The organism is Pseudomonas sp. SST3, assembly GCF_003325755.1.
Map to the genome: position 1 here is coordinate 1 of NZ_QORI02000005.1, position 56,637 is coordinate 56,637.

At 58.6% G+C, this 56,637-nt stretch carries 50 protein-coding genes, 1 other RNA gene and 3 pseudogenes (1 of these 54 only partly in view); 31 read left to right on the forward strand and 23 right to left on the reverse strand.

Going from position 1 to position 56,637, the window contains the following annotated elements; translation table 11 throughout:
• Positions 1 to 95: 95 nt before the first annotated feature.
• Positions 96 to 287, reverse strand: a complete 192-nt coding sequence (locus DQ405_RS06400; RefSeq protein ID WP_168423438.1) for a hypothetical protein — start codon at positions 285 to 287, stop codon at positions 96 to 98.
• A 202-nt stretch (positions 288 to 489) separates the two neighbouring features.
• Here DQ405_RS06400 and DQ405_RS06405 point away from each other — a divergent pair, with 202 nt between their 5' ends.
• From DQ405_RS06405 to recC, 6 genes and pseudogenes are all read left to right on the forward strand, one after another.
• Positions 490 to 666 (forward strand): hypothetical protein, encoded by a 177-nt coding sequence (locus tag DQ405_RS06405; RefSeq protein ID WP_168423439.1) that lies wholly within the window; start codon positions 490 to 492, stop codon positions 664 to 666.
• A 210-nt stretch (positions 667 to 876) separates the two neighbouring features.
• Positions 877 to 1,032 (forward strand): hypothetical protein, encoded by a 156-nt coding sequence (locus tag DQ405_RS06410; protein ID WP_168423440.1) that lies wholly within the window; start codon positions 877 to 879, stop codon positions 1,030 to 1,032.
• 92 nt (positions 1,033 to 1,124) lie between these two features.
• Positions 1,125 to 1,997: a tetratricopeptide repeat protein gene (locus DQ405_RS06415; RefSeq protein ID WP_038663137.1), complete on the forward strand. Its 873-nt coding sequence runs from the start codon at positions 1,125 to 1,127 to the stop codon at positions 1,995 to 1,997.
• A gap of 576 nt (positions 1,998 to 2,573) precedes the next feature.
• Positions 2,574 to 2,978 (forward strand): hypothetical protein, encoded by a 405-nt coding sequence (locus DQ405_RS06420; protein WP_051605106.1) that lies wholly within the window; start codon positions 2,574 to 2,576, stop codon positions 2,976 to 2,978.
• A 10-nt stretch (positions 2,979 to 2,988) separates the two neighbouring features.
• Positions 2,989 to 3,582, forward strand: coding sequence for a hypothetical protein (locus DQ405_RS06425; RefSeq protein ID WP_038663134.1), 594 nt, complete (start codon positions 2,989 to 2,991; stop codon positions 3,580 to 3,582).
• A 139-nt stretch (positions 3,583 to 3,721) separates the two neighbouring features.
• Positions 3,722 to 6,166: pseudogene (gene recC / locus DQ405_RS06430) on the forward strand (exodeoxyribonuclease V subunit gamma); the annotation flags it as partial.
• Positions 6,167 to 6,961: 795 nt separating this feature from the next.
• Here the strand turns inward: recC and DQ405_RS06435 are convergent.
• A complete protein-coding gene (locus DQ405_RS06435; protein ID WP_003291593.1) occupies positions 6,962 to 7,396 on the reverse strand; it encodes a hypothetical protein in 435 nt (144 codons plus the stop codon).
• Positions 7,397 to 7,676: 280 nt separating this feature from the next.
• Between DQ405_RS06435 and DQ405_RS06440 the strand changes: the two genes are divergently transcribed.
• Positions 7,677 to 9,032, forward strand: a complete 1,356-nt coding sequence (locus tag DQ405_RS06440; RefSeq protein ID WP_015275833.1) for an SEC-C metal-binding domain-containing protein — start codon at positions 7,677 to 7,679, stop codon at positions 9,030 to 9,032.
• A gap of 356 nt (positions 9,033 to 9,388) precedes the next feature.
• Positions 9,389 to 10,297, forward strand: a complete 909-nt coding sequence (locus tag DQ405_RS06445) for a DMT family transporter (protein ID WP_003291567.1) — start codon at positions 9,389 to 9,391, stop codon at positions 10,295 to 10,297.
• A 112-nt stretch (positions 10,298 to 10,409) separates the two neighbouring features.
• Here the strand turns inward: DQ405_RS06445 and DQ405_RS06450 are convergent, their stop codons facing one another.
• Positions 10,410 to 11,366 carry a DMT family transporter gene (locus DQ405_RS06450; protein WP_015275835.1) on the reverse strand — a complete coding sequence of 319 codons (957 nt, stop codon included), beginning with the start codon at positions 11,364 to 11,366 and terminating at the stop codon, positions 10,410 to 10,412.
• Positions 11,367 to 11,503: 137 nt separating this feature from the next.
• Between DQ405_RS06450 and bkdR the strand changes: the two genes are divergently transcribed.
• A complete protein-coding gene (gene bkdR / locus DQ405_RS06455) occupies positions 11,504 to 11,989 on the forward strand; it encodes a Bkd operon transcriptional regulator BkdR (RefSeq protein WP_015275836.1) in 486 nt (161 codons plus the stop codon).
• 76 nt (positions 11,990 to 12,065) lie between these two features.
• On the opposite strand, the gene DQ405_RS06460 is transcribed toward bkdR, so the two are convergent.
• The gene (locus tag DQ405_RS06460) at positions 12,066 to 12,893 is read right to left on the reverse strand and encodes an AraC family transcriptional regulator (protein WP_015275837.1); all 828 of its coding nucleotides are present in this window, start codon (positions 12,891 to 12,893) and stop codon (positions 12,066 to 12,068) included.
• Positions 12,894 to 13,023: 130 nt separating this feature from the next.
• Here DQ405_RS06460 and DQ405_RS06465 point away from each other — a divergent pair.
• The 3 genes and pseudogenes from DQ405_RS06465 (at position 13,024) to DQ405_RS06475 (ending at position 14,684) form a co-directional block, all read left to right on the forward strand.
• Positions 13,024 to 13,555: pseudogene (locus DQ405_RS06465) on the forward strand (carboxymuconolactone decarboxylase family protein).
• A 4-nt stretch (positions 13,556 to 13,559) separates the two neighbouring features.
• The gene (gene grxC, locus DQ405_RS06470; protein ID WP_168423441.1) at positions 13,560 to 13,832 is read left to right on the forward strand and encodes a glutaredoxin 3; all 273 of its coding nucleotides are present in this window, start codon (positions 13,560 to 13,562) and stop codon (positions 13,830 to 13,832) included.
• A gap of 561 nt (positions 13,833 to 14,393) precedes the next feature.
• On the forward strand, positions 14,394 to 14,684 hold the full coding sequence (locus tag DQ405_RS06475; protein WP_168423442.1) for a putative quinol monooxygenase: 291 nt from the start codon (positions 14,394 to 14,396) through the stop codon (positions 14,682 to 14,684).
• A 73-nt stretch (positions 14,685 to 14,757) separates the two neighbouring features.
• Here the strand turns inward: DQ405_RS06475 and DQ405_RS06480 are convergent, their stop codons facing one another.
• Positions 14,758 to 15,684: a LysR family transcriptional regulator gene (locus DQ405_RS06480; protein WP_015275841.1), complete on the reverse strand. Its 927-nt coding sequence runs from the start codon at positions 15,682 to 15,684 to the stop codon at positions 14,758 to 14,760.
• Positions 15,685 to 15,795: 111 nt separating this feature from the next.
• On the opposite strand from DQ405_RS06480, the gene DQ405_RS06485 reads away from it, so the two are divergent.
• The 4 genes from DQ405_RS06485 (at position 15,796) to DQ405_RS06500 (ending at position 19,580) form a co-directional block, all read left to right on the forward strand.
• Positions 15,796 to 16,806: a zinc-binding alcohol dehydrogenase family protein gene (locus tag DQ405_RS06485; protein WP_168423443.1), complete on the forward strand. Its 1,011-nt coding sequence runs from the start codon at positions 15,796 to 15,798 to the stop codon at positions 16,804 to 16,806.
• A gap of 44 nt (positions 16,807 to 16,850) precedes the next feature.
• Positions 16,851 to 18,032 (forward strand): L-dopachrome tautomerase-related protein, encoded by a 1,182-nt coding sequence (locus tag DQ405_RS06490; protein ID WP_015275843.1) that lies wholly within the window; start codon positions 16,851 to 16,853, stop codon positions 18,030 to 18,032.
• Positions 18,033 to 18,118: 86 nt separating this feature from the next.
• The gene (locus DQ405_RS06495) at positions 18,119 to 18,898 is read left to right on the forward strand and encodes a glycine betaine ABC transporter substrate-binding protein (RefSeq protein WP_015275844.1); all 780 of its coding nucleotides are present in this window, start codon (positions 18,119 to 18,121) and stop codon (positions 18,896 to 18,898) included.
• A 28-nt stretch (positions 18,899 to 18,926) separates the two neighbouring features.
• Complete coding sequence (locus tag DQ405_RS06500) at positions 18,927 to 19,580, forward strand: oxygen-insensitive NAD(P)H-dependent nitroreductase NfsB (protein WP_015275845.1); 654 nt, start codon at positions 18,927 to 18,929, stop codon at positions 19,578 to 19,580.
• Positions 19,581 to 19,813: 233 nt separating this feature from the next.
• Here the strand turns inward: DQ405_RS06500 and acuI are convergent, their stop codons facing one another.
• Positions 19,814 to 20,797, reverse strand: coding sequence for an acrylyl-CoA reductase (NADPH) (gene acuI / locus DQ405_RS06505; RefSeq protein ID WP_015275846.1), 984 nt, complete (start codon positions 20,795 to 20,797; stop codon positions 19,814 to 19,816).
• A 45-nt stretch (positions 20,798 to 20,842) separates the two neighbouring features.
• A complete protein-coding gene (acuR, locus tag DQ405_RS06510) occupies positions 20,843 to 21,475 on the reverse strand; it encodes an acrylate utilization transcriptional regulator AcuR (protein WP_015275847.1) in 633 nt (210 codons plus the stop codon).
• A gap of 167 nt (positions 21,476 to 21,642) precedes the next feature.
• Between acuR and DQ405_RS06515 the strand changes: the two are divergent.
• The 3 genes and pseudogenes from DQ405_RS06515 to DQ405_RS06525 all read left to right on the forward strand — a co-directional run bounded on the left by DQ405_RS06515 (position 21,643) and on the right by DQ405_RS06525 (position 27,424).
• Positions 21,643 to 22,793, forward strand: a pseudogene (locus DQ405_RS06515) (IS3 family transposase).
• 314 nt (positions 22,794 to 23,107) lie between these two features.
• Positions 23,108 to 26,086 carry a TrlF family AAA-like ATPase gene (locus DQ405_RS06520; protein WP_015275848.1) on the forward strand — a complete coding sequence of 993 codons (2,979 nt, stop codon included), beginning with the start codon at positions 23,108 to 23,110 and terminating at the stop codon, positions 26,084 to 26,086.
• Between the two features lie 33 nt (positions 26,087 to 26,119).
• Complete coding sequence (locus DQ405_RS06525; RefSeq protein ID WP_015275849.1) at positions 26,120 to 27,424, forward strand: HEPN/Toprim-associated domain-containing protein; 1,305 nt, start codon at positions 26,120 to 26,122, stop codon at positions 27,422 to 27,424.
• A 68-nt stretch (positions 27,425 to 27,492) separates the two neighbouring features.
• On the opposite strand, the gene DQ405_RS06530 is transcribed toward DQ405_RS06525, so the two are convergent.
• The 3 genes from DQ405_RS06530 to DQ405_RS06540 are packed head-to-tail and all read right to left on the reverse strand — an operon-like array spanning position 27,493 to position 29,310.
• The gene (locus tag DQ405_RS06530) at positions 27,493 to 28,173 is read right to left on the reverse strand and encodes a hypothetical protein (protein WP_015275850.1); all 681 of its coding nucleotides are present in this window, start codon (positions 28,171 to 28,173) and stop codon (positions 27,493 to 27,495) included.
• Positions 28,174 to 28,185: 12 nt separating this feature from the next.
• Positions 28,186 to 28,923, reverse strand: a complete 738-nt coding sequence (locus DQ405_RS06535; protein ID WP_015275851.1) for a HupE/UreJ family protein — start codon at positions 28,921 to 28,923, stop codon at positions 28,186 to 28,188.
• A gap of 9 nt (positions 28,924 to 28,932) precedes the next feature.
• Entirely contained in the window at positions 28,933 to 29,310 is a 378-nt protein-coding gene (locus DQ405_RS06540; RefSeq protein WP_168423444.1) for a hypothetical protein, read from the reverse strand.
• 106 nt (positions 29,311 to 29,416) lie between these two features.
• Between DQ405_RS06540 and DQ405_RS06545 the strand changes: the two genes are divergently transcribed.
• From DQ405_RS06545 to DQ405_RS06565, 5 genes are all read left to right on the forward strand, one after another.
• The gene (locus DQ405_RS06545) at positions 29,417 to 29,710 is read left to right on the forward strand and encodes a metal-sensing transcriptional repressor (RefSeq protein WP_015275852.1); all 294 of its coding nucleotides are present in this window, start codon (positions 29,417 to 29,419) and stop codon (positions 29,708 to 29,710) included.
• 8 nt (positions 29,711 to 29,718) lie between these two features.
• Positions 29,719 to 30,840 (forward strand): nickel/cobalt efflux protein RcnA, encoded by a 1,122-nt coding sequence (locus tag DQ405_RS06550; RefSeq protein WP_168423445.1) that lies wholly within the window; start codon positions 29,719 to 29,721, stop codon positions 30,838 to 30,840.
• Entirely contained in the window at positions 30,841 to 31,281 is a 441-nt protein-coding gene (locus DQ405_RS06555; RefSeq protein WP_015275854.1) for a YqaA family protein, read from the forward strand.
• Complete coding sequence (locus DQ405_RS06560) at positions 31,281 to 31,982, forward strand: TraX family protein (protein ID WP_015275855.1); 702 nt, start codon at positions 31,281 to 31,283, stop codon at positions 31,980 to 31,982. Before DQ405_RS06555 ends, DQ405_RS06560 begins: the two co-directional genes overlap by 1 nt.
• 99 nt (positions 31,983 to 32,081) lie before the next feature.
• On the forward strand, positions 32,082 to 32,216 hold the full coding sequence (locus DQ405_RS06565; RefSeq protein WP_168423446.1) for a YHYH domain-containing protein: 135 nt from the start codon (positions 32,082 to 32,084) through the stop codon (positions 32,214 to 32,216).
• A gap of 47 nt (positions 32,217 to 32,263) precedes the next feature.
• Here DQ405_RS06565 and DQ405_RS06570 read toward each other — a convergent pair whose 3' ends face one another.
• From DQ405_RS06570 to DQ405_RS06615, 10 genes are all read right to left on the reverse strand, one after another.
• The gene (locus tag DQ405_RS06570; RefSeq protein ID WP_015275857.1) at positions 32,264 to 32,587 is read right to left on the reverse strand and encodes a rhodanese-like domain-containing protein; all 324 of its coding nucleotides are present in this window, start codon (positions 32,585 to 32,587) and stop codon (positions 32,264 to 32,266) included.
• Positions 32,588 to 32,596: 9 nt separating this feature from the next.
• Positions 32,597 to 33,958 (reverse strand): chromate efflux transporter, encoded by a 1,362-nt coding sequence (gene chrA / locus DQ405_RS06575; protein ID WP_015275858.1) that lies wholly within the window; start codon positions 33,956 to 33,958, stop codon positions 32,597 to 32,599.
• Positions 33,951 to 34,895: a chromate resistance protein ChrB domain-containing protein gene (locus DQ405_RS06580; protein WP_015275859.1), complete on the reverse strand. Its 945-nt coding sequence runs from the start codon at positions 34,893 to 34,895 to the stop codon at positions 33,951 to 33,953. The genes chrA and DQ405_RS06580 overlap by 8 nt, the downstream gene beginning before the upstream one ends.
• Positions 34,896 to 36,325: 1,430 nt before the next feature.
• Complete coding sequence (locus DQ405_RS06585) at positions 36,326 to 37,591, reverse strand: site-specific integrase (RefSeq protein WP_168423447.1); 1,266 nt, start codon at positions 37,589 to 37,591, stop codon at positions 36,326 to 36,328.
• A gap of 165 nt (positions 37,592 to 37,756) precedes the next feature.
• Entirely contained in the window at positions 37,757 to 40,198 is a 2,442-nt protein-coding gene (locus DQ405_RS06590) for a site-specific integrase (RefSeq protein ID WP_041756913.1), read from the reverse strand.
• Positions 40,199 to 40,296: 98 nt separating this feature from the next.
• Positions 40,297 to 40,675, reverse strand: a transfer-messenger RNA (tmRNA) gene (ssrA, locus tag DQ405_RS06595).
• 153 nt (positions 40,676 to 40,828) lie between these two features.
• The gene (locus tag DQ405_RS06600; RefSeq protein ID WP_168423448.1) at positions 40,829 to 41,137 is read right to left on the reverse strand and encodes a hypothetical protein; all 309 of its coding nucleotides are present in this window, start codon (positions 41,135 to 41,137) and stop codon (positions 40,829 to 40,831) included.
• A gap of 163 nt (positions 41,138 to 41,300) precedes the next feature.
• Entirely contained in the window at positions 41,301 to 44,138 is a 2,838-nt protein-coding gene (locus DQ405_RS06605; RefSeq protein ID WP_168423449.1) for an FAD-binding and (Fe-S)-binding domain-containing protein, read from the reverse strand.
• Between the two features lie 54 nt (positions 44,139 to 44,192).
• Complete coding sequence (gene lldD / locus DQ405_RS06610; protein ID WP_168423450.1) at positions 44,193 to 45,362, reverse strand: FMN-dependent L-lactate dehydrogenase LldD; 1,170 nt, start codon at positions 45,360 to 45,362, stop codon at positions 44,193 to 44,195.
• Positions 45,363 to 45,535: 173 nt separating this feature from the next.
• On the reverse strand, positions 45,536 to 47,230 hold the full coding sequence (locus DQ405_RS06615; protein WP_168423451.1) for an L-lactate permease: 1,695 nt from the start codon (positions 47,228 to 47,230) through the stop codon (positions 45,536 to 45,538).
• Between the two features lie 276 nt (positions 47,231 to 47,506).
• On the opposite strand from DQ405_RS06615, the gene DQ405_RS06620 reads away from it, so the two are divergent.
• Positions 47,507 to 48,295: an FCD domain-containing protein gene (locus DQ405_RS06620; protein WP_168423452.1), complete on the forward strand. Its 789-nt coding sequence runs from the start codon at positions 47,507 to 47,509 to the stop codon at positions 48,293 to 48,295.
• An 82-nt stretch (positions 48,296 to 48,377) separates the two neighbouring features.
• On the opposite strand, the gene smpB is transcribed toward DQ405_RS06620, so the two are convergent.
• Complete coding sequence (smpB, locus tag DQ405_RS06625; protein WP_019340344.1) at positions 48,378 to 48,860, reverse strand: SsrA-binding protein SmpB; 483 nt, start codon at positions 48,858 to 48,860, stop codon at positions 48,378 to 48,380.
• A 229-nt stretch (positions 48,861 to 49,089) separates the two neighbouring features.
• Here smpB and DQ405_RS06630 point away from each other — a divergent pair, with 229 nt between their 5' ends.
• Together DQ405_RS06630 and DQ405_RS06635 are read left to right on the forward strand one after the other, a co-directional pair.
• Positions 49,090 to 49,524 (forward strand): type II toxin-antitoxin system RatA family toxin, encoded by a 435-nt coding sequence (locus tag DQ405_RS06630; protein ID WP_168423453.1) that lies wholly within the window; start codon positions 49,090 to 49,092, stop codon positions 49,522 to 49,524.
• Positions 49,517 to 49,837, forward strand: coding sequence for an RnfH family protein (locus DQ405_RS06635; RefSeq protein ID WP_168423454.1), 321 nt, complete (start codon positions 49,517 to 49,519; stop codon positions 49,835 to 49,837). Before DQ405_RS06630 ends, DQ405_RS06635 begins: the two co-directional genes overlap by 8 nt.
• 56 nt (positions 49,838 to 49,893) lie before the next feature.
• Here DQ405_RS06635 and DQ405_RS06640 read toward each other — a convergent pair whose 3' ends face one another.
• Positions 49,894 to 50,397 (reverse strand): outer membrane protein assembly factor BamE, encoded by a 504-nt coding sequence (locus tag DQ405_RS06640; RefSeq protein ID WP_168423455.1) that lies wholly within the window; start codon positions 50,395 to 50,397, stop codon positions 49,894 to 49,896.
• A 93-nt stretch (positions 50,398 to 50,490) separates the two neighbouring features.
• Here DQ405_RS06640 and fur point away from each other — a divergent pair, with 93 nt between their 5' ends.
• Positions 50,491 to 50,898, forward strand: coding sequence for a ferric iron uptake transcriptional regulator (gene fur / locus DQ405_RS06645; protein WP_158189797.1), 408 nt, complete (start codon positions 50,491 to 50,493; stop codon positions 50,896 to 50,898).
• A 53-nt stretch (positions 50,899 to 50,951) separates the two neighbouring features.
• On the opposite strand, the gene recN is transcribed toward fur, so the two are convergent.
• A complete protein-coding gene (recN, locus tag DQ405_RS06650) occupies positions 50,952 to 52,625 on the reverse strand; it encodes a DNA repair protein RecN (RefSeq protein WP_168423456.1) in 1,674 nt (557 codons plus the stop codon).
• 218 nt (positions 52,626 to 52,843) lie between these two features.
• On the opposite strand from recN, the gene grpE reads away from it, so the two are divergent.
• From grpE to dnaJ, 3 genes are all read left to right on the forward strand, one after another.
• Positions 52,844 to 53,413 (forward strand): nucleotide exchange factor GrpE, encoded by a 570-nt coding sequence (grpE, locus tag DQ405_RS06655; RefSeq protein ID WP_168423457.1) that lies wholly within the window; start codon positions 52,844 to 52,846, stop codon positions 53,411 to 53,413.
• Between the two features lie 95 nt (positions 53,414 to 53,508).
• Positions 53,509 to 55,422, forward strand: coding sequence for a molecular chaperone DnaK (gene dnaK, locus DQ405_RS06660; protein ID WP_168423458.1), 1,914 nt, complete (start codon positions 53,509 to 53,511; stop codon positions 55,420 to 55,422).
• A gap of 169 nt (positions 55,423 to 55,591) precedes the next feature.
• Positions 55,592 to 56,637, forward strand: partial view of a molecular chaperone DnaJ gene (gene dnaJ / locus DQ405_RS06665; RefSeq protein WP_168423459.1) — the 5' portion only. 82 nt of this gene lie beyond the right edge of the window; the window shows 1,046 of its 1,128 coding nt (coding positions 1-1,046); the start codon lies at positions 55,592 to 55,594; its stop codon lies off the right edge, out of view.

The window sequence follows — 56,637 nt, forward strand, 5'->3', positions numbered from 1 at the left end:
CACGGCTGCCGACGCAGCGGGCGAGTGAGATCGGCCAACTGCTGCCGCATCAGTGGGCGCCGGCCTGAGTCGCGCAAGGTGAGTTCGGCGTACGCTTACGCTAGTCGCTGAGCTTCGGCTTGTGTTTCTGCGATCAAGGCGATATCGAAGCTTACCGAGTATTGTTCCCGTAGATTGAGAGCTTTCTGGTGCGTTTCTGTCTTAGCGCTTTCGGTATCGTCACCTTGGTTTAAAAGGTGGTACAGATAGTCGCTAGGCTGCATGCGCTTGCGATGCGCGTTGTTCATCTTTAGCGCACCTGCACGGGGCCGTTTGCGCACTTGTAACCGGGGTATTGGGCTTCTGCCGTGACGCGAGCCATCTCGGAGCTGACGGCCTGTACCGTGATTGTAAAGTTAGCGCGTGGGCCCGCATTGGGTGTCCTGCGTTGCAGGAAGGCAAAGTAAGTCGTCATAGCTGAGTCTCCATGGTCAGATGACAGGAGACAGAATGGGTTGGGTATGCGACAGCCTGTGTCGCATTCAACCTTGTTCGTACAGTGCCGCCATCCGATGCGCCGATAAGGCCATCATGCAGAAGTGCTTGTTGGACAACCTCCAGTACCTCTGGCTTCACCTGACCTGGTTCCAGGACAACGAAGCGGGTGTTGCTGATGACCTTGCCTGAGCAGTCTTGGCTAGGCCGGTTTCCTTTCAACAGTGATGTCGCGTAATCCCGAAGGGGCGCCAGATTTTCTACCTGCGCCGCCATTCCGAATCTAGCAGCGTGCTCCATGATCATGACGAGGTTCATCGCATCTGTTGGCAGCATGCTCAGTCGCGATAGCGATTTCTCTGCCCACCACAGTTTTGCTTTGCCCTTGGGCCTGCTGTGCACATGGGGGAATTTCTATTCGAGTTCGCTGAGGTCACGTTGAATGGTGCGTTTATCAACCTGGACGCCTTGGTTGGCTACTCGTTGGTGAATGGCATTGCTATCGAGAGCGCTGTCCTTGCTAGGGAGAAGGCCAAGGATGAGCTCATGGCGGAGTAGCTGTTCCACACTTCCATCCCTACTTGTGTGCGACACAGGCTGTCGCATGGCTGTTGAAAATGGTCAGACACGATCATCGATGAGGCAGCAGCATGAGCAAATCTGCGGATGTCTTCAATCTCATGGATAACCTTCTTCCGCTGGCTGAAGACGTCGATCTAGCTGGGCCTGACGAGTTGCAACGCCTTTACGCTGGCATTGGAATGCCATCGCTGAGAGCGAAGGAGCTAAGCGGGCAGGCGGGTGTTACCTATCACGAGATAAAAGCAGCCAATCCGCTTCTTGGATTGGTTGATCCGATCAGGATTCGAAATCGCTATGTGGAGCTGCGTGAGCAGGCTCTGTTGGGCGATGCGGATGCGCTCAATGATCTAGGGTGGTTTTGGCTCAATGGTCTGCGGCTGAAGCCGAACCCTGCGCTGGCCAGGCGGTTATTCAAGGTTGCGGCAGTGATGGGAGCCTCAGAGGCTCTATTCAACCTCGCCGAGCTGGCCTTTTATGGCAAGGGGCTGGTGGTCAATCCGGGCTTGGCCATCGACTATTACGAGCAGGCTTTCGAAGCAGGGATTCCCTGTGCTGCGCAAGCATTAGGGAGCTTGTATGAGCGTGGGGACGAGGGTGTCATCGTCGATCATGGCAAAGCCATCAGTTGGTACAAGCGTGGAGCGGCCGAGCAGGACTTGATGGCGTGCTTCTCACTTGGCAGGTTGGCTCTGGATGAGACATCACCCGAGTATGATCCAGCACTTGGCTTGTATTGGCTGCAGTGGGCGGCCATGAGGGGGCTGGTGCTGGCGACTGAGCGACTTGCTGAATTTTACTTTTCTACCTTCGAGTCTCCACCGGATCCAGATGGGCTGCTGTTTCGTTTCTGGCGGGATCTGGCGATCAGCCAGGGAAGCTTGTGGGCCAGAGAGTTGCATGCATCGGATGTTGCTATTCAACAAGTATGCAAAAGCTCATAGCATGCTGGCTTTATGCCCCTGCAGCGATATCAATAGGTGCTGGGGTTAGGACTAAGAGGAAGGGAATGAGTCTGACTGGGAATCAAAAGGCCTTTGCACGGTACCTGGCTGATTTATGGGGCAGGCCAGAGGCACTGGGGGAGATGCGTGGTTTGTTCCCAGTGGGAGATGCTTCGGAGGCAGGGCTGCTGCATAGCTTTCGCATTAGCAAACATCAGAGCTGGAAGCCTTGGAAAGGGCGTATTGCCTCAGCGGTTCATCATTGGTGGTGTCATTCGCTTCAGGAGGCCTTTCTCCATTACTCCTGGCCTGATAGCCCTAAGCCTAATTCGTCCCAATGCATTGCTGCCCGTTTACGGCAAGCGCTAGCTGTGCGTGATCAAGCAACTGCCCGCGATGCATGCCTGGCTATATTCCACTGGGGGGCGTCGCGCGTCGCCCTGGTGATAAATCTCTGGCTTGGGTCGAGGATCAGTACCTAAAAAAACGCTATGCCAATCAATCATGCATGCAGTCCAACTGCTTCAACCTGGATCTGCTCAAGGGCTTGCTGCATTCGATGGCAAGGAACTCCTGATGAATTCCGCTATGACAAAGGTCTACGCGGCTGCCGACCCTGACCACATCATTATCTACGACGGCCGCGTTGGTGCTGCACTTGGATTGCTCGCCCGTTATTCACTCATGCGTTCTGGCGTACCTAGCGTCCCTGCTGATTTATCCTTTCGGTGGGGGGCCGGACAAGGCGACACGACGAATAGAGATCCATCGCTGGGGGCGTTCAAGTTTCGCAAGCTCAATGCCGCTCAGTGCCAGCTATGGGCGGGACAGGTGTTGCTTGCAGGAGAGTTGCTGCAGCAGGTGATGGCCTACAACCCAAGCATTGGCTCCATTGCAGAGCTTGAGAAAGCCCTCTTCATGATCGGTTACAACGTAGATACAGATCTCCCCCCTCTGCCGCTTCCCCGGGTTTCCCCATAAGGAGATTTAAATGGAGCTTTATCGGGCGATTCCTGCCAGCCAAGTGGGGAGGGCGGAAAAAGATCTTCGTCGTCACTCAACGATGCGAATACCCAGCAATGTTCCCTACGTGGTCGACAACCTCTGGGAGTCTCTTCGGCCGAGAAATATGCCGTCCCGCCGGCATGCAATTTACGCCAGCCCAACCCCTGAACTCGCTTTGCTGAATGCCAGTGCTCCGCTGGCTGATGGTGATGAATACGTTGCCTGCAGGGTTGTTGTAGAACCACAGAAAATCCGTATTGCTCAGCTTCAGGTGACCGATGCGCGCTACCACAGCGACATTCGCTTGATTAGCAAGTGGATCAGTCAGCATGGGCAGGAGTTGGCTGAGCTTTCGTTGGATCAAAAGCAGAAGCTTGCACCGCTCTTTATGCCGGGCCTGCATCGACGTGAGCTGACCGAGCTGTGGAAGGCTCATCCGTTGGTGGCCGCGCTTTGTACCTATGCGACGCAGCACTCTTCGTTCTGGTCCTCCGCATCTGACAGCCCTCGGTCTTCGGATGGCGAGCTGTTCTTTGAGTTGGTCGATGACGCCGATACCTACCGGCTTGAAGTCATTTGAAGTTGCCGGAGCGTTTCTCCAATCGCTGCCTCAGTTCAACGACGTCATTTTGCTTCTTCCGTGAAAGATCCCGTGCGACACAGGGTGTCGCATGCGTTGATTAGCTTTCACTCCAGCGTACCTAGAGGGATGTGTGTCTATGCAGGAGCATCAGCCTGGTCTTGTTGTCATCCATGGCAATCATCTAGAAGAACTGCGAGCCCTTGCAGTGCAGTGGATGCGCAGCCACCCGCTACATCCGCTGGAGAACGAGGTGCTGCTGGTGCAAAGCAACGGTATCGCCCAGTGGCTGAAACTGGCGCTGGCCGAAGACCCGCACAAGGGTGGCTGCGGCATTGCTGCGGCGCTGGATGTGCAGTTGCCTGCGCGCTTTCTGTGGCAGGTGTATCGCGGGGTGCTGGGGGCGCAGACCACGCCGCAGTCCTCGCCGCTGGACAAGGCAGCGCTGAGCTGGCGGCTGATGCGCCTGCTGCCCAGCTTGCTCACGAACCCGGTTTTCGCAAGCCTGCAGCGCTTTTTGGAAAAGGACGATGAACAGCGCAAGCTGCACCAACTGTGCGAGCGGTTGGCGGACTTGTTCGACCAATACCAGGTGTACCGCGCCGATTGGCTCGAAGACTGGGCTGCCGGGCGGGATCAACTTCAACACATCAAGGGCACTGTGCAGCCATTGGATGCGCCGAACCTGTGGCAGGCGCAGCTATGGCGCGAGGTATTGGCCGACGTTGGCGAGGGCGCGCTCGAGCAAAGCCGCGCCGGGGTTCACAAACGCTTCGTCGCCCACCTGCGCAGCGCTGCCCAGGCGCCAAAGGGGCTGCCACGCAGGGTTGTGGTGTTCGGCATTTCCTCGATGCCTGCGCAGGTGCTCGAAGCCCTGAAAGAGCTTTCCCGCTACAGCCAGGTGCTGCTGTGCGTGCACAACCCTTGCCGGCACCACTGGGGCGATATCGTTGCCGACAAAGACTTGCTGGCGCACCACTACCGCCGCCAACCTGCCCGTGAGGTTGCCGCAGCTGCGAATGAGCACGGCCAACCCTTGCTCGCCGCCTGGGGTAAGCAGGGGCGCGACTACATCAACCTGCTCGACTACCACGACGAGCCCGGCAGCTATCGCCACCTGCTCGATGGCCTCAATGGCGGGCGTATCGACCTGTTCACCGAGCCGGATACGGCAACCCTGCTAGGCCAGCTGCAAAGCGATATTCTTGAGCTGCGCCCGTTGCCGGAAACCCGCGAAGCCTGGGGGGCGGTAGACGCTACCGCCGACCGCTCGCTGCGTTTTCACGTGGTGCACAGCATGCAGCGCGAAGTGGAGGTGCTGCACGACCAACTGCTCGCCCGCTTCAGCGCCGACAAGCAGTTGAGCCCACGGGATGTGATCGTGATGGTGCCGGACATCAACGCCTACACCCCTCACATCGAGGCAGTGTTCGGCCAGGTGCCAAGGAGTGATTCGCGCTACCTGCCGTTTACCGTGGCCGACCAAGGCCAGCGCGGCCGCCAGCCGCTGCTGATTGCCCTGGAACACCTGCTCAAGCTGCCCCATAGCCGCTTCGCTGCCAGCGACATTCTTGACCTGCTGGACGTACCGGCCTTGCGCGCGCGTTTCACGATCAACGAAGCCGACGTACCCACACTGCAACGCTGGATCGACGGTGCCGGTGTGCGCTGGGGGCTCGATGCCGAGCAGCGCGAAAGCCTGGGCATGCCGGCGGGCCTCGAGCAGAACACCTGGCGCTTCGGAATGCGACGCATGCTGCTGGGCTACGCTGCTGGGCGAGCGCCTCAGCTCAACGGCATCGAACCCTACGACGAAGTGTCGGGGCTGGAAGCTGCCCTGGCCGGGCCGCTGCTGACCTTGCTCGACCACCTGGAAGTGGCCCTTCAGGAACTCCAGCAACCGGCCACGCCGGTGCAATGGGCAGAGCGCCTGCAAGCCTTGTTGAAGGTGTTCTTCCGCCCGGTAAACGATACAGAGGAACTGCTGGTCAACCAATTGCTCAAGCTGCTCGAAGGTTGGCTGCGCACCTGCGAGGTGGCGCAGTTCGCGCAGCCACTGCCGCTGAGCGTGGTGCACGAGGCCTGGCTCAGCGGTATCGAAGATAGCGGCCTGTCGCAGCGCTTCCTGGCCGGCGCGGTGAACTTCTGCACCCTGATGCCTATGCGGGCGATTCCGTTCAAGGTGGTGTGCCTTCTGGGCATGAATGATGGCGATTACCCGCGCCAGCAATCACCGGTCGATTTCGACCTGATGCGCAACGACTACCGCCCTGGCGATAGGTCGCGACGTGAAGATGACCGCTACCTGTTGCTGGAGGCCGTGCTGTCGGCGCGAAAACAACTGTATGTGAGCTGGGTGGGCCGCAACATCCGCGACAACAGCGAGCGTGTGCCCTCGGTGCTGATTGGCCAATTGCGCGACCACCTGGCCAGCGGCTGGCGCTCGGCCAACGGCCAGCCATTGCTGCCAGCGCTGACCCAGGAGCACCCGTTGCAACCCTTCAGCGCCGCCTACTTCGCCAACGAGCCGGGGCCTGATGGCTTGTTCACCTACTCCAGCGAGTGGCGCGAGGTGCATGACGAATACAGCTCGCAGCCAGCAGGGGAGCATTGCTATCGAGAGCGCTTTCCTTGTTCGGGAGAAGGCCAAGAATGAGTTCATGGCGAAGCAGCTGTTCCACAGTTACGTCCTTGTTTGTGTGCGACACAGGTTGTCGCATGGCCGCTGAAAATGGTCAGACACGATCATCGATGGGCAGCAGCATGAGCAACTCTGCAGACATCTTCAATCTTATGGACAACCTTCTTCCCCGGGCTGACTGCGTCGAGATGGTGAGCCTGACGAGTTGCAACGCCTTTATGCTGGAATCGGTATGCCATCGCTGAGAGTGATGGAGCTGAGCGGGCAGGCGCGGGGTGTCAACTATTACGAGATCAGGGAAGCAAACCCGCTTCTTGGATTGGTTGATCCGATCATAATTCGAAATCGCTATGTGGAGCTGCGTGAACAGGCTCTGTTGGGCGATGCGGATGCGATCAATGGATCTAGGGTGGTTTTGGCTAAATGGTCTGAGGCTGAAGCCCAACCCTGCGCCTGCCGGTTCGTCTGCTGTAGATGAACCATAATCCATGCGCTTTTGTTGGTGCAATCTTTAAGCGTGCGTCGGTTGTCGGGCATTAGTAAATGAAAGGCTACCGAGACAGTAAAGATTTGAAGTGAGCAGCCTTCAAGTTAATCAGGCGATCTACAATAAAGCCAACGTCTAACCGAGTCGCATTGAAGCCAATTTAGTCAATAAACGTCTTTATCTATAGCGCGCCTCGGTTGCATGCGGCTTTTGATTAGGAATGCAATGGCGGGACATTAGCGCTTGCACGCTTACCGTGGCGCATTGAAATCCAAAATATCCAGTTGCTCGGTCAGCCAGCGATATGCCTGATATGTGCTATTAAATTTACGAACTAGGGTGCGTACACCTTTATCTATGTTACAGTCGCGGAGCGTGAGGCCAAGACCTTCTTCGTCGATTTCGTAGGTCTTTGCTTTCATATCGCCGAGCTGCATCGCAAGCAGCCTAACGTCATCGAGTGAGTGAATGGGGGCGATGCTGTGCTTGCGCACGTAGGAGCGTACCTTCTCTGAAAGCTCATTGAAGTCATCTGCATTAATGCGGTGGACTATATCATCTGAATCTGGGATTTGCTCCGGATAGTCATCATCAAGTGATACGCAGTGTTCCACACCGTGAATGCTTGCTACTAGGTATTGACCGCCGACTTCGTCGCGCTCGCGGTTAAGAATTAGGATAGACATGTTTTTTCCTCAGGTTGTTGTTCTGTTCATTATTCTAAGTTGCTCCGCTTTAAAAAGGCAATAGGCTATACTGTATTTTTATACAGCTTATGGTTAACGCCTCGGAGGCCGTTCGGCTGGCTATCTAATGAGTGTCCGATCCAAAACCCATAATTTAAAAGTGGCATAAGCAGTATGTCGTTCATCCAGTTTCTACTAAAGCTAGGCTGCTTCAGGCCATGGCCGAATAGTTACCGCTGCTGCAGACTAGGCTCATTTCGCGAACCCAAGGACGAGTGGATTGAATATCAGACGTGAGATGACCGATGTAGAGCTCTGCATCAATCTTGTGCCGGAGGCGGGAGAGCACTACCGCCGTGCCTTGGACGTGATGTTTGCCTATCCGGACTATGCAAAAACCCAGTTTCGGATTGTGGTTGAGCATTTAACCTCGATGCTGGCCAAGCGCTTCCAAGTGGAAATCGACCAAGTTGCTCTCTACGACGCAATCAACCAGTTGTCTGCGAGCCAGATTATCGACCATAGCCTGCGCTCTGATTTGCATGCCATTCGCAAAGCTGGAAACGCAGTAGTCCACTCACAAGGAACCAGCACAGCAGGCTCAGGAGAGTCAGGCAGCAAAGAAGCTCATGGGGTAGGTGATCTACAAAGCGCAGTAGATGCTCGGAAGACTCTGGTGGGGATATTCGAGAGCATGTTCCTACTGCTCAACAGAGGCGAGAAGTTACCAGCCATTACCACCGTCGAAGTCGGCGATTTTACCAGTCAGCAGACTCTCTGGAAGGCGGTAACGACCATGGACTTTGAGGCCAAGATGGCTGCTGGCCTAATTCTTGAAGCTCAGTCGATGGCCCCGATAAACAGTAAGGCACTACTTATTGGTTATAGTGAGGACGTGCATAAGAATACTACCGTCCGAATGGCTGCTGAGCTGTACTGGGCAGCCACTGAGATCAGTGCAGGGCTCGATAGGTTTAGCTTTAGCGAGATACATTTAAAGGGCGGGAAAGAGGCTTGTCTGTTTAAGCTGGCGAATACAGAGGCTCTATACCGATATGGCCAACTAACTTTTGATAAGAATGAGGGTGAGGAGAGTCATCGCCTGGGTGTAAAGGCATTGGAAATTGCAGCAACGCGTGGATACCCCTCCGCCTGTGCGCTGTACGGTGATCATCTGCGTCAGAAGGGGCAGTTCGAAGATGCCTTGGCAATGTTTGAGGTAGCTTTATCTAGGGGTGAAATCACTGCCTACGCTGGGTTAGCTTTTCTGCATCTCGAAAAGGAATCGCCCTTTTACTCACCAGAGAAGGCCGAGCAGTGCCTTGAAGATGGTATCGCTAGAGATTGCCACCACAGCGAATATCTACTTGGCCGTTGGCTCTATGAAGGCAAAGAATTAGAAGAAGACAAGGAGCGGGGCCTTAAGCTCTTAGAAGCTGCTGCCGCAGGCGGACATGGGGTGGCAAAAAACTACATCAATTTTTGCGTGGAAGACCGATTCGCCAAGATGCTTCAGCAGCAGTTCCTGAATGCCCTTCCTTTCCTAGGGCCTAACACCGATGCGCCAAAACAGGGTCGAAACGAACCTTGCTCTTGCGGCTCGGGGAAGAAGTACAAGAAGTGTTGCGGGGCATGATGGTTCAACCCTAGGGGTTTGCAGTGGCGGGTAGTCCCCCATTTTTACACTCGCCAGAAGTAGAAGTCCGCTTTTGGTCGACTTTTGCCTGATGCGATGGGCTCAAAGCGGCCAGAAGCGGAAGCTGGCGACAGTGCATCGGGTGCCATGTTGTAGCCATCTGTCGATGGCAGCTTGCTGCAGACTGGTTTGTAGCACCTGTTGACAGCCTGCTGCCCCAGATTGATTAATAGCGGCAGATGAAAGCGCTTTACCGACTTGCCTTAACGTTAGAGAAGAGATTGAAGGCAAACTCGGGCTTTCTTGCGGCCTCTCCGCATGCTCTAACCACTCCAATTTGAATGGATGGTTTTCGCATGCCTGTTCGTCAGACATATCTATGCCTGTTAATCCTCGGAACCGCGTTCTGGGGGATTTCGTTTGCCTTCACCAAAGTGGGTGTTGCGGACGGGTCACCCTTCGTATTCCTGGGGTACAAGTTCGCACTCGCTACGCTAGTGCTTTGCGTGATCTTTTTCAGACGGCTGAAACTGATCAACAAAGAAACGCTCCTGGCCGGCGTGGCCATAGGTCTACCCTTGTGTTTGGGTAACATTTTCCAGACTGTCGGGCTTCAGCACACCAGCATCACCAACACCGCCTTCATCACTGGCCTGGATGTATTGCTCATCCCGGTCTTCAAGTGGGCTCTCTTTCGGAAGCGCGTCGAGCCTCGAATCTGGCTCTGCTGCGCCGTCGCGCTGACAGGGCTCTATCTGATCGTTACGAGGGCCGGGCTTACTCTGAATCCAGGTGACATCTGGATCATGTGCTGTGCAGTCTTTTTTGCCGCATATGTGCTCACGGTTGGCTTCTTCTCGCATAAGTACGACTCGATGCTTACGGTCATCACTGCGCTGGCTACCTGCGCTACTGGATGCCTTTTTGCTGCACTTTTCGACGCTAGGGCCGAATGGGCCCCAATGGATTCCTCCTTCTGGGAAGGAGTTCTGTTCTGCGCGTTGCTCGCCACAGCCTTCATGTACGCGGTTCAGAGTGCTGCGCAGAAGTATCTCGAAGAAGAAAAAGTAGCCCTGACCTACCTGTTCGAGCCCATCTTCGCAGCATTCGCGGGAGCGATGCTCCTTGGCGAAACCTTGGATGGAAGAACCCTGGCCGGTGCAGCTCTCATCTTTTCAGCTCTGCTGATCGCCGAGATTGATGTACCCAAGTTCTTATCCCGCCTGCTGCGCGCCCTGTTTGCCCCGTGGGCTAGGCGCCAATGAGTATTTGGATGGAATTCTGTGGAGGCTTTGGTCGGTAGCTGCCGGAGGCAGCATTTGGCCGAAAGCGCCCGCTCTGCAGGTAGGCGAAGCGCTTATAACAGTGAGACATGCTTCACGATGTAGCCTTGGCCCGTGTCTTCACGATCGCAAGGAGAACTCCCGCAGAGATTGCAAGTACTCCCGCTATGAGACTGGCACTCAAGGTCTCACCGAGCCAGAACACCGAACTCATCAAGCCCACCAGGGGTACGCCCAGCATGGCCAGCGACATGCTGGTCGCGGGCAACCACATGCTCGCAGCGTTGACGGCGCAGAAGCAGAAGGCAGTAGCCAGCGGGCCGACGAACAGAATGATCTGCCAGAACGCCACCGAGCCATCGCCTGTGAACGGCCCTTCGACGATTCGCGCTAGTGCCAGCAAAGGAACCGTAGCGACGAGCATCTGCCAGGGGGCGAGCTGGTAGGCCGTGGCGCGAACCTTGGCGTAGCGCAGATGCAGGATGCACAGCGCCCAGCAGGCCGAGGCGATGAGCAACATCAGGTTGGCGCGCACCAGGCTCGCATTATTCCAGTCAAGCGTCAGCGGATTGAACAAGACGGCTACGCCGAACATGCCGAGGGCGGCGCCGAGGAGCTGACGAGGGACCAGCCGCTCACGAAAGACGAGCACTGCCAGTGGCGTCACCCACAGCGGGGTGGTGTAGGCGAGTACGGCCGAGCGGCCCGCCGGGATATCGGTCATGGCCAGCGCGCCGAGCAGTGTGAAGGCGAGCATCTGCAGGAGCCCGACGCTAAGCAGGAGCGGCACGTCGCCTCGGCTGGGTCGATAGAGGGTGCCGGTCAGCAGCTGCAGAAGGAACAGGCACAAGGCGCCCAGTGCGAAGCGGCTGGCTGAGAACCAGACGGGTGTGACGTGGCCAAGTCCTGCCTTCATCACCGGCCAGTTCGCGCCCCACACCAGAATCGCCAAGAGCAACAGCACCATGCCCTTGAGTCGAGGCGTCAATAAGGTACGGCTGGATACCGGGGTGTTTCGTGCTTCGGTAGTTAGGCTGTGCGGGCAGGTCATCACCGTGGCCTCCAATAGCTATTCGTGTTGAGAACAGCCTAAGGGGACCGAGGCGGAGAAGCTTTCCTAAATGGCCTAGATTGTTTCTAATTGCAGGAAAATATTCTGTTATATGGTATTTATGAGGAATATTTGAAATGCGTAAATTGGATCGGATCGACATCGGCATTCTCAACCGACTGCAAGAGGATGCCCGCGTCACGAATGCTGAGCTGGCGCGCGCAGTCAATCTTTCATCAACGCCATGCTTCAACCGGGTCAAGGCCATGGAGGAGCTGGGGCTGATTCGACAGCAGGTCACGCTGCTGGCTCCTGAGCTGCTGGGGCTCAACGTCAACGTATTCATTCACGTCAGCCTGGAGAAGCAGGTAGTCGATGCGCTGGCGCGTTTCGAGAGTGCCATCGCCGAACGCCCGGAGGTGATGGAATGCTATTTGATGACAGGGGATGCCGATTACCTGCTCCGCGTGCTGGTGCCTGACATCCAGGCGCTGGAGCGCTTCATCCTCGATCACCTGACCAAGATTCCCGGCGTCGCGAATATTCGCTCGAGCTTCGCGCTGAAGCAGGTGCGCTACAAGACGGCGCTGCCGTTGCCACCCAACGGTTTGGTCGTTGGATGATACGGGTTCCGAAGGTGGGGTCGCTCATTCGGCAGTACTACCAAAAACCCTACCGCTGCGAGTACGTGCTCGCTCGCTAACTTGCCTGTGTCGCGCTGAGCCATTCGCGTGGGCTTTTGCCGACCTTGCGGCGAAAGGCACGCGATAGAGCCGACGGGCTTTCGTAGCCGACCTCATCGGCGATGAGTGCAATCGGCCGCCCCTCGCGCAGACGCTTTAGGACCAGGCTGACCCGCCAGCCACGTAGGTAGTCAGCCGGTGTGCTGCCTACGATTTCATGGAATCGCGCAGCGAAACCGGCCCGGGACATGTTGCAAGCTTGCGCAAGGGTTTCCACCGACCAGGCCTGGTGCGGTGCGTCGTGCATCAGGGTGAGGGCGCGGGCCAGCCGCGGATCGGCGAGGCCGGCCATAAGGCCCGTGGACAGGGTGCGGGTCGCCAGCAGATGACGAAGCAATTGAATGAGCATCAGCTCAAACAGTCGGTTGAGCACCGCGAATCGTCCGCACTCTTCGTTGAACGCTTCCTGAAACAGCCATTCGAGATTGCCGGCAAGGTTCGGTAGCTGCGACAGCGGCAAAAGCAAGTGACCCGGCAAGGCGAGGGTCAGCGGGTTGTCGATACCGCCGTCGAACGTCAGCGAGGCGCAGACCAGTTCCGCATGATCGGCAGTGTCGGCGATTAGAGCGTGCGGTGCCGGGCGTGGAAAAAGGATCAGCGTAGGCTCTTCAATTTCGTAGACCAATAACCGTTCGGCCTGGATACGCACCCGCCCGGCGCGCAGCAGGTGCAGATGGCCCTGCCGATCTCGGCCATCGTATTCGGCCGTGCCGCACAGGCCGCCGCTGTAATAGGTAGTGGCGTGTAGGCGGAAATGGGTGAGCAGAGCGGACAAGCGGTCCATGTGGCCTCACAGGTTTGGACGATCTGCAGCATAAGGTCGACGATCAGCCGCCATTTGAAAAGTCGTTTTGCTGATCATGTGTTCGAGGCTGGCGCACAGGCCCAGCCACCTTGAACTTAGGAGAACCACCATGAGCCGGATTACCCCTGTATCTATCGAACACGCCCCTGATGCCGCGCGCCCGTTGCTGTCTGGCATTCAGAAAAGCCTTGGCAGTGTGCCTAACGCCTTTCGTACCTTGGCTCACGCGCCGGCTGCGCTGGGCGGCTACCTTGCGCTCTCTCAAGCACTTGGCAAAAACTCCCTCAGCGCACGCCAACGCGAAACCGTTGCGCTGGCGACTTCGGAGGCGAACGGTTGCGACTACTGCCTCGCCGCGCACTCTCTGTTCGGCCGCAAGGCGGGCCTTGACGATTCCGCCATCGAGCTGGCGCGGCGTGGCAGCCTGGACGCGGTTGCAATATTCGCCCGGCAGGTGACTGAAAGCCGCGGGCAGGTCAGCGACGAACAGTTGGCCGAGGCGCGGGCGGCGGGGGCTGAGCGATGCTCAAATAGTCGACATCGTGGCGCAGATTGCCCTGATGACACTGACCAATTACCTCAACAACGTTGCCCAGACAGACGTTGACTTTCCGGCAGTCCAGCCGCTTACAGAGGAGTAAAAGCGTGAACGCTACGCTTTATACCACTAGCGGCTGCCCCTACTGCATCCAAGCCAAAGCGCTGCTATCCCGCCGAGGGGTTAACGTCACGGAGATCGACGTCGGAGCCAGCCCCGATCAGCGCGCCGCGCTGATCGCCCGGACCGGCCGGCGTACGGTGCCACAGATCTATATCGAGGGTAACCATGTTGGAGGCTTTAATGACTTGGTGGCCTTCGACAGGATCGGCGGCCTTAGAACGGCGGATACCCAATCGGATAGCGTATCGGGTGTATGACGCTGGTGGGCGGCTGTCGCCGGATCGGCGCGCAGCTTCGAAACCCTAGTTCAGCAGGTTCAGATCGGCCTCATGTATGTGTCTCGATCTGAACCTGGCTGAACTATTCCTTCGTCATGTGCTGCTGGCAGGCCACCATTTTCACAATATTGGTGAAAGTGGCATTTCACCGAGAACAGGCTGAGAAATCAGGTCCCGACGTTCAACTTCAGCCACGACCAGACACTGGAATCGTCGGAAAAGCTGGAGCAGCTGGCCAGCCGTGAAGGCGTGACCTTCATCATCCAACATGAGCCTGCTGACAACGCACGGTTGCCCGCTCTTCCTGGCTATCTTGACTGAGTGGTCCGCTGGCGCGGGTGGGTTGGAGTGGCGTGTATCGCAACGGCTGTGCAGCAGTAACGGCAATTGCTGCACAGTTGTTAGCGTGCCCAGCTCACTCGTCTGGCCGGATAACAGAACCTCCAATCTTCCAAATCGCCTGCTGTACCTAGGCCGGCACCATCGTGTGGATGCCGGTCAGGCATGCCCCGAAACATCAACCCTTAGGAGTACTGATTCATGGACACCCCGATCATTGTGGTCGCCACGATTACGCTACAGCCCGGCAGCCGTGAAGTGGCCGAAGCGGCGCTTCGCAAAGCTGTCGCACGAAGCCGCAAGGAACCTGGCTGCGACCAGTACCAGCTGCATGAAGACAGCGAGCGGCCGGACAGGTTGGTCATGATCGAGCGTTGGCGAGACGAGGCGGCGCTACAAGACCATCTTGAAGGGTCGGTCTTTCGAGAGCTGGCCGAAACGCTTGAAGGGCATATCACGCTCGACGTGATGAAGCTGTCGTTGCTGGCTTGAAGCCGTAGCGTCTCGGCCGCCAGAACCGTGGGATGCGATACTGGTTCTGGCAGCTGCTATCTAGCATTGCCGTTCAAGCGATCAGGCCAGGATCAGACGCGAGAGGCGGCAGCTCCTGCTTCAGCGGATCGAGATGACTGCGCAACAGTGCATGCAATTGCTGAACGGCCGGCGAATATTGCTTGCGATGCGGGCACACCAGGTTAAGTGGTGTGGACTCGCCTTGATACTGAGCCAGCACGATCTCCAGCCGTCCCGCCTCGATGTCGTCGTGTACGTCGAGCCAGGATTTGTAGACCAACCCTTCCCCCGCGACCGCCAAGCGTCGCGCGATGTCGGCGTCGTTGCTGTACAGCGGGCCAGTGACTTGTACCGTCTGATCACCTAACCGCCAGCGGTCATGCGCGCGTCCGTTGAGCGAATACAGCAGGCAATGGTGCTGAGCAATATCGGCGGGCGTTTGGGGCCTGCCGTTACGCTCCAAGTAGTGCGGGGCGCCTACCAAAACGCGGCGATTCCAGGGAGCCAGCGCCAAGGCTACCCAACTCGCATCGTCAAACACACCGTAGCGCAGCGCAACGTCCACCGGGTCTCGAAATACGTCGGCCACTTGATCCGATATCAGCAAGCGAAGGCTGAGCGCCGGATGCTGACGACGGAACTCGGAAAGCCACGGCAGCAGTAGGTTACGGCCGAGATCTGACGGCGCGGAGACCTGCAGCAAACCATGCAGCTGAGTGCTTTCCCTGCGCACCCGGTCCTGGCCTTCGCGCAAGGTATCCAGCACCTCGCGGGCAAACGGCAGGTACTGGTCACCTTCGGCAGTCAACCGCAGGCTGCGCGTGGAGCGAGCGAACAGACGGACATCCAGGTCACGCTCGAGGCGCTTGATCGCTGCGGCCACCTGGCCCGGCAGCAGGCCGACCTCGCGGGCGACATTGGAGAAACTGCCCAGCGCGGCTGTGCGCACGAAAAGCTGAAGATCTTCGAACCGAACCATTTTCACACCTGTGGTGAAAGTGCTGGCGGATTTTGAGCCTTTTTCCAGGGGTATGGGAAGACGAAGATGCCCCTACGTTTCGCTTGTACCTGACCTTCAAGGATTGCCCACATGAAAGCTATCGTCTTCACCGAATACGGCCTGCCAATCGACGACCCTCGAGCATTGTTCGACAGTGAGCTGCCAGAACCTACCCCAGGGCCGCACGACCTGCTGGTGCAGGTCAGGGCCATCGCGGTGAACCCGGTCGATACCAAGGTCCGTTCTGGCAAGGGTGCTACCGAGCAGCCCAAGGTGCTCGGCTGGGACGCGGTTGGCGTAGTGCGTGCCGTAGGCGCCGACGTAACGCTGTTCCAACCCGGCGATGAAGTCTTCTATGCCGGCGCCATCGACCGTCCAGGCAGCTACAGCGAGTTGCATCTGGTCGACGAACGCATCGTCGGGCGCAAGCCGCGCAGCCTGGACGATGCCAGTGCCGCCGCTTTGCCGCTGACGTCGATCACTGCCTGGGAACTGCTGTTCGACCGCCTCGGCATGAGCGAGGGCGGTGGAGCAGGGCAGAGTCTGCTGATCCTGGGTGCCGGCGGCGGCGTGGGTTCGATCCTGACGCAATTGGCCCGCCAGTTGACCGGCCTGCAGGTGATCGGCACCGCTTCGCGCCCGGAAACCCGGGAATGGGTCAGCGCCCTGGGTGCGCATCATGTGATCGACCACAGCCGGCCGCTGGCCGAGCAGCTAAAGGGCATTGGTATCGAGGCGGTGGATCACGTGATCAGCCTCACCCACACCGACAGCTACCTTGCTCAACTGGTCGAGGTGTTGCGGCCCCAGGGCCATCTGGCACTGATCGACGATCCGGCCGTGCTCGATGTGGTGCCGCTCAAGCGCAAGTCGCTGGCGCTGCACTGGGAGCTGATGTTCACCCGCTCGCTGTACGGGACGGACGACATGATCAAGCAGCATCAGTTGCTCAACCGTGTGGCGAAGCTGATCGACGCCGGTGTGCTTAAGACGACTGTAGGCGAGCATTTCGGCCGCATCGAGGCGGCCAACCTGCGGCGTGCCCATGCACTGATCGAAAGCGGCAAAGCCATGGGCAAGATCGTTCTGGAAGGCTTCTGACTTATCCATGGACCAGCGCCCGCCGCGCGGGCAGGAGACTCATCATGCGCATCGAAAAACGGTTTCGCCACACACTGTTGGCCTTGGCGCTCGCCAGTCCAGTCACCTTCGCCACGCAACTCCAGCCGCTGCCGGCGAGCGCTGCGTCGGCTCGGCCGATTGGGGTGATTGATCAGGTATTTGCATTCCATGACGCCATGCCCACCGGCGTAACCGTCAGCGAGACCGGGCGTATCTTCGTCAACTTCCCGCGCTGGGGCGACGCCGTGCCTTTCACAGTGGGTGAAATTCGAGACGGGAGGGTTCAGCCGTACCCCAATGCAGCCATCAACACCGAAGATCCGGACGACCCGGCCAAGGGATTCATCAGTGTGCAAAGTGTGGTCGCCGACGGCATGGGGCGTATCTGGGTGCTGGACACAGCCGCGCCGGAGTTCGCCACGCCGCGTCCAGGCGGCGCGAAGCTGGTCGCCATCGACCTGGCCAGCAACCGGGTGGTCAAGACCCTGGTCTTTCCACCTGAGGTGATCCTGCCCACCACCTATGTCAACGACATGCGCTTCGACTTCCGGGTGGGCAAGCAAGGCACGGTTTACGTGACCGATTCATCCGTGTCCGGCCCTGGCGGCATCATCGTCATGGATATCGCCAGTGGTAAAGCCAGCCGTCGGTTGAGCGGCGCAGCACAGACCTCTGTCGACCCGGACTTCGTGCCGGTCGTGGAGGGCAGACCGGCGCTACTGACCAAAGGCACCGATGGCAAGCCGAAGGCGCTGGGGGTGGCTTCCGACGGCATCGCTTTATCCGCGGATGGAAAAGACCTCTATTTCTCTCCGTTGTCCAGTCGCCACCTGTACGCCGTGTCAACTGCACTGTTGCGCGACCCAGCTGTGAGCGAGGCACAGCTGCAGGCTGCCGTGCGTAACCTGGGTGAGAAGGGCGCCTCCGATGGCCTCGAGGCGGATGCCGAGGGTGCCGTTTACGCCACCGACTACGAACACAACGGAATTCGCAAGCGCCTGCCTGACGGCACGTGGCAAACCATTGTCCATGACCCGCGGGTGCTCTGGCCGGACACCCTTTCCATCGGCCCGGACGGCTACCTGTATTTCACCGCCAACCAGCTGCATCGCTCACCTGGCTTCAACGGTGGCCAGGACCTGCGTAGCAAGCCCTACAGCCTGTTGCGGGTAAAAATCGATGCAGCGCCGGCACCTACGCACTGAGACGGCCTCCGCCTACGCAGCTGCAATCGGAAAAACGTTGACTTCGGACTGTGCCCGAGACGCGCGTCTGCGGGCGAGGTGAAACCATGAAACCGATCATCCGTCTCGGTTACATCGACCTGAGCTTTCATGCGGCGAGTGCCGCGCTGGTGCAGCGCGTACTTGAACGCCACGACTATGAGGTTCAGGTCAGTGCCGCGCCACATGAAGACATGTTCCGCCGCTATGGTGCCGGCGCTGTCGACATGCTGGCCTCGGCCTGGCTGCCGGCGAGCCATGGAGACTACCTGGCGCCTTATGCCGCGCAAACACGCACGCTCGGCGTACTGTACCGGCCTTACTGCATCTGGGGCGTGCCGGACTATGTTCCCGTCGACGCGGTACAGAGCGTCGCGGATCTCCTTCGCCCCGAGGTCGCTACACGAATGACGCGGCTGATCCAGGGCATCAATCCCGGCGCCGGCATCAGCCGCTTCTCCAGGGCGATTGTCCAGCAATACGGCCTCGATCGGCTCGGATATCACTTCGAGAACGGTACTCAGGCCGATTGCTTCGTGCGCTACGAACAAGCCCATGCACGGCGCGAATGGTGCGTCGTGCCACTCTGGCATCCGCAGTTCCTGCATCACTCACACCGCATTCGCCCCTTGGACGAACCCCTGGGGCTGCTCGGTGGCCAGGATGACGCAACGCTGATCGTGAGCGAGCCATTTGCCCGCGATATGCCCGCGGCATTGCTCGAGGAACTGAACCGCCTCAGTCCAGGCAACGAAGTCATTAGCGAACTTGATCACTCGATCTGCCGCGATGGGATGTCAGCGCTGCAAGCCGCCGACGCGTGGCTGGCTCGCAGCGTTGCCCTTTGAAAACACTATCTGACAGGAGAAACCACCAATGGAACTCGCCAGCCTCGCCAAACGTCGCTATACCACCAAGGCTTTTGACGCCAGCCGCAAGATTCCGCAGGCGTCCATCGACGCGTTGCTTGAACAACTGCGCCACAGTCCGTCCTCGGTGAACTCGCAACCCTGGCACTTCGTCATTGCATCTACCGACGAAGGCAAGGCGCGAATCGCCAAGGGAACCGAGGGTAGCTTTGCCTACAACGCACCCAAGGTCCTCAAGGCTTCGCATGTGATCGTGTTGTGCAGCCGTAACGACATGACCGAGGAACACCTGCAGGCGCTGCTAGATCAGGAAGCGCGTGATGGCCGTTTCCATAGCGAGGATGCCAGGGTCGGGCAGGACAATGCCCGCCGCGGTTACGTAGCACTGCACCGCTATGACCAGAAGGACCTGCAGCATTGGATGGAAAAGCAGACCTATCTTGCGCTGGGGACCCTGCTGCTGGGTGCTGCCGCGCTTGGTCTGGACGCTACGCCAATGGAAGGCTTCGATTTCAAGAAGCTCGATGAGGAGCTGGGGCTGCGGGCACAGGGCCTTACCAGTCTGGTGCTGGTCGCGCTTGGCTATCGTGACGAAACCGATTTCAATGCCGGTCTACCAAAGTCGCGTCTGCCAGCGGAGCAGGTTTTCACTCATATTTAAGAAACAGGCCCCCCTAAATCGACGAGCAAGCGGGCGCCACTCGGCTTCCTGATGGCAGGGTTTCGCCAGCGGCTTCTTTTGTGAAGCAACGAGCAGCCGCTACGACAGGGCTTGATCGATCCAAGCAACCCTGGATGGTACCGATCAGCCCTATGGAAACGCCGGGGGGAGCGGCGCGCGAAGCGGCGATGATGAGGGGCCGCCTCGCGATGCCCTATAGGCGACGCTTGCGCTCATCGATTCACATCTACCACCACGCGACCGCGAACCTTGCCATTAAGTAACTGTTCGACGACCGGCATGGCCTCGCTCAGGCCAATCTCATGGGTGATCTGATCGAGTAGCGAGAGGTCCAGGTCAGTGCAAAGACGCTCCCAGGCCTCGACACGCTCCTTGTAGGAACGGGTGACGCTGTTGATGCCAAGCAGACTTACACCGCGCAAGATGAAGGGCGCCACCGTTGCTGGGAATTCCATCCCTTGAGCTAGGCCGCAAGCAGCAACGACCCCATCAGCGTGCGTACCGGCGCATACGTTAGCAAGCGTATGGCTACCGACCGAGTCGATTGCCGCGGCCCATCGCTCTTTCGCAAGGGCTCGCCCGGGATTGGACAGCTCGTTGCGATCGATGACGGTAGCTGCGCCTAAGCGCTTGAGATATTCCGTTTCGCCGATTCGGCCTGTCGCGGCGATCACCTGGTAGCCTCGGCGCGCCAGCAGCGCAATGGCGAAGCTGCCAACACCGCCATTGGCCCCCGTTACGAGTACCTCGCCACGCGCCGGCGTCAGGCCATGACGCTCGAGGGCTAACAGACAAAGCATCGCTGTATAGCCTGCAGTTCCTATTGCCATGGCCTGGCGTTCGCTCAAACCCTTCGGCAGCGGGATCAACCAATCCCCCCGCAGCCTGGCTTTCTGGGCCAATCCTCCCCAGTGGCTTTCACCTACGCCCCATCCGTTTAGCAAAACTCGGTCACCAACCTGATAGTGCGGGTGATTGCTGGCTTCAACCGTTCCGGCCAGGTCAATCCCCGGGATCATCGGGAATTGGCGGACGACCGGGCTCTTGCCGCTGATAGCCAAGCCGTCCTTGTAGTTGAGCGTGCTGTAGCTCACGCGGACGGTAACATCGCCAGCCGGGAGCTGCTCGTCATGCAGGTCAGCTAACTGGGCTTGGTATCCGTCTGTATTCTTCTCAATAAGAATCGCCTTGAACATCTTCACCTCCTATTTAGACCGATCGTCTATTAATTCCCAAAAAATTTAACGGCCAATCGCCGCAAAGAATCCTTCGCTGAAGATTTCCAGCGGGCGCACATCGCGGCTCAATTTGCTGCGAAGCACTGCGCCTTCCCAGCCAATCCAAAAAAAAGCGGCTAGAGAATCGCAGTCGCTATCGCTGTCTATCTGTCCTTGGCTCGCGGCTTCACGCAGACAGCAAGCCAGACGTTCCTGCCAATCAATCAGCGTATGCTCCAGAGCCAGACGGAAGCTCTCAGGCAAGGCCATGATCTCCTGTCCAAGGTTGCCCACCAGGCAACCGCGGCGGAATTCGTACTTAGCCATACCCTCCTTGGCATCCTCGACGAAGTTTCGTATGCGCTGGAGCGGTGGGTCCGCCTCGTTGAGCAGCAGGAGATCCAGTTTCCGGGCAAAGCGGCTTGCATAGCGGTCCAGTACCGCCTGTCCAAAGGCTTCTTTACTATTGAAGTAGTGATAGAACGAGCCCTTGGGAACATTGATCCGCTTCAACACGCTGTCGATACCTGTCGCCGCAAAGCCCTGCTCGCTCAACACTTCCATCCCGCACCGAAGCAGCGCGTCGTGGGTGTCTTCACGCTCACGAGGAACCTTTGGGGGACGGCCGCGACGGGCTACTGGTTTTGCACTAGTCATGGCAGCATAATAGACCGATCGTCTCAAATATCAAGACAGCAACAACTGGGTGCTCAAATGTGCAAGGGGCTTCACGGGAGTATTGCGCAGCCGAAACTGTTCGCCTGAATCGCCCCTAGTTTCGTAGACACCTCCAGGCCTCATAATACGGCCCACTAGGAGGTGCCATGAGCAACCCGCGTTATCCCGAAGAATTCAAGATTGAAGCGGTCAAGCACATCACTGAACGCGGCTTGCGCGTTGCCGATGTAGCAGAGCGTCTAGGCGTGTCCGCGCACAGCCTGTACGCCTGGGTAAAGCGCTACAGCAAACCCCAAGTACAGCGGCAGCAGGTAGATGATCAGCAGGCTGAGCTGCGTCGCTTGCGCGCGGAACTCAAGCGGGTGACCGAAGAGCGAGACATTCTAAAAAAGGCCGCCGCGTACTTTGCCAAGGAGTCAGGCTGAAGTACGCCTTCATCAGCAAACTGTCGGTGGAGTACCCGGTGCGGCGTCTCTGCCAGACCCTCAAGGTGCATCCCAGCGGTTACTACGCCTGGCTGGTCGAGCCGAAATCGGTACGCGCCAAGGAAGATCAACGCCTGCTCGGATTGATCAAGCATGCCTGGTTGGAAAGCGGCGGGGTCTACGGCTACCGCAAGATCCACGACGACCTGCGTGAGCTGGGCGAGCCCTGTGGCCGGCACCGTGTGGCTCGCCTGATGAGGAGAGAGGGGCTGCGCTCGCAGACCGGTTATCGCCGGCGCCCCGGGTACTACGGTGGCAAGCCGCCAGTGGCCTCGCCCAACCGTCTAGAGCGGCAGTTCAATGTCAGTGAACCGAACAAGGTCTGGGTCACCGACATCACTTACATCCGCACGTATGAGGGCTGGTTGTACTTGGCAGTGGTTCTGGATCTGTTTTCTCGCCAAGTGATCGGCTGGTCGATGAAGCCTCGGATGTGCAGCGACCTGGCCATTGATGCGTTGCTGATGGCTGTGTGGCGGCGCAAGCCCAAGCAGGAAGTGATGATCCATTCCGACCAGGGCAGCCAGTTCAGCAGCTCGGACTGGCAGAGTTTCCTCAAGGCCAACAACCTGATCAGCAGCATGAGTCGACGCGGTAACTGTCACGACAACGCGGTCGCGGAAAGCTTTTTCTAGTTGCTGAAGCGGGAACGCATCCGACGGAAAACCTACGGAACCCGCGAAGAAGCCCGCAGTGATGTGTTCGATTACATCGAGATGTTCTATAACCCCAAGCGCCGGCACAGCAGCGCTATGCAGCTATCGCCAGTGGAGTTTGAAAAGCGCTATTTCCAGAGCTTGGAGAGTGTCTAGGAAAGCTGGGGCGATTCACTTTGGCAAGGTTTCCGGTCCTCAAAGCCAGCAACGGATCGCGGGAATTATCTGCAATTATCTCGACATAGATAATTGGTCGATTGTTAACCAGTCGCCCTATCCCGGCGGTCACAGCAGCCTCAACCATCAAACGCCTCCTTGTCATGGACAGCACTCGGAGAAAGCGGCACATTGCCATACTGTCAAAGCACTCAATTCGGAAGCTCCGATCGTGCTGACTATGCTGCATCAGGTTCAAACGGGTAGCGCCTTGCGCACTCAAGGTATGGAAACTTTGGTCGTGAGGACTTCAAATGATTAGTCGGGGTTCAGAGTGGCATCGGTGGGAACCACATATTCATGCTCCTGGCACCGTGCTCAACAATCAGTTTGGATCTGCAAATCCGTGGGGAGAGTATCTCTCGAGCCTCGAGAAACTAACGCCACAGATCGAAGCCATTGCCGTAACTGACTACTACGTTACGGACACCTACGAAGAGTTTCTCAGGCACAAAGCCGCAGGCCGATTGCCAGGCGTGAAGCTAATTTTCCCCAACATCGAGCTGCGCCTCGATGTAGCTGCAAAGTCGGGGTTCGTGAACATCCACCTCTTGGTAAGCCCGGAAGACCCGGAGCATTTGTCTGAGGTCAAACGCCTCCTCAAGCGGCTTCAGTTTCCAGCATTCAATGACAACTTTGACTGCACACGCGAAGAGCTGATCAAGCTCGGCAAGCGTGCTGACCAGTCAATCATTGATGATGAGGCGGCTCTACGGCACGGCGCAACGCAGTTCAAAGTCAATTTCAACCTGCTGCGAAAGGTCTTTCACGAGAGTGAATGGGCAAAGAAAAATATCCTGATCGCGGTAGCCGGTGGGTCTGGTGATGGTACGTCCGGATTGCGCCAGGCTGCCGATGCAACGGTTCGCCAGGAAATCGAGAAGTTCGCCCACATCATTTTCTCGAGCAGTCTGTCTCAGCGAGAGTTCTGGCTTGGCCTGCGGCCTGGTATGACTGCAGCTGACTTGCGCAGTCGATATGACGGTTGTAAGCCTTGTTTGCATGGGAGTGACTCCCATAACCAACAATCCGTGGGGCAGCCTGTCGACAATCGTTTTTCGTGGATCAAAGGAGGGCTGGAGTTCGACTCGCTTCGCCAGGCCTGCATTGATCCCGAAGGTCGGGCCTATGTTGGAGAAGTGCCACCCCGTACGGCAATGCCTTCCCAAGTCATCTCTCACGTCAGGATCGATGATGCGGACTGGCTAACAACGCCGGACATACCTCTGAACCCAGGCTTAGTAGCAATCATTGGCGCGCGTGGCTCAGGTAAGACCGCCTTGGCAGACATAATCGCCGCAGGTTGTGAGGCGATTTCGCCATTCGGATGGAGTGCTGATGAAGCTATCAGCCCATCATTCCTTGCCCGTGCACGCCAGCTGCTTGGCGATGCTTCAACGACGCTATCCTGGGGCGGTGGAGCAGAGATTACGCGCTCCCTCGATGGCAGGGATGCGAATGGGCATTTGTCATTTCCTCGGGCGCGCTATTTGTCTCAGCAGTTCGTCGAGGAGCTTTGCTCGGCTAAAGGTGTTTCTGATGGTCTTGTAGAGGAGATCGAGCGAGTCATTTTTGATTCGCACTCGCCGGATGATCGCGACGGTGCCATTGATTTCGCAGAGCTTCGAGATCAGCTCACTGCACGATTCCAACAGGCTCGTGAGCGCGAAGCCGGCGCGCTAGAAGACATCTCAAGTCGAATTGCTACCGAGCTTGAAAAGGAAGGCCTCGTAGCCGCGCTGACTACCCAAGTCGCTCAGAAGAAGAAGCTGATCGCAGATTACAACGCTGACCTGGCAAAGCTGGTCGTCAAAGGCACTGAGGCCCACGTTAATCGCCACACCGAACTCAGCCAGGTGGCTCAAAGCCTTCGCTCCAAGATTCAATCCTTCGGCAACCAGCGTCGGACCTATGAAGCGCTGCAGGATGAAGTTCGAAGCATGCGCGCGACGCGTGCACCAGAAATGCTTCGCCAAGCTCGTGAGCGTCATTCGAACAGCGGACTAAGCGACCAGCAGTGGGACGATTTTTTGCTGGTGTATAAGGGCGACGTCGATGAGGGCCTCGCGTCATACATCAAGTGGGCCGACGGAGAAGTCCGTAAATTAAATGGCATCGCACCACCGCTTGGCGATCCGAATGTCCCTCTTATCGATGGGGCTACCGATCTCTCTAAGCTACCACTAGCGCCCATCGCAGCTGAGATGACACGCCTTGAGGCACTGTTCAGTGCTGACAAGATCGTGCGGGATCAGTACACGACGCTAGCAGCACGGATCGCGCAGGAAAACACTGCACTTCAGGTACTCGAGTCACGTCTCGCTGATGCAGTTGGAGCCGAGGCCCGTCGCAAGGCCTTGCAAGCCGAGCGTAATGACACGTACGGACGCGTTTTCGACGCCATTATTAACGAGCAGAACGCGTTGGCCAGCTTGTATGAACCATTAATGGCCCGGCTCGCAGCATCTTCCGGCACCCTCAAAAAACTCAGCTTCTCGGTTCGCCGCATAGCCGATGTTGAAAGCTGGGGAACAATCGCCGAGGAGGAACTGCTTGATCGGCGGAAGGCTGGTCCATTTTATGGCCGCGGCTCACTAATCAAAGCAGCCATCCAAGAACTAAAGGCAGCGTGGGAAACCGGCTCGGCACCGGAAGTGCAGGAAGCGATGACCTCCTTCATGGAAAAGTACAGCAAGGATCTGCTAACACATGCGCCTTATGTACAGTCCCAGCAAACTGAGTTTCGTGCCTGGTCGAAGCAGTTTGCACATTGGCTTTTTGGAACCGATCACCTGACCGTTCGCTATGAAATTTCCTACGACGGCGTCGATATTCGAAAGCTCTCTCCTGGAACGCGGGGCATCGTCCTTTTGCTCCTGTATCTAGCACTAGATGATGCGGACGATCGTCCCCTGATCATCGACCAGCCTGAAGAAAACTTAGACCCCAAGTCGGTGTTCGATGAGTTGGTGTCGCTTTTCATTGCAGCGAAGGCAAAGCGTCAGGTGATCATGGTCACCCACAACGCAAACTTGGTCATTAATACTGATGCCGATCAAATCATTGTGGCCGCGTCAGGCCCCAATGTAGATGGTGGCCTGCCTCCGATCACCTACATATCAGGTGGGCTAGAAAACGAGGAGATTCGGCAATCTGTTTGCGAAATCCTCGAAGGAGGCACGACAGCTTTCCAGGAGCGAGCAAGAAGGCTAAGGGTTCGACTCGACAGATAAAGTCAGCCGAGAGCAGCATCATTAGGAGTTCCGATGAGCACACCCATCACGTTAACCGTGGGCGACATCGAGCTCACCTACAACACGACCTATATGGGCATTGACCATGGGATGCTCTTCCAAGAGTTAGATCGTAAGTGTCGACGCCATAAATACATCAATTATGAGTACTACGAGCAACACCCTGACGAGGACGTCTCCCAGAGTGAAATGTGCTTTTGTCGTCCGCTTAGGTCGCTCATTCCAAGACTCGAACTGCTTGGTTATACGCTCCCAGCGGTAAAGGCCGAATATGATCGCCTCGCAATGCAGGATCACGAGCAGCGACTGGATACGGAAGCCCCTGAGCGAACTGACACATCTGGGCTGCTGGATTTCGATCAGTTCGTAGCCTTCATACGAACCTATGCCGTGAGCAAACTTAGCGACGAGTACAACGCTGACTACGACGAGGAGCACAGGGCAAAACGCGGTTTTTTCTCGCACGAGGCCGCCATAGAGCAACTGCCGGCAGGCGCTCTGTATCGAGAGACTGGCGGGTACTCCGAGCGAAGTCATTTTGGCAACCTGCTAGGGTTTCTCAGCCCCTATTCAACGCTGAGAGTTCTTGCCGAAAATCCAGAAAATTTAGACCTTGAGGTCGTCTGGGACTACGGTAAATTCGTTAGCGCAGGCTGGGCGCAGAACAGTGATTTTGTTGCCGGCGCACGTCGCACCCAAACGTACTTAATTGCAACGGAAGGATCATCTGACACCCACATCCTGAAGCGAGCAATCGCGCTCCTTCTCCCTGAGGTTCAGGACTTCTTCAAGTTCATGGAAGTGGCAGATCGGCACCCTTTCTCTGGCACGGGCAACCTGGCCAAATTCGCGGAAGGGCTCGTCAAAATCGACGTCCACAATCGAGTCGTTTTTCTCTTTGACAACGACGCAGAAGGTCACGATGCGTTCCGCAGCCTGCAGCGCTTCAACTTCCCCGTGAACATGTGCGCGATGGTCCTTCCTGACCTAGAGGAGCTGCGCAGTTTTCCCGCACGAGGCCCTGATGGGGTATCCAACGCTGATCTCAATGGTCGAGCTGCGGCGATCGAATGCTATTTGGATCTGCGACTGAAAGACCGCAATCCACCGCAAGTGACTTGGACGAACTACAAAGAGAAATTGGATGTCTATCAAGGCTCACTTGACTTCAAGGAAAGCTATGCCGATGCGTTCTACAAAGCGAGTGCAGAGGCTATCGCCGCCAATGAGTACGACGTGAGCAAGCTACGAATCGTGCTAGGTGCTCTTTTACGACAGTGCAGTCAGATGGCTGAACAAATGCACTCTGTGGAATAGCACGCAGAGCTCTAGCCGTATGGCCTGCAGGCATTGATGGCAGCCCCATTCAGGGCTGCCTGGTGAAGTCAGATTACGCGCTTGATGCTGATGTAATCGCCCTGAGTGCGCAGGGTAACTGTCACCGGTTTGCTAGTTCGATTGCGCCAGAACCAACCGTGCTTGCCATCGAATGCAGCCTCCAGAACACCCGAGTCTTCCGCGGTTGAACGTCCTTTCCCATAGCCGTGGTAGAAGTCGCGCGGCGCGTTGTAAGGATCGCCGTGGGTGTCGTAGTTAACGACGCCGCCATTGGCAGTCCAGAGGTAGTTCACCTTGGCTCCCTGCTTCATTTCCAGCTTCACTTCGGCGCCCTGGTTCGGGCTCAAGGTGATGCTCATTTCATGCTGCAGACCAGCTGCCTGCTCAGGCGCAGTCGGTTGCTCTGGAGCGGGAATGACCTCGACAGGAGCTGATGGGGAAGTTGCCGGGGCGGTAGGTGCTACGGCGATAGCTTCAGCTGGCGGCGGAGTTGGAGTCTGAGCTGCGACCTCATCGGCGCGGGCCTCGTCAGCCAGCTGGATCTTCACCTCACCCATCTGGGTGAGTCCAAGTGCTCGGCCCACGCCAGTGGGGTCGATCGCATATTCCGAAGGCATTACCACAGTAACCAGAAGCACGCAGGCAATGATTGCCGCGATGATCGTGGAGCGCAGTAGCTGTGCTGTCGAGGGGAGTTCGTTAAGGGTCGGAAGCTTGGTATTGAACATAGAAAGAATTCCTTACTGAGAGACGATCAGGCCGGTGATCTGGTAGCCCATGAGCAAGAAGCCGGCGCTCATCATGGCGACGTTGGCGGTATAGGCGTGGCGCCAGAAGCTGGCGGTACGTCGCCAGTAGCCCATCAGAATTAGAATGCCGCCGAGAGCCAGTAGCTGGCCGATCTCGACACCTACGTTGAAGGCAATCAGGTTGGCGATCAGGCCGTCAGAAGAGATCTCGAACTCCTGGATCTTGGTAGCCAGACCGAAGCCATGAAGCAGGCCGAAGATCAGCGTTGCTGCGCGGGTGTCGGGTTGATAGCCAAACCAGCGCTGGAAGGCGCCGAGGTTATCCAGGGCCTTGTAGACGACCGAAAAGCCGATGATGGCGTCGATCACATAAGAGCTGATGCTGATGTTGCTCAGCACCCCAAAGAGCAGGGTGATGGAGTGACCAAGCGCGAACAGCGTGACGTACAGCCCTACGTCCTTCAGGCGGTAGAGGAAGAAGATCACACCGAACAGGAACAGCAGGTGGTCGTAGCCGGTGATCATGTGTTTGGCGCCCATATAGATGAAGGGCATCAACATCACGCCGGTACTTTCCTGGATGAAGCCCTTGTCTCCTTCGGGCACACCGTGGGCCAGCGCCTCAGGCATGACTGCCATCAGTAGAGCGATGGCAAGCAGGGGCAGAAAAAGCGGTCGACGCAGGCGTGCGATCAGCGCCGTTGCCCCGCTCAGGGGAAGCGAATTCATAACGATTTCCTAGGTTGTAGTGGTCTGGGCCGCAAGGCGGCCGGTTTCAGAACACAACCTAGAGCGTGGTGGCCGTTCGATCAGGTAGATCGGCACTTCAGGGACAGTTGCCCGCAACGCGTTGGGAGGGGTTTCCCGCTCGGGGCGTGACAGCAGTGTCAGCGCCGACCCGAGATAAGGGATCTCATGGCTATGGTCAGCCGCATCTTTGTGGCTCGGGAACGCCGGCGCGTCCACATCATGGGAATGACCATGGGGCACAGCGCCAGAGTAATCACCCGGTATCAGCGGAGTCTTGATGGCGGCCAGCGAATGCCCTACCCAGGCCAATAGCAAGGCCAGTATCAATGCGATAACGGGTTTCTTCGAGGCGCTACGACTAGCCATTTTTCTATGTCTTGCATCTCGCGATGAGCGAATAGGGTCGTTTGACCGTATCCCCCCCAGGGGGATAGGATGCGAGCGTAAATCATCGAGACATAGGACTCAAGGCATGAGCGATCACGAGCACAGCCATGGCCATCGGCACCAGAGCCACAGCGATGTCGTGAAGCGCCTGAAACGCGCTGAGGGTCATCTGCGCAGCATCATCACCATGATCGAGGATGGTCGTGAGTGCGTTGATATCGCGCAGCAGCTGCATGCCGTTGAGAAGGCCGTGTGCCAGGCCAAGCGCACCCTGATTCAAGATCACATCGATCACTGTCTGGAGCACACGATGGACGCTCTCGCCACTGGCGAGCGCACCTCCCTTGAAGACTTCAAGCAGATCACGAAGTACCTGTAGGTCTCCCTATGTCGAGCTTTGCCGAATTACTGCAGCAGGGTGCGTCCCACGCTTGGCTGTACTTCCCCAGCGCTATCCTCCTGGGGGCATTGCATGGCCTGGAGCCGGGCCACTCGAAGACCATGATGGCGGCCTTCATCGTCGCCATCCGGGGCACCGTAAAGCAGGCAATCCTGCTGGGTTTGGCAGCGACAATCTCGCACACAGCAGTGGTCTGGCTGGTGGCCATGGGTGGCATGTATCTGGGCCAGAACCTGAATGCCGAAACGACAGAGCCGTACTTCCAGCTCGCTTCTGCCGCGATCATCATCACCATCGCGTTGTGGATGCTCTGGCGCACCTGGCGTGGGGAGCAGATGTGGCGTTTCGAAGAAGGTGATCACGCGCATGATCACCATCACGATGAGACCCGCCGAATCGATACCGGACACGGGCGCATCGAGCTTTCGATCTTTGAAGAAGGTGTTCCCCCGCGCTGGCGCTTGCGCACCCTGAGTGGCCATTCCTGGCCGGCAGAGGACGTGAGCCTGTCGACGACACGCCCAGACGGAACAGCTCAGCTATTCCGCTTTGTGCAGTGCGGCGAATACCTGGAGTCGGAGTCAGAGATCCCCGAACCCCATCAGTTCACCACGCGCCTGAGCCTTGGTCACGTGGGCCATTCGCACGATTACGACCTCGATTTCCATGAGCACGACCACGGCCACGACCATTCCGATCTGCAGGGCCTGGAGCTGTCGGTGGAGGGGTATCAGGATGCTCATGAGCGAGCCCACGCCAACGACATCCGCAACCGCTTCAATAACCGCAACGTCACCACTGGGCAGATCATCCTATTCGGCCTGACCGGGGGACTGATCCCTTGTCCCGCCGCAATCACGGTGTTGTTGCTGTGCCTGCAGGTGAAGGAAGTCGCACTCGGGGCTGTTCTGGTGCTGTGCTTTAGTGTCGGTCTGGCGCTGACGCTGGTGTCCGTCGGCGCAGCTGCCGCAGTAGGCGCTCGCCAGGCCTCTAATCGTTGGCCATGGCTGGGGGCAGTCGCGCGTCGCGCGCCCTACCTCTCGAGCGTGCTCATCATTGGTGTCGGTATCTATGTCGGCGTTCATGGCTGGATCGGTCTGACCGCCTAAATGTGGGAGCTATCAGGCTACCTGGGCCTATTCCTCGCGGCCTTCAGTGCCGCGACTTTGATCCCTGCACAGTCCGAGGCAGTGCTCACCGGCCTGCTGATAAGTGGCAACTACTCGGTGGTCATGCTGTTGGTGGTGGCTACAGCAGGAAACGTTCTGGGTTCCGCGCTCAACTGGCTGCTCGGTCTCTACATTGAGCGTTACCGGCACAAGCGCTGGTTTCCAGTCAGTGACGACAAGCTGGCCCGCGCGCAGCGGGCCTACCACCGCTACGGTCGTTGGTCACTGCTGCTGAGCTGGGTGCCGATCATTGGCGACCCGCTGACCCTGATTGCCGGCGTCATGCGCGAACCCTTTTGGAGCTTCTTATTGATCGTGCTGCTGGCCAAGGCTGCTCGATACTTGGTGCTCACCGTGGTGACCCTCGGGATCATGGGGTAATGCGCTCGACCAGCCTGGATCTCGTCAAATGGCTCGCCATGCTGACGATGGTCATAGACCACCTGCGCTATCTCTGGCCTGAAGAGACAGCCTGGCTGTTCGTGGTTGGACGCTTCGCCTTCCCACTGTTCTGCGTGGGTATTGCCGCCAACGTGTCACGTTCACGCCCAGGAGATCTGTACAGCGATAACAACTTTCGTTATCTGAGCTGGCTACTGGCTTTTAGCCTCATATCCGAGCTGCCGTATCGGGCGTTGTCCGAGATGAGCAATACGCTGAATGTCATGCCGACACTGATGTTGGGGCTCATAGTTGCTTGGAGTGTCCATCACAGCGATCGTGCAGGCTTGATGCTGGGGCTATTCACGTTGACCGTTGCGACAGTGCTTCATGATCGGCTGATGTACGGCGCGTTTGGAGTCCTGCTGCCGGCCACCATGGTGTTGGCAGTGCAGCGCCCCGGGGTCACCTGGCTCATACCCGCAGTCATCAGCGTGTTGGCCAATAGCCGTGACGGTTGGATCGGAGCTGGTCCCTTTGGCACCTGGTGGGCCATGGCCACGACCTTTGCGGCTCCGCTGGTTGGCCTGTGGCTATTGCGCCAGAAAATCACCCAACACATATGGCCAGTGGGGCGCTGGGGTTACTACTTCTACCCCGGCCATCTAGCGGTGCTGGCGTTGTTTCGTGCGGCTCTCTGACCGGTCGATCAAAATCCCCTTGCTCAATGCAGGTCTTTTGCCATAATCCGGAGTGTGACCTAGATCACATATAAGAGCCAATCGAAACGGAGTTTGAACATGAAGAAGCTTTCTGCCGCCCTGATCGCCACCGTGATTGCCCTGTTCTCTGCTGTCGCAGTTGCCCATAGCGGAGGCACCGACTCGAAGGGCTGCCATACCAACCACTCCACGGGCGAGTACCACTGCCATTGATTTAGGCAGTGCTGGCCGCCTCTCGTGAGGCGGCCAGAACCAGATGGCTAGACCAAATCGCACACCGGCTGCTTGGCTTCACGCCAACCTGCAAAGCCGTCGACGAGATACCGCGCATCCAGTCCCATTGCCCAGAGAGTAGCGGCACACCCCTGGCTGATCTCATGCCCATGAGCGCAGTAAAGAATCACGGGGCGATCCCGTGGCACTTGATCCTTCCAAGAGAAAAGCTGTTCGGGGTCATACCATTTCGCCTCAGCGATCTGTGCTCCGTCAGCGTTGCGTGCGATAGCTCGGCGCACATCGAGTAACTCAAAGCAGCGACCTGAAGCCTGCCACTCAGCGAGCTCGCGAATCGATATGCGCTCCATAACCTCTCCCTAACGCAACAGGTGGATAGCCAAACCCACAAGAGCACATCCCACCAACACCTGGATGACTCCACGCTTGAAGCGGAAAAGTGCGACTGCGGCACCGACAGCGATCAACGCCGAGAGCCAATCGAAGCTGCCAGCAAAACCCTCAGGCCACAGCACGTGATAGCCGAAGAACAGCGCCAGGTTGAGGATGACGCCAACCACCGCAGCAGTAATGCCGGTCAGCGGCGCGGTGAACTTCAGTTCGTTGTGGGTGGATTCCACCAGCGGCCCGCCGGCGAGGATGAACAGGAACGAGGGCAGGAAGGTAAACCACGTGACGAGGCTGGCTGCTACAGCGCCGGCAAGGAATGCCTGTTCTGGCCCGAAGACCTGATGCACATAGGCACCAACGAAGCCCACGAAGGCCACCACCATGATCAGCGGCCCTGGGGTGGTCTCGCCCAGCGCCAGGCCATCGATCATCTGGGTGGGGGTCAGCCAGCCGTAATGGCCTACCGCGCCCTGATAGACATACGGCAATACCGCATAGGCGCCGCCGAAGGTGAGTAGAGCAGCCTTGGTGAAGAACCAGCCCATTTGAGTCAGGGTGCCCTCCCAACCATATAGGGCGGTCAGTAGCCCCATCGGCAAGGCCCACAGCACAGCTCCTACGGCGACCAACAGAGCCAAGCGCGACCAGCGGAAGCGCGCATGCGCCGGCGGTGGCGTGTCATCGTCGATCAATGCCGGCCCATAGGACTGTTTGGATGCCCCATGCCCACCACCGACGCTGAACTTGTCCGGGGCATAGCGTCCGCCCAGGTAGCCAATCATGGCCGCCCCTAGAACGATCAGCGGGAACGGGATATTGAGGGCGAAGATCGCCACGAAGGAGGCAGCAGCGATCGCCCACAACCAGTTGTTTTTCAGCGCGCGTGAACCGATACGGTGGGCAGCCTGAACAACGATGGCGGTGACGGCGGGTTTGATGCCGTAAAACAATCCCGCCACCACCGGCACTTCGCCGAAAGCGATGTAGACCCAGGACAGGGCGATCAGGATGAACAGTGAGGGCAGCACAAACAGTACGCCGGCGATCACCCCACCCCAAGTGCGATGCATGAGCCAGCCGATATAGGTGGCCAGTTGCTGAGCCTCCGGGCCTGGCAGGAGCATGCAGTAGTTCAACGCATGCAGGAAACGGCGCTCCGAGATCCAGCGCCGCCGCTCCACCAGCTCCTGGTGCATGATCGAGATCTGCCCGGCTGGGCCACCGAAGCTGATGAAACCGAGTTTCAGCCAGAACAGAAATGCCTCGAGTAGGCCAATTTTTTCTACCCTGTCCTGGTCTTGCTCTGTCGCTTGCATGGCTGTCTCACTCATCACTCTGTCCTTCCTTGCCGAATGCAGCCAGCAGCCCATCGAAGATGGCGCAGGCCGCAGCCAATAACTGATCGTCGTTTTCGATGCTGGCTCGCAGTCCGGCCAGTACGCGCTCTACACCCGTTGCTTCTGTGGGTTGCGCGCCCCCCACGTCCAGGTAGTGAACTAGAGCCCCTACGCGCTGAAGCCCTGGAGCCTCCAGCCCGAAGCTGGCCTGCAGGGTTTCGAAGGTGACCTTGTTGCCGACATGGCTGAACTGGGCACCATCGAAATCGAACCCAAGTGCTTCCGCAGGGCACGCATCAAGAGAGGGAAGCCAGAGGATGCTGGCACCTGGATCGATGAAGCGGCGGATCAGCCAGGCGCTGGCCAGGCGGTCCACCCAGGGGCGCTGGCGAGTCGCCCAGGTTCGCCCTTGGTAGTCCCGCGGGTCGAGTTGCTCGATGATTTGCTCGTGGCTGGTGGGCTCATCCTTGGAAAGCGCGCGGTTGATGGCCACTTCGAGGTCACGCAGCAGCGCGTCTGCCTGTTGCAGAGCTGCGCCCGGAAAGAAGTCGATGGCTTGGATCTGCGCGAACGACTTGCGCAGCTTGCGGGCCTGGCGAGCAGTCGCCAGTGCGTTCTCGGGCGTCAGCTGGGCCAGTTGGGGCTCAACCTCCGAGCGCAACCTGGTGTAGTCGTCGCCACGGTCAAAGAGAGGTATGAAGCGCTCACCCTGGGGATCAGTGACCGGCAGGAGCGACGCCGAGCCACCACTATCCAGCACGTCACGCTCGACGGACTCCAGTACCTCACGACTAGCCGAGCCATCCGGCAATAGGTACACGCCGTCGCGAAGAACGGCAGCTCCTGCACTCTTCAGCGTCCGCCAAGCCCGCATTCGCTCGGCGGCATTTGCCGTAGGCAGTGCCATCACGAGACATAGCCAATTAATCAATGTAGCGATCTCACCAAATATGTTCGATCTCTACATTACTCTGCGGCTGCTCTATTTGGAACTGCGATATGGGCTCTGCAGCGTCAGTGACTGCTTATCTCCGGGCACCGGCAAAGCGAACTGTCGGTGTGGTGCGAATGACTGTCGGAGGGATGCGAATAGGTGTCGGTGGCGTGCGAATGGCTGCCGGAGGGATGCGAATCGGTGTCGGGGCGTGCGAATGGCTGTCGGAGGATGCGAATAGGTGTCGATGTGTGCGAAAGGCTGTCGATTTTGAAAAACGCGTTGTGTCGGTTTTGCGTGCGAATCAGTGTTGGTTAGGCATGCGAATTAGTGTCGGAACCAATGCGAATACTCACATGGGAAACTGCTTTGTGTGTCTCAGTCTACCGTTTGGGCACGGAGGGAGAAAACTAAGGACCGACCTATTTCGCGAGTGATCCAGTCATCGAGAGGCTGGCAGGGATAGCGCTGCGGAGTGTTTGTCAGCCAGAGATGTGCGTACTTTCCTGACATATGAAGTGGTGGGTTCGCAGAATGGGAGGTGACCAAGCGGCGGCCGTTGCATAGAAACGTCGCGCATCCCGTAGAGGAAGCGGACGTGAGCAGGCTTCTTCCGCTTTAGCAGAGGTAGCCATGCATAGCATCGAAATTCGAGCTAGCCATTTACCTGCGGCAAATGAAGAAAGCTGCCTTTTTTGACAACAATGGCAGCCGCTTCGCGAAGGCAGTTGATCATTTTGGTCTTATTGCTCGGTCTCGCTCCACATTCGTTTCGCTTACCTGCAAACGCCCAAAATGCTCAACTGCCCCATACTTGAAGATTTCAAGTATGGGGCGCGGGGGCATACTTGAAGGAACGCTTCGCTGCTTCAAGTATGCCCCCGCAATTTTGTTGTCAAATCATAGCCGCCAGGCGTTGCCTGGCCGAAATGGCGATTGTGCACAGACGTGAGCTGCGCCATTCGCGGGCGCTGCCGCCCCGGCCTCAATCATAAGCCCGATCACCGCGGCACACTTGTCTTACGACCGCCATGTCACATGACTCGAGTGCTGCAGTCTCGCCGTGTCACTCGTAGGGCTTGCGGCAGTTAGTGAGTGTCGATGCGCCGGGTGACCGTGCCGTGTGTCTGTCACAGTGGCGTTATGAAGCGGTGTCCGGTCTGATGCCAAAGCGCCCACGCTTCAAGTGAAATTTGTGTGGCAGCAGCCGACTGTCACGGAATTCGCGTCGCAGCGGATGCAAGTTCTTCGATGGTGGACTGTGCTCAGCGATAGGGCGTGCCAACCGTCGCCGCAAGCGATGCCCGGAGTTGCGTGAAAATTCGGTTTCTTTCCTGTTGTGTTGAGAACTAAAAAGGCCGCAGATTAGCTGCGGCCTTTTATTCATCCTGTCTCATAACCATCTCCAAGCGATGATCGTTCCCACTCTATGCGTTAGTGAAGCTGCAGCTTGCTTTCCTACCGCGCTTTCCGCGTCCCGCCTGGCTATGGAGCAGCATTTTAAAATGTTCCCAGCGAATCTCGTCGGTCTGGATGTTGTAAGTCAGGCCGCGCTCCATCTGCTCCAGCAGTATCAAACTCAGCGGCTTTTCCAAGTAGTGGTCTGCTGTGACCTCCGGAGCGCTGCCCTCATGGCCAAGCAGATAGGCGATCGTGGACGGAGATATGCCTGACCGTTCCAGCCGGACGGCAAACGAACGACGGAGACTTTTAAAATTGAGCCCGCCATTAACGGCCGGCGGACAATGCTGACCGATGTATCCCGTTCCCGTACACGGCCCGCAGAAAAAACGACTCGGATCGCGGGAGTATAAGTGCTTCGGGTCAAAGCTCAGCTCGCCGAAAAGCAATGCATCGTTGCCATCGGCCTGACGTCGTTCCTCTACGAAATTTATAAAACCCATCTCCACAAGCTTCGTGCAGATCGGAATCTGCCGTGCCGATGAGCCCGTTTTTAGCGACTTGTTGTAGCCGTTATCGTTAATGTCGATGAGCTCTACGCCGTGGACATCCCGGATCACATCATGCACACGAAGCTGGCAGAGTTCATTGAGCCGCGCGCCGGTGTAGAGTCCGAGAGGAAGCAACCAGAACCGATACGGCTTGGCGTCTTGGTAGACCTTGGGCAGTGTGCCCGCGAGGTACTTTTGGTAAGGCCAGCCGGAGAGCATCTGAATCAGGTTGCTATCTAGAAATGGCTTGGTGACCTCGGCCTGTTTTGTACTGCAAGTAGCAACCTTGATCGCATCAGTAATCAGCTTGCTCTCCAGCGCCTCGTCTAGCATGCGATTGAACAGCTGGTAATAGGTCGTGAGGTTTGCGCCTTTACTTCCCGAAGCCGAGTTCTGCTTCAGTAACAATGGCAACTGATCCTTTAGACGCTGCACATCAGCTCGATCAAGCTCAGCGACTCGGCGTGTAGGGTTATCTCGGGTCAGGATGACTTTCAGCTTTTCCATTCGAGCCCGTAGCATATGCTCGGACTTTCCTGCGTAAGTGTTTTCTCGCAGGAAGCGGGACAGCGTAGTGTCCATGAACTCGGTAAGTAACGGTGAAGAGTGGAAGCGGTTGATCGCGTCCGTTACCGCGGAGATGTTCGCCAAGGCGATTCGCAAGTGCTCTTCATGGCCAGGCTCTACAATCAGACTCAGGCCCTTATAAAAAGGAATGGAGATAGGGGACGTTACATTCATATATACCTCACGGTGGGTGAGGCTTGAGATTATTACTGTATAAATGAACAGTCAAGATAATCTATTGTAAAGGCACCTTCGATAGCTTTTATTGACACTTTGTCAATAATTGAGGGATGTGTAAAAAGGGCAGGAGCAGGGCCCCCGCCTCTGTTTGGCTAGGCCTTATGCGTACGATTTCCAGTGGCGTTTAGGGGCTCGCACGTTCGGAAATGGCGTGCCCACCGGCCGCCCGACTTTGAAGTCACCTTGTGCTTTTTTTAGCTCCTGATAGTGCCGGTAATGGATGTGATCCAAGCCAAGCCCGAAATCGATTTTGTCGATCTCGTCCTTGAGGACGTCTGACGGATAGCAGTCGCCATAGCCGCCAGTTGTACTTTTATCAGCGTGACCCACGAGTGCTTTAGCTTTCGCGAGGTCGAGGTTCTGTCTGCGGAATTGGTTGATAAAAGTATGCCGTAGGCCGTGATACGTCAGGCCCTCCTCTCCGAGGCCGCAGAGCCCCAAGTAGCCATGACTGCTCTGGCTTGAGCCCAGGTACCAACGACTCGCAACGTGCCCAGGAGAAAGATCACCGTAGACACGGATATTTTCGAAAAGAGGAGCTTTCATATCCTGCTTAACTATGTCCAGGCGAGCTTGGTGATAGTCGAGGAAGCCTGTCTCGATCAGCTGCTTGTGAATGGGCACTAGCCGTTCAGAGTCGGACGTTTTGAGTTGCTTCGACCCTGTCCGATTGATGCTGATGATCCAAGCGCCGAGCTCCTGCCGAATGTCTTCGAGCCGTAGCTGGCACAGCTCGCTGAGCCTCGCGCCGGTATAGAGGCCAAGCAGCGGCAACCAAAACTTGTAGTCGTCCAGACGCCAGCGAGGCGGCTGGGTCAGCGTGTAGGCCGGGCCGTGAAGAAGTTTCTCGATCTGGCTTGGGCTATAGGTGCGCTTCCTCGGGGCCTCGGCACCTTTGGTGCTGAATGCCAATCCGGCCGCGATATTTTCGGTGATGTGGCCTTGATCATGTGCGTAGGTGACAAGCGCCCGTGCCAGCTCAAAGAACTTTTTCGCGGTGCGTGGATTGATCGGCTCAAATTTCCCGTCGCTGATGATCTTGCTCAGCGGCTGATTACGGGTGGCGCGAAGGCGGTGCCGGTTCTTCGGATAGCTGCGCAGATGATCGCGTAGCGTGTTGAATTCAGCACGAGTCAGCGTTTCGACTTGCCGGTGCCCGCCAAGCAGCTCGCACAGGCCTTCCAGGCGGGCCCGAGCGGTAATGCGGGTCCGCGGATTAGCCCAGGCTCCTTCACGAATTTGCCGTTCTTCGTATTCCTTTACCAAAGCTGCGAGGCTCAACCCTGCGTTTGGACCGCACGCCGGCGAGACAATGCGTTCGTTGACAGAGGGCTGCGTAAAGAGGGTTTCAAGCTTGGCTTTCTGCGCGTCGGGCAGAACGCTCCCGAGCGCATTCAGCAACGCGAGCGTGCCAGGATCCTGTGGCGGTGCCGCAGCATCTGTCGGCGAGTTCAGCTCCGGAATCGTCTGCATAGGCTCGGTGGTTGCAGCAGAACCCAACATCCGCCGAACCAGGTCACCGATTTCCTGCATGGCTTGGGCGTAAGGATCTTGGTGATCGTCTTCCTGAAAGTAACGCAACAGCACCTTATCAACCTTCTGCAGCGTATACGTCAGCATGAGGACCGCAATGATGATGGAGCTAGTGAGCAGCTCAACCCGAAAGCTTTTCTTTTCTCTCAGATGCGCTTTCATGCACAGCGGATCAAGTTCGATAAGCATCACATAAAGCCCCGATTCCTCCTGCACCAAGAGCGCTCGATCAATGATGCGGAGCTTCAGATGCATCGCGTTGGCTTGCTGAAGATGAAAATGCAAAGCTTGCCGAGATTGCGGTAGTGCTGGGGGGATGTGCATGAGATTCCGACCCTGGTCTGGGCGGGCATGGCACAGGTATTCATAAAGCGTCATCGCTGTAAATGCAGGAGATTCTTTCGAATAGCGCCCTGGAGAGGGTGGGACGGTCTCGAGTACATCAAGGGCGGCGTAAATGTACCGGGCAGCGTCGCTGGCGACATTGTGATCGCAGGTTCCGAGCGGCCAGTCGAATCGTACGAATCCAACGCCAAGCGCTTTCACCAGTGCGGGCGTTGGTGTCAGTGCGAAGAAAATTTCGCACCCTGGCTCGTGACTATAGAGCACCACTCGCTCGGCACTGTCCTTCATCATGCGAGCGTGGGCGACCGAAAGGTCTTGGTTCGCGAGCTTCATTGGCGACGGGCGGACTTTCCAAACCCGGTCGGCGAATTTGAGTGCTTCCGCTACCGCTAAGTGAAACCTTTGAAGGTCAGCCAACAGTCGGTCAGAAAAGAGCTCGACATAGTGCTCGGTCGCCTTGGCAAGGAACTGCTCGAAAGCCGTGTTCAGATACCTCGCAAGGTCGCGGGCAAGCGCTTCGTCGTGGCTGAGCGACCACCGGATTTGCGCAGGCAGTTTCGGGTTGGCCGCGAAATGCTTCGGGAATGTGAGGTAGTACTGGAAGCCAGTGTTGGCTTGATAGACGAGGTGCGGAACACCTGTTTTGCTTTGGCGCTTGGACATGATGGCATACCTTTTGGATTCACAGACGGACTGTGAGTAATCCAATGCCATCAAATCTGGCCTGAAACCCGCGTTCTAGACGGGTTTCAGTGTTGAATTGGTGGAGCCGGGGGGATTTGAACCCCCGTCCGCCAGCTCTCCACTGTCGGTACTACATGCGTAGCCAAATCTATTAAGTTAACTCCGCGCCGCCCGATTGGCAGGGTGCTTGGAGCGAGCTGCATGAGTTTTAGCCGTTACGTCTGCAGCGAACTTGGCGGCGATCCTGTTCTATCTGACAGTCATTTCGGGTTTACAGGCATCCCCTAGTGACCGCTGGCGCCGAAGCGACCAGATGAAGGTTAGGCGGCTAGCGCGTACCCTTCGTAGTTGTCGTCGTTGGCAACTATAAGTTTGCAACAGTGGATTTACGAGTTCTGTTACCAACTCGGCATGCACCTAGAGCTTTGTTACCGGCGTCGAATCCTAATCGGCCCCATGAAGCGTAATGCAGCTTCATGTGCTGCGCAGTGTACGCCAGATGCTTGGCGACGTCGAACGCTTGGTTTCCTAGTTTGGGACATTTCGTCGGGATTCAAGAGGAAGTTGGAATTGGCAAGGCCAACCGCTGGCGGCCTTGCCTAGGCGCTATCAGTTGCCGGCGCCCGAGCCGGTGCCGCTGGTACCGGTGCTTCCGGAGCTGCCGGGACCCTCAAGCTCTTGTAGGGCTTTGGTCGAATGGGCGATGCAGGCCTCGGTGTCGCCGGATTGCTGGGCTTGGCGGGCCTGCTTGATCAGCTCTTCGACTTCGCTGCGTGCAGGCTCGCCGAGCGTGGCCTGGCTGGTGGCCATGTTGTCGTCGATTTCCTGCATGTTGATCTGGCAGAGATCCTTTTCTGCGGCGAATGCAGCGGGACTGGCGATCAGAGCGGCTGCAGCAAGTAGAGCAAATTTTTTCATGAGATCCTCCAGGGAGATGTCTTCCCGGCGGGCCTGCCTGATTCTGCTATTGCGGCGGCGCCGAGGCGAGTCGAGCCCCTTCACACGCGGGGTTCATAAGTTCGGACTTCGGCTGCGCTTTAGCGTTTCATTTTTTTGACCGGCGCCTCTTGCTCTGGCTGCCTCAGGCAGGCACCTCGGCCGCTTTGGCTCGGCTATTTCGGTTTACCAGATAAACCAGCCCGTGATAGTCGATGCCACCGTGTTGCGACAGCCCGATTTCGCAGGTGCGGCTGGTGGAGATGCCTTCTTCGCACATCTGCACAGCGTTTTTCAGGCTGCGCAGCGAGTGCGCATTGAGCTCCGGGGTAGTGAACCCTTTGTCGCCGGCGAAGCCGCAGCAATGGATGCCTTCGGGGATCACCACCTGCGTGGCGCAGCGCCGGGCGATGTCGATCAGCGCCTGGGCTTCACCGAGGTGCTGGGTGCTGCACGTGACATGCACAGCGATCGGCGCCTGTTGGGGCTCGAAATCCAGCTTGTCCAGCAGATGGGTGCGGATGAAGCGCACCGGATCGAACACCTGCAAGCGGTCATCGGCCAGGTCCTGAGCCAGCCGCAGGGTGCAGGGGCTGGTGTCGCAGTAGATGGGATCGAGCCCGCCGCGGCTGGCCTTGAGCAGCGCATCGAGGGTTTCCTGACGCTTGCGCTCGGCCTGTTCGGCATAGCCTTTGGAGGCGAACGGCTGGCCGCAGCAGAGGTTGTTCAGGTTGTCCGGAAAGACGACCTGGTAGCCGGCCTTCTCCAATAGGGCGCGGGTGGTGTCGAGTAGCGGTTCCTGCTCCTGATCACGGGCGGCCGGGCCCATGGCACGGGAGATGCAGGCAGCGAGATAGACCACGCGTGGACGTTCATCCTGTGGGGTCGGTTTGGGCAGATTCAGGCGCTGCAGCGGCTGCGGCATGGCCGGCGTCCATTGCGGTACGCGCCCCTTGCTGGCCTTGCTGAAGGCCGCCGAGGTCTTGCTCAGCAGGCGCGTGCCCATCATCAGGTGCGCGCCGTTGGCCACGTGCAGCATGAAACGCGTGCCTTGCACGGCGGTGCTGAAATGCTCGGCCAGCCAGTTGGCGGTGCCGGTGTTGTGCGCGTCCCTACCACGCAGCTTGCGTACCAGATCGCCGGTATTGATGCCCACCGGGCAGCGCTGGGCGCACAGGCCCGTCGCGGCGCAGGTCTCGACGCCGTGGTAGTGATAGAGACGTTCGATCTCGGTGGTATCGATGCCCGCGCGCTTGCGGGCCTGGATATCGCGCCAGACAACGATGCGCTGGCGCGGCGTGAGGGTCAGGCCATTGGACGGGCACACCGGCTCGCAGAAACCGCATTCGATGCACTTGTCGACGATCTCGTCGGCGGCCGGCATCGGCTTGAGGTTTTTCAGGTGGACCTGAGGATCTTCTGACAGCACTACATCCGGGTTGAGGATGCCTTGCGGGTCGAGCAGGCGCTTGATCTGCCACATCAGCTGGTAGGCCTCGGCGCCCCACTCCAGCTCGACGAAGGGCGCCATGTTGCGCCCGGTGCCGTGCTCGGCCTTGAGCGCACCGCCGAATTCCACAGCCACCAGTTGCGCCACATCGCCCATGAAGGCTTCGTAGCGGGCGACCTGCGCCGGATCGTCGAAGCCCTGGGTGAAGACAAAGTGCAGGTTGCCTTCCAGTGCATGACCGAACAGGATCGCCTCGTCGTAGCGGTGCTTGTCGAGCAGTTCGAGCAGGCGGTTGACGCCCTCGGCCAGACGCTCAACTGGGAAGGTCACGTCCTCGATGATCACTGTAGTGCCGGTCTGGCGCACCGCACCGACCGCTGGAAAGGTGTCCTTGCGGATGCGCCAGAGCTGGTTGTAGACCGCCGGGTCTTCGCTGAAGTCGACCTGCTTCTCCACCGGGAAATGGGTGATGGAAGCCATGATCAGCTTGATCTGCTCGTGCAGCAGTGACTGGCTGGCCGCACGCGACTCGATCAGCAGCGCACAGGCGGTCGGTGACAGCGCCTTCACCCACTCCGGCAGGCCCTTCATGTTTTCCACCGAGCGCATGCTGCGCCGGTCCAGCAGCTCCACCGCCGACACCGGTTGCTGCTTGAGCACCGGCACGGCCCGACAGCAGCTTTCCACGTCGGGGAAGACCACCAGTGCGCTGGCCTTGTGCGGATGATCCGGCACGGTGTCGTAGGTCACCGCGCTGATAAAGCCGAGGGTGCCCTCGGAGCCGACCATCAGGTGGTTGAGGATGTCCAGCGGCTCGTCGTAATCGACCAGCGCATTGAGCGAAAAACCAGTGGTGTTCTTCAGCCGATACTTGTGACGAATCTTCGCCGCCAGCTCGGTGTTGGCGCGCGTCGAGCGGCCCAGTTCTGCGAGCTGATCGAGCAACGCGACGTGACTCTGACGGAAGGCGGCGACGCTGGATGCATCCTCGCTGTCGAGCACGGTGCCGTCGGCCAGCACCAGGCGCAGACCGGAGAGAGTCTTGTAGCTATTTTGTGCCGTGCCACAGCACATGCCGCTGGAATTGTTGGCGACGATGCCGCCGATCTTGGCCGCGTTGATCGAGGCCGGGTCGGGGCCGATCTTGCGTTGGAACGGAGCCAGCGCCGCGTTGGCGTTGGCGCCGATGACGCCCGGCTGCAGGCGGATCTGCTCACCGCCGTTACGAATCTCGCGGCCGTTCCAGTGATCACCGAGCACGATCAGCACCGAGTCGGAAATCGCCTGGCCGGACAGGCTGGTACCGGCGGCACGAAAGGTCATCGGCACGCGCTGGGCGTGGGCCAGTTGCAGCAGTCCCACCACCTCGGCTTCGGACTCGACGCGCACCACCAGCTTGGGAATCAGCCGGTAGAAGCTCGCGTCGGTGCCGAAAGCCAGCGTGGACAGGGGATCGTCGAAGCGCCGCTCTGCCGGTATCAACCGTTCGACAGCAGCGAGAAAGTCGTTCGGCAGGGCGGCAGGCGCGTTCATATACGGGGCTCCGGGGATGAAGCGGCCGCGCCGGGACGCGCGGCCTCGTGAGGCTTATTCGACGTGTTTGGTGGTCTGGTATTGACCCAGTTCGCGAACCAGCGAATCGGTGGTGATCTCGCTGATGGATTTGGCACCGGTAAGCACCATTGCCACGCGCATCTCCTTGTCGATCAGGTTGAGCAGGTTGGTCACGCCGGCTTCGCCATCCGCTGCCAGCGCATAGGCGAAGGCGCGACCGAGCATGACGGTGTCGGCGCCCAGGGCGATCATGCGAACCACGTCCAGGCCGCTGCGGATGCCTGAGTCGGCGAGAATCTTCAGATCACCCTTGACCGCATCCGCGATGGCCGGCATCGCGCGGGCGCTCGACAGCACGCCATCGAGCTGACGGCCGCCATGGTTGGAGACGATGACGCCATCGGCACCAAAGGTCACCGCGTCACGGGCGTCCTCGGCGTCGAGGATGCCCTTGATCACCATCGGGCCGTCCCAGAATTCACGGATCCACTCCAGGTCCTTCCAGGAAATGGATGGATCGAAGTTGGCTGCGAGCCAGCCGATGTAGTCCTCGAGACCAGTGGGATGCCCGCGGTAGGTGGAGATATTGCCCAAATCGTGCGGCTTGCCGTGTAGGCCCACGTCCCATGCCCAGAACGGGTGGGTCATGGCCTGCAACATGCGGCGCATGTTGGCGTTGGGGCCGCTCATTCCGGAGTGAGCGTCCCGGTAGCGGGCGCCCGGGGTCGGCATATCCACGGTGAACACCAGGGTGGTGACGCCGGCTGCCTTGGCGCGCTCCAGGGCGTTTTTCATGAAGCCGCGGTCCTTTAGCACATAAAGCTGGAACCACATGGGGCGCTTGATGGCTGGTGCGACTTCTTCGATCGGGCAGACCGATACGGTGGACAGGGTGAAGGGGATGCCTTTCTTGTCGGCGGCGCGTGCGGCCTGGACTTCGCCTCGGCGGGCGAGCATGCCGGTCAGGCCGACCGGAGCCAGCGCAACCGGCATCGACAGGGTTTCGCCGAACAATTGGGTTTCCAGGCTGAGTTCGGACATGTTGCGCAGCACGCGCTGGCGCAGGGCGATGCTGGCCAGGTCGTCGACGTTGCGCCGCAACGTGTACTCGGCGTAGGCACCGCCATCGACATAGTGGAACAGGAACGGCGGCAGTTTGCGTTTGGCGGCAGCGCGGTAATCCGTGGAGGCAGAGATGATCATCGTTGTTCTCACCGGTTGAAACGAGGTAAGTCTCGTGATGCTTCCCCATAGATGAGGGCACCGTTATCGATCTGGCTTGCCCGATCAGACCGCTTGGTGCGAATTGCGCGGTGAGGCTGGTCGGGTTTTGGTACGTCCTTGCGCCGAACTGGTCGGGGCAAGGAGCTACATCATCAGACGCCGACCAGTGGGTCCGTCACCCCCAGCAGGTAGATCGCCACCATGCCGATCACACCGGTGAACAGCACGTAGTACAGGGTAGGCCAAACGGTCTTGCGCAGGGTGACGCCTTCGCGGCCCAGCAAGCCGACCGTGGCAGAGGCAGCAACCACGTTGTGAATTGCAACCATGTTGCCGGCAGCGGCGCCAACCGCCTGGGTGGCGACGATCATGGCGCCGGAGATGCCCAGCGACTGCGCCACACCGAACTGGAACTGGCTGAACATCATGTTGCTGACCGTATTCGATCCAGCCAGGAAGGCACCTAGCGCACCCACCGAAGGTGCCAGCAGTGGGTAAATGCCACCGACGCTGTCCGCGACATAGCGCGCCATGGCGATCGGCATGCTCGGCAGATCACCGGCGTTGACGCCTGAGTTAATCAGGATGCGCACCATCGGCACGGTGAACAGCAGCACGAAGCCGGCGCTGAGCAGCACGCTGCTGGATTCCTTCACCGCAGCTTTAAGTTCGGCCGCACGCATGCCATGCATGAAGAAGGTGATCAGCACGACGGCGACCAGTATGCCACCCGGCAGGTAGAGCGGCTCGATGCTGGCGCTGATACCTGCCTCGCCGAGGATGTTGGCGAAGGCGATGGAGACCGATTTCAGGGCGGCGGTGACGGGCGGGAAGATGCGGCTGATCACCAGAATCGCACCTACCAGCACGTAGGGCAGCCAGGCACGGAAAGCGCTCATTGGACGCGCGGCGAGGTCGTCGAGCTTCATCTCGATGGTACCGATCCACTCGGCCGGCCAGTCTTTCGCATCGGCAAAGTCCCAAGGCGTCTTCGGCACCAGGAAATTAAAGCGAGCGGCGGTGGTGACGATGGCCAGGCCGATCAGGCCGCCCAGCAGCGATGGGAATTCTGGACCAAGCAGGACGCCGGTGGCGACATAGGGCAGCGTGAAAGCCAGGCCCGCAAAGATCGCAAAGGGCAGGACTTCGAGGCCGGCTTTCCAGCTTTTTTCCTTGCCGAAGAACCGCGTCAGCATCATCGCCATGATCAGCGGCATTACGGTGCCGACGATGGCGTGGGTGATCGCCACGCTGCTGGTGATCTGTTGCAGGAACAGCTCCCAGCTCGATCCCTGCGCTGTCAGCTGCGCGCCCAGAGTGGCGGTGTCCAGGCCACTGTTCACGCCGACCACGATAGGTGTGCCGACCGCCCCGAACGATACCGGTGTGCTCTGTACCAGCATGCCCATCAATACCGCAGCCATGGCCGGGAAACCGACGGCAACCAGCAAGGGCGCGGCGATAGCGGCCGGGGTGCCGAAACCCGAGGCTCCCTCAATGAAGCAGCCAAACAGCCAGGCGATGATGATGGCCTGGATGCGACGGTCAGGACTGATAGTCGTGAATCCTGCGCGGATGGCAGTGATCCCACCGGAGTGCTTGAGGGTGTTCAGCAGCAGAATCGCGCCGAAGATGATCCACAGCAAGCCAATGGTAATCACCAGGCCCTGCAGGGTTGAGGCGATTATCCGGGTGAAACTCATATCCCAGATGAACAGGCCGATGGCCGCGGTGAACAGGAATACGACCGGCATGGCGCGGCTGGCCGGCCAGCGCAGCCCAATCAACAGCACGGCGGCGAGCAGGATCGGGGTGAAGGCAAACAGGGCGAGCAGTCCGTTAGACATGTCAGGCTCCCATGGTCATAGAGTGCGGATGGGGGCCCGGCTGGACCTGCGACGAGCGGAAATCTGGAGACCGCATTGGTAGTCCTCTTCTTGTTGGGCTCTACGAATTGTAAATTGGTAATACCAATTTAAAAAAGAGCTCGGCCAGCGTAAGAGTTCGCTTGCTGCTGCGTCAATTAGCCAGCTATAGACTTTGGTCGCAACGCGGCGTGTTGCAGTGCACTGGATGCGTGGATACGCTGAGTAAGTTCAAGTGGTCAAACCAATCGAGGTGTCATGGAATTTGGAATGGTGCGTCAACGACGTCTGGCCGATAACATCGTCGAGCAGCTCGAAACCATGATTCTCGAAGGCACCCTCAAGGCCGGCGAGCGCCTGCCTGCCGAGCGCGTGTTGGCCGAGCAGTTCGGTGTCTCTCGACCTTCGTTGCGAGAGGCCATTCAAAAACTCGCGGCGAAGGGGTTGTTGGTCAGCCGCCATGGCGGCGGCAATTTCGTGGCTGAATCCCTCGGTTCGACGTTCAGCGATCCGCTGTTGCATCTGCTGGAAAACAACGCCGATGCGCAGCGCGATTTGCTTGAATTCCGCCATACGCTGGAAGGCAGTTGCGCTTATTACGCCGCGCTACGTGCAACCGACGTCGACCGACAGCGGCTCGGGGAAGCCTTCGCAGCGTTGCAGGACTGCTATCTGCGCGAAAGCACGGTAACCCGGGCCGAAGAGGGCGCCGCAGATGCACGCTTTCACCTTGCGATTGCCGAGGCAAGCCACAACGCCGTGTTGCTGCACACGATCCGCGGTCTGTTCGATCTGCTCAAGCGCAACGTGGTGACCAATATTGGTGGCATGTATGCCTTGCGCAAGGAGACCCGCAACATGCTCATGCAGCAACATCAGGAGCTGTACGATGCGATCATCGCCCGGCAGGCCAACGAGGCGCGCGACGTGATTCATCGACACATCAGCTATGTGCAGGAAGTGCTCGCCGAAGGGCAGCAGGAAGCGCAGCGGCTAGCACGAGCGCAACGCCGGCAGGGAAAGACGGAGAAGCCTGCAGAGGGATGATCGGTTGGGGTGGCGAGGCGAGCGAATCCGGTATGGCGAGCAGGGCGGTTGACGTGCTCCCGATCTGCTCGCAGGGGCGAGGTCAGTCTTCCTTGCCCTTGGTGCGCATGGCGCGCTGGATTTCGCGGTCGGAGTCACGTTCCTTCTCGGTGTGCCGCTTGTCGAATTCCTTCTTGCCCTTGCCCAGGGCGATGTCGCACTTGATCAGGTGCTTTTTCCAGTAGATCGACAGCGCCACGCAGGCATAGCCTTTCTGCTGCACTGCGCCGAACAGCTTGCCCAGCTCACGCTTGTTCAGCAGCAGCTTGCGGGTGCGCGTGGGGTCGGCAATCACGTGAGTGCTGGCGGTGGTCAGCGGCGTGATGTGGCAACCCATCAGCCAGGCTTCGCCGTCCTTGAGCAAGACGTAGCTGTCGACCAGTTGCGCCTTGCCGGCACGCAAGCTTTTGACTTCCCAGCCGGCCAGAACGAGGCCAGCCTCGAATTTCTGTTCGATGAAGTAGTCGTGTAGCGCTTTCTTGTTCAGCGCGATGGTCCCGGGGGACTGTTTCTTCTGTTTGGCCATAGGCTGCGCATTATAGGGAGTCGCGTGGCGGCTGGCGATAACCAGCACGCTGCGACGGTACGAAACTTGAGAGGGGTGCGCTTATCCCCGACAATGTGCAATCTTTACATGCGTTCTGGTTCGGGAAACTGCCCCGCGGCGGAACCTGCATGATCACCCTGCTCTCGGTGAGTCGTCGCTGGCTATGGCTGCGTTTGCCGATTGTCGAATGACGAAGTAGAAGGACTGAATGACGACGCATATTCAACGTTCGGCATTGCTGCCGTACCCGGCGCACGCGCTATTCGACATGGTGAATGACGTAGCTAGCTATCCGCAGTTTCTGCCCTGGTGTTCGGCTACCGAGGTCTTGTCCAGCAGCGAAACCCAGATGCAGGCCAGCATGACAGTGGCGAAAGCCGGCATGAGTCAACGCTTCCTTACACGCAACGAGTTACAGGCGGGCAAGCGTATCGAGATGAAATTGGAGGAAGGCCCTTTCAGCCACTTGCATGGCATTTGGGAATTCAAGGCGCTAGGCGAGAAGGCCTGCAAGATCAGCCTCGACCTTACCTTCGATTACGCGGGGCCGCTGGTTCGGGCGACTTTGGGTCCGCTGTTCAATCAGGCTGCGAATACGTTGGTCGATGCGTTCTGCGACAGGGCGAAGCAGTTGTATGGATAGGTCAGTCATTGCGGTTGAGGTCGTTTACGCGCTGGCCGATAAGCAAAAGCTGCTACGGCTGACCGTGCCTCAGGGCACCACCGTGCGCGAGGCTGCGCTGCGTTCGGGCATGGAAGGCTTCTTTCCGGGCCTGGACCTCGCCACGTCACCGCTTGGCATCTTCGGTAAGGCGGTGCCCAGGCCGGACGAGCGCGTGCTGGAAGAGGGCGAAAGGGTTGAAATCTATCGGCCGCTTATCGCTGATCCAAAGGAGGTACGTAAGCAGCGCGCGGCGAAGGCGGCGCAAAACAAGGCCAGTGGATCAGCCGCCTAGGCAGTGTTCAGCAATAAAAAAGCCCGGCATGCCGGGCTTTTGTTTGTCTGTCTTGCCTAGTTTGTTTCCAGGCGATCCGGGGTGGGGACTGGGACTGGCTCGGCGGCATCGACGTCCCGCTGAATCTGTTCGAGCAACGAACCGGGCTCGATGGCTTCTGGCTCGGTGCGAACCGGCGCCTCGCTGGCAGGAAGATCTGTGCCGAGAATCGCTTCATCGCGGCTGACGCCAGGCTTGAAGTCTCCCGCCAGGCCTGCCAGTTGGTCGTTGGCATTGAACATCAGGCTGACCCGCTCCTGCTGGCGCTGACTGCCGCCAGGCTGGATGCTGTACAGATAATCCCAGCGATCGGCATGGAAGGTATCGGTGATCAGCGGGTTGCCCATGATAAACCGTACTTGTGAACGGGTCATTCCCGGGCGTAACTGGTCTATCATGTCTTGCGTAACGACATTGCCCTGTTGAATGTCGACCTTGTAAACCCCGGGGAATGAACAACCGGCGAGTGCGAACAGGCCCACAAGTGTGAGGCTGGACAGCATGAGCTTGGTGTTTTGCATCGGTAGGTGACTTCCACTATCTTGGCTGGGCAAAGGCCGGATCATACCCGTATTGAAGGAGGCTGCGAAACAGCAGCAACGAGAAAGCCAACCATGGTTGAAAATAGCGAACTACGCAAAGCGGGCCTCAAAGTAACCCTGCCACGGGTCAAAATCCTGCAGATGCTGGATACCACCGATCAGCGCCACATGAGCGCTGAAGATGTCTATAAGGCATTGATGGAAGCCGGCGAAGATGTCGGTCTGGCAACGGTATACCGTGTACTGACGCAATTCGAGGCGGCCGGGCTTGTGGTCCGGCACAACTTCGATGGCGGCCATGCGGTGTTCGAGCTGGCTGACAGTGGCCATCACGACCACATGGTCTGCGTTGACAGCGGCGATGTGATCGAGTTTTTCGATTCCGAGATCGAGAAACTGCAGAAAGAGATCGTCAAGCGCCACGGTTACGAGCTGGTGGACCATAACTTGGTGCTCTACGTGCGCAAGAAGGCCGACTGACTCGTCGATGCCGGAACAGGAAGGCGACCCGAGGGTCGCCTTTTTTGTGCTTGTCAGGCCTGTGCTGAACCTATCATCTGCCGGGCATGGGCCAGTGCCTGCTCGGTCAGATCAACGCCGCCGAGCATCCGGGCGATCTCTTCGACGCGATCGCCTCCTTCCAGGGCTGCCACTGCCGTGTGGGTCTCATCACTTCCGCGAGCCTTGTGCACGAACAGATGATGATGCCCTTGCGCCGCTACCTGCGGCAGGTGAGTCACGGTAAGTACCTGACCGCGTTCGCCGAGACGTCGCAGCAGCTGACCAACCACTTCGGCGGTGGGGCCGCCAATGCCGACATCCACTTCGTCGAATACCAGGGTCGGCGTTCGTGAGGTCTGTGCCGTGATGACCTGAATCGCCAGGCTTATCCGCGACAGCTCGCCTCCGGATGCAACCTTCGCCAGTGGGCGTAGTGGCTGCCCCGGGTTGGCGCTGACAAGAAATTCCACCTGTTCCAATCCATGCGGCATAAGGTCGCCTGTCGGTGTGGGTTTGAGTACCACGTTGAATTTGCCACCAGGCATTCCCAGTCGCTGTATCTCCGCTTCGACCGCGACAGCAAGGGATTCGGCCGCTTGTTGGCGGGCGCGGCTCAGCTCTTCGGCCTTTTCATGATTGTGCTGAGCGTACGCGGCGAGCTCTTCGCCTAATTGCTCCAGCGCATCGTCGTCAGCGTTCAGGCTTTCCAGCTCTTCGAACAGGCTTTGTTGCAGCGCGGGCAACTCCTGCGGTTGTACCCGATGTTTGCGGGCCAGGGTATAGATGCTGTCGAGGCGTTCTTCCAGCGCCTGTTGACGCTGCGGATCGGAGTCGAAATGGTCGAGGAAGCGATTCAGCTCGCCGACAGCTTCTTCCACCTGAATCTGCGCGCTGGACAGCAGGTTGACTGCCTCGCCAAGCGCGCCCGGCTGGTTCTGAAAGCCGGTAAGCCGCTGCAGGCTAGAGGTTAGCGCTGACAGGACATTGCCTGCATCGCTCTCGCTGCACAGGTCGATCACCTGGCGGCAGGCGCCGAGCAGATGCTCCGCGTTGGCGAGGTTTTTGTGCTCATGTTCCAGCTGCTCCAGCTCTTCTTCGCCAAGCGCCAAGGTTTCCAGCTCTTCGAGCTGATAACTCAATAGCTGGTGGCGGGCACGCTGTTCATCGCTACTGTTGCTCAGGCGTTCCAGCGTCTGCCGGGTCTGGCGCCAGCGCTGCGCTGCAAGTTGCACCTGACGGGCCAGGTCCTGGCTGCCGCCATATTCGTCGAGCAGTCGTCGGTGGGTGTCGAGCTTGAGCAGCGACTGGTGTTCATGCTGGCTGTGAATGTCGATCAGCAACTCGCCGAGCGCCTTCAAATCGCCCTGCGGGCAAGGCGTGCCGTTGATGTAGCCACGCGAGCGGCCTTCTGCCGTGATCACGCGGCGGAGGATGCATGGACCTTCATTGTCCAGGTCGCGCTCGGCCAGCCAAGCGCGTGCATCAGGGATGTCATCCAGGTCGAAGCTGGCGAGGATGTCGGCCTTGTCCGCGCCAATACGCACCACGCTGCTGTCGGCGCGATCGCCAAGTGTCAGCCCCAGGGCATCGAGCATGATCGATTTGCCGGCTCCGGTTTCGCCGCTGATCACGCTCATGCCTCGCTTCAGTTCGAGGTCGAGGTGCTCGACGATGGCGTAGTTGTGAACAGACAGATGAACCAGCATGGCAGGGCTCCCACTCAGTTGACTGGGTATTTATACAGTGCTTCCGCTTGGCGCTACAAGTTGCTTAATAGGTTGTATGTAAACAAAACGTGCGATTGGTCGTTGGTCCGCGATTGAAAGCTGATGTCATTTTCGCCCTTGAAGCTTGACTTGCCGCCCCCATATAGCCGCACAAGCGCGGGCCGACCGCTCGCTGATGTGTTGATGAGGAGGACCGCATGGCGGACGAGCAGAACCTGGAAAACCAGATCCCTGAAGAGAACGAGAGCGCCCAAGCTGAAGTCACCGAAGATCTGACTGCCCGTGTGCAGTCTCTTGAGGAGCAACTCGCGGCGGCGCAGGATCAGTCCCTGAGAGTGGCGGCGGAACTGCAGAATATTCGACGTCGTGCCGAACAGGATGTTGAGAAGGCACACAAGTTTGCGCTGGAGAAGTTCGCAGGCGACCTGCTGGCCGTCGCTGACAGCCTGGAGCGCGGGCTCGAGCTGTCGAGCCCGGATGACGAAGCCGTCAAGCCGATGCGCGAGGGCGTGGAGCTGACGCTCAAGCTGCTTATCGACACCCTGGCGCGGCATCAGCTGGTGCCGGTCGACCCACAGGGCGAGCCCTTCAACCCCGAGCATCACCAGGCCATGGCCATGGAAGAAAGCACCCATGCCGAGCCGGGCAGCGTGCTCAAAGTATTCCAGAAGGGCTACCTGCTGAACGGTCGTCTGCTGCGTCCGGCGATGGTGGTGGTCAGCAAGGCGCCAGCAGAAACCCCGCCTTCGATTGATGAGAAGGCTTGAATTCCGGCTACTGACCCCCATCTGGTAGCCAAGCGTTTTTGTGTTACCCGCAGCCGGTAAACAGGCGCGGACCAATCAAGTTCGGAGAGAAGCACATGGGCAAAATTATCGGTATCGACCTGGGAACGACCAACTCCTGCGTCTCCATCCTGGAAAACGGCAAAGCCAAGGTGATCGAGAACGCCGAAGGCGGCCGCACCACCCCGTCGATCATTGCATACGCCAATGATGGCGAAATTCTGGTCGGCCAGTCCGCCAAGCGTCAGGCCGTTACCAACCCGCACAACACTCTGTATGCGGTGAAGCGTCTGATCGGTCGTCGTTTCGATGAAGACGTGGTGCAGAAAGACATCCAGATGGTCCCCTACAAGATCGTCAAGGCGGACAACAATGACGCCTGGGTTGAAGTCAGCGGCCAGAAAATGGCACCGCCGCAGATCTCTGCGGAAATTCTGAAGAAGATGAAGAAGACCGCCGAAGACTACCTCGGCGAGCCAGTGACCGAGGCGGTGATCACCGTTCCGGCCTACTTCAACGACAGCCAGCGTCAGGCCACCAAGGACGCCGGCCGTATCGCCGGTCTGGACGTCAAGCGCATCATCAACGAACCGACCGCGGCCGCGCTGGCCTATGGCATGGACAAGGCCAAGGGCGACCACACTGTCATCGTCTATGACCTGGGTGGCGGTACCTTCGACGTGTCGGTGATCGAAATCGCCGAAGTTGACGGTGAGCACCAGTTCGAAGTGTTGGCTACCAACGGTGACACCTTCCTCGGTGGTGAGGACTTCGACATTCGCCTCATCGACTACCTCGTCGACGAGTTCAAGAAAGAAACCGGCATGAACCTCAAGGGCGACCCGCTGGCCATGCAGCGCCTGAAGGAAGCCGCCGAGAAGGCCAAGATCGAGCTGTCCTCCAGCCAGCAGACCGACGTCAACCTGCCGTACATCACCGCAGACTCGACCGGTCCGAAGCACCTCAACGTGAAAATATCCCGTGCCAAGCTGGAAGCACTGGTCGAGGATCTGGTGCAGCGCACCATCGAGCCGTGCCGCATGGCCATGAAGGACGCCGGTATCGACGTGTCGAAGATCGACGACGTGATCCTGGTCGGCGGTCAGACTCGTATGCCGCTGGTGCAGCAGAAGGTCGCCGAGTTCTTCGGCAAGGAAGCGCGCAAGGACGTCAACCCGGACGAAGCCGTTGCCATGGGTGCCGCCATTCAGGGCGCCGTTCTGGCGGGTGACGTCAAGGACGTGCTGCTGCTCGACGTGTCCCCGCTGACCCTGGGTATCGAAACCATGGGTGGCGTGATGACCGCGCTGATCGAAAAGAACACCACCATCCCGACCAAGAAGTCGCAGGTATTCTCGACGGCTGATGACAACCAGAGCGCGGTAACCATTCACGTGCTGCAGGGTGAGCGCAAGCAGGCGGCGCAAAACAAGTCGCTGGGCCGTTTCGATCTGGCCGAGATCCCGCCGGCTCCGCGTGGCGTGCCGCAGATCGAAGTGACCTTCGACATCGACGCCAACGGCATCCTGCACGTATCGGCAAAGGACAAGGCCACCGGCAAGCATCAGTCCATCGTGATCAAGGCCAACTCCGGCCTGTCCGAGGAGGAAATCGAGCAGATGGTGCGTGACGCCGAGGCCAACGCCGAAGAAGACCGCAAGTTCGAAGAGCTGGTCACGGCGCGCAACCAGGGTGATCAGCTGGTCCATGCGACCCGCAAGATGCTGACCGAAGCCGGCGACAAAGCAACCGAAGAAGACAAGGCCAGCATCGAGAAGGCTATCGGCGAGCTGGAAGTGGCCATCAAGGGCGACGACAAGGCCGAGATCGAAGCCAAGATCGCTGCGGTTTCCCAGGCTTCCACTCCGCTGGCGCAGAAGATGTACGCCGAGCAGCCTCAGGGCGGCGAAGGTGAGCAGGCTGGCGACAACGGGCAGTCCGGTGACGACGTGGTCGATGCCGAGTTCGAAGAGGTCAAGGACAACAAGTAAGCTGCGGCTTATGGCCCCCATGACTTGGGGGAAAGCAGCGACCATATCGTTGTCGCTGCCTTCGCTCCGACCCGCAACGGCAATGCCGCGGCGGGCTTGATCGCCGCGCGGGGGCTTGCTCCCGCGTCGGCGTGTCTGGAGGGTACGAATTTGAAGGTTCAGGAAATTTATGGCCAAACGTGACTATTACGAAGTGCTGGGTGTCGAGCGCGGCGCTAGCGAGACGGAGCTAAAAAAAGCTTATCGGCGCCTTGCGATGAAGCATCATCCGGACCGTAATCCCGGAGACAAAGCCGCCGAAGACGCGTTCAAGGAAGCCAACGAGGCTTACGAAGTACTGTCCGATGCGAGCAAGCGTCAGGCCTACGACCAGTACGGTCACGCCGGCGTCGACCCGCAAATGGGTGCGGGAGCGGGCGGCGCTTATGGCGGCGCCAACTTCTCCGACATCTTCGGCGATGTATTCAGCGATTTCTTTACCGGCGCCCGCGGCAGCTCCCGTGGCGGTGCCCAGCGCGGCAGCGATCTGCGTTACACCCTGGAGCTGGATCTGGAGGAGGCTGTGCGTGGCACGACGGTGACCATCCGCGTGCCGACGCTGGTCGAGTGCAAGACCTGCGATGGTTCGGGTGCGAAGAAGGGCACCAGCCCGGTCACCTGTACCACGTGCGGCGGTATCGGTCAGGTGCGCATGCAGCAGGGCTTTTTCTCGGTACAGCAGACCTGCCCGCGCTGCCATGGCAGCGGCAAGATGATCTCCGATCCCTGTGGCAGTTGCCATGGTCAGGGTCGCGTCGAAGAGCAGAAGACGCTGTCGGTCAAGGTTCCGCCGGGCGTCGACACAGGCGACCGTATCCGTCTGACTGGTGAGGGTGAGGCGGGTGCTCAGGGCGGCCCGGCTGGTGATCTCTATGTCGTGGTCAACGTGCGTGAGCATCCGATCTTCCAGCGCGATGGCAAGCATCTGTATTGCGAGGTGCCGATCAGCTTCGCTGACGCAGCGTTAGGCGGCGAACTGGAGGTTCCGACGCTGGATGGTCGGGTCAAACTGAAAATTCCCGAGGGCACCCAGACCGGCAAGCAGTTCCGCCTGCGCGGCAAGGGCGTCGCACCGGTGCGCGGCGGCGCTGCCGGTGATTTGCTGTGTCGTGTCGCGGTGGAGACGCCGGTAAACCTGGGCAAGCGCCAGCGCGAGCTGCTCGACGAGTTCCGCAA

Bases quoted from the DNA above. Each gene is read 5' to 3' on its own strand.
- DQ405_RS06535 (WP_015275851.1), bottom strand. From the start codon at position 28,923: ATGAATTCGCTTCCCCTGAGCGGGGCAACGGCGCTGATCGCACGCCTG.
- DQ405_RS06475 (WP_168423442.1), top strand. From the start codon at position 14,394: ATGGACACCCCGATCATTGTGGTCGCCACGATTACGCTACAGCCCGGC.
- DQ405_RS06490 (WP_015275843.1), top strand. From the start codon at position 16,851: ATGCGCATCGAAAAACGGTTTCGCCACACACTGTTGGCCTTGGCGCTC.
- DQ405_RS06540 (WP_168423444.1), bottom strand. From the start codon at position 29,310: ATGGCTAGTCGTAGCGCCTCGAAGAAACCCGTTATCGCATTGATACTG.
- smpB (WP_019340344.1), bottom strand. From the start codon at position 48,860: ATGGCCAAACAGAAGAAACAGTCCCCCGGGACCATCGCGCTGAACAAG.
- DQ405_RS06605 (WP_168423449.1), bottom strand. From the start codon at position 44,138: ATGAACGCGCCTGCCGCCCTGCCGAACGACTTTCTCGCTGCTGTCGAA.
- dnaK (WP_168423458.1), top strand. From the start codon at position 53,509: ATGGGCAAAATTATCGGTATCGACCTGGGAACGACCAACTCCTGCGTC.
- bkdR (WP_015275836.1), top strand. From the start codon at position 11,504: ATGCGTAAATTGGATCGGATCGACATCGGCATTCTCAACCGACTGCAA.
- DQ405_RS06425 (WP_038663134.1), top strand. From the start codon at position 2,989: ATGGAGCTTTATCGGGCGATTCCTGCCAGCCAAGTGGGGAGGGCGGAA.
- DQ405_RS06615 (WP_168423451.1), bottom strand. From the start codon at position 47,230: ATGTCTAACGGACTGCTCGCCCTGTTTGCCTTCACCCCGATCCTGCTC.
- DQ405_RS06400 (WP_168423438.1), bottom strand. From the start codon at position 287: ATGAACAACGCGCATCGCAAGCGCATGCAGCCTAGCGACTATCTGTAC.
- DQ405_RS06545 (WP_015275852.1), top strand. From the start codon at position 29,417: ATGAGCGATCACGAGCACAGCCATGGCCATCGGCACCAGAGCCACAGC.
- DQ405_RS06500 (WP_015275845.1), top strand. From the start codon at position 18,927: ATGGAACTCGCCAGCCTCGCCAAACGTCGCTATACCACCAAGGCTTTT.
- DQ405_RS06450 (WP_015275835.1), bottom strand. From the start codon at position 11,366: ATGACCTGCCCGCACAGCCTAACTACCGAAGCACGAAACACCCCGGTA.
- DQ405_RS06445 (WP_003291567.1), top strand. From the start codon at position 9,389: ATGCCTGTTCGTCAGACATATCTATGCCTGTTAATCCTCGGAACCGCG.
- chrA (WP_015275858.1), bottom strand. From the start codon at position 33,958: ATGAGTGAGACAGCCATGCAAGCGACAGAGCAAGACCAGGACAGGGTA.
- acuI (WP_015275846.1), bottom strand. From the start codon at position 20,797: ATGTTCAAGGCGATTCTTATTGAGAAGAATACAGACGGATACCAAGCC.
- DQ405_RS06520 (WP_015275848.1), top strand. From the start codon at position 23,108: ATGATTAGTCGGGGTTCAGAGTGGCATCGGTGGGAACCACATATTCAT.
- grpE (WP_168423457.1), top strand. From the start codon at position 52,844: ATGGCGGACGAGCAGAACCTGGAAAACCAGATCCCTGAAGAGAACGAG.
- DQ405_RS06460 (WP_015275837.1), bottom strand. From the start codon at position 12,893: ATGGACCGCTTGTCCGCTCTGCTCACCCATTTCCGCCTACACGCCACT.
- DQ405_RS06495 (WP_015275844.1), top strand. From the start codon at position 18,119: ATGAAACCGATCATCCGTCTCGGTTACATCGACCTGAGCTTTCATGCG.
- DQ405_RS06585 (WP_168423447.1), bottom strand. From the start codon at position 37,591: ATGAATGTAACGTCCCCTATCTCCATTCCTTTTTATAAGGGCCTGAGT.
- DQ405_RS06410 (WP_168423440.1), top strand. From the start codon at position 877: ATGGGGGAATTTCTATTCGAGTTCGCTGAGGTCACGTTGAATGGTGCG.
- DQ405_RS06550 (WP_168423445.1), top strand. From the start codon at position 29,719: ATGTCGAGCTTTGCCGAATTACTGCAGCAGGGTGCGTCCCACGCTTGG.
- lldD (WP_168423450.1), bottom strand. From the start codon at position 45,362: ATGATCATCTCTGCCTCCACGGATTACCGCGCTGCCGCCAAACGCAAA.
- DQ405_RS06560 (WP_015275855.1), top strand. From the start codon at position 31,281: ATGCGCTCGACCAGCCTGGATCTCGTCAAATGGCTCGCCATGCTGACG.
- DQ405_RS06570 (WP_015275857.1), bottom strand. From the start codon at position 32,587: ATGGAGCGCATATCGATTCGCGAGCTCGCTGAGTGGCAGGCTTCAGGT.
- DQ405_RS06405 (WP_168423439.1), top strand. From the start codon at position 490: ATGGGTTGGGTATGCGACAGCCTGTGTCGCATTCAACCTTGTTCGTAC.
- recN (WP_168423456.1), bottom strand. From the start codon at position 52,625: ATGCTGGTTCATCTGTCTGTTCACAACTACGCCATCGTCGAGCACCTC.
- DQ405_RS06620 (WP_168423452.1), top strand. From the start codon at position 47,507: ATGGAATTTGGAATGGTGCGTCAACGACGTCTGGCCGATAACATCGTC.
- DQ405_RS06600 (WP_168423448.1), bottom strand. From the start codon at position 41,137: ATGAAAAAATTTGCTCTACTTGCTGCAGCCGCTCTGATCGCCAGTCCC.
- DQ405_RS06630 (WP_168423453.1), top strand. From the start codon at position 49,090: ATGACGACGCATATTCAACGTTCGGCATTGCTGCCGTACCCGGCGCAC.
- DQ405_RS06485 (WP_168423443.1), top strand. From the start codon at position 15,796: ATGAAAGCTATCGTCTTCACCGAATACGGCCTGCCAATCGACGACCCT.
- fur (WP_158189797.1), top strand. From the start codon at position 50,491: ATGGTTGAAAATAGCGAACTACGCAAAGCGGGCCTCAAAGTAACCCTG.
- DQ405_RS06640 (WP_168423455.1), bottom strand. From the start codon at position 50,397: ATGCAAAACACCAAGCTCATGCTGTCCAGCCTCACACTTGTGGGCCTG.
- DQ405_RS06590 (WP_041756913.1), bottom strand. From the start codon at position 40,198: ATGTCCAAGCGCCAAAGCAAAACAGGTGTTCCGCACCTCGTCTATCAA.
- DQ405_RS06435 (WP_003291593.1), bottom strand. From the start codon at position 7,396: ATGTCTATCCTAATTCTTAACCGCGAGCGCGACGAAGTCGGCGGTCAA.
- DQ405_RS06530 (WP_015275850.1), bottom strand. From the start codon at position 28,173: ATGTTCAATACCAAGCTTCCGACCCTTAACGAACTCCCCTCGACAGCA.
- DQ405_RS06525 (WP_015275849.1), top strand. From the start codon at position 26,120: ATGAGCACACCCATCACGTTAACCGTGGGCGACATCGAGCTCACCTAC.
- DQ405_RS06415 (WP_038663137.1), top strand. From the start codon at position 1,125: ATGAGCAAATCTGCGGATGTCTTCAATCTCATGGATAACCTTCTTCCG.
- DQ405_RS06635 (WP_168423454.1), top strand. From the start codon at position 49,517: ATGGATAGGTCAGTCATTGCGGTTGAGGTCGTTTACGCGCTGGCCGAT.
- DQ405_RS06480 (WP_015275841.1), bottom strand. From the start codon at position 15,684: ATGGTTCGGTTCGAAGATCTTCAGCTTTTCGTGCGCACAGCCGCGCTG.
- DQ405_RS06420 (WP_051605106.1), top strand. From the start codon at position 2,574: ATGAATTCCGCTATGACAAAGGTCTACGCGGCTGCCGACCCTGACCAC.
- DQ405_RS06565 (WP_168423446.1), top strand. From the start codon at position 32,082: ATGAAGAAGCTTTCTGCCGCCCTGATCGCCACCGTGATTGCCCTGTTC.
- acuR (WP_015275847.1), bottom strand. From the start codon at position 21,475: ATGACTAGTGCAAAACCAGTAGCCCGTCGCGGCCGTCCCCCAAAGGTT.
- DQ405_RS06555 (WP_015275854.1), top strand. From the start codon at position 30,841: ATGTGGGAGCTATCAGGCTACCTGGGCCTATTCCTCGCGGCCTTCAGT.